This is a genomic window from Ruegeria sp. CF5 (assembly GCF_056537325.1).
This window is the reverse complement of record NZ_JBQFRI010000001.1, coordinates 1-56,330: the sequence shown is the minus strand read 5'-3', so window position 1 is coordinate 56,330 and position 56,330 is coordinate 1. Positions and strand designations below refer to the sequence as shown.

Annotated in this window: 57 protein-coding genes and 1 tRNA gene (1 of these 58 running past the window's edge); 19 read left to right on the top strand and 39 right to left on the bottom strand. The window is 55.0% G+C overall.

Features of this window, described 5'->3' with window-relative positions:
* Positions 1-863, bottom strand: the 5' portion of a protein-coding gene (locus ACR0NW_RS00290; RefSeq protein WP_480449528.1) for an NAD(P)H-dependent flavin oxidoreductase. 148 nt of this gene lie to the left of the window's left edge; only the first 863 of its 1,011 coding nucleotides appear in the window; it begins with the start codon at positions 861-863; its stop codon lies beyond the left edge, outside the window.
* Positions 864-925: 62 nt separating this feature from the next.
* Positions 926-1,747 carry an SDR family oxidoreductase gene (locus ACR0NW_RS00285; protein ID WP_480449529.1) on the bottom strand — a complete coding sequence of 274 codons (822 nt, stop codon included), beginning with the start codon at positions 1,745-1,747 and terminating at the stop codon, positions 926-928.
* Between the two features lie 327 nt (positions 1,748-2,074).
* Here ACR0NW_RS00285 and ACR0NW_RS00280 point away from each other — a divergent pair, with 327 nt between their 5' ends.
* From ACR0NW_RS00280 to ACR0NW_RS00270, 3 genes are all read left to right on the top strand, one after another.
* On the top strand, positions 2,075-3,076 hold the full coding sequence (locus ACR0NW_RS00280; RefSeq protein WP_480449530.1) for an NADPH:quinone oxidoreductase family protein: 1,002 nt from the start codon (positions 2,075-2,077) through the stop codon (positions 3,074-3,076).
* Positions 3,077-3,349: 273 nt separating this feature from the next.
* Entirely contained in the window at positions 3,350-3,799 is a 450-nt protein-coding gene (gene aroQ, locus ACR0NW_RS00275; RefSeq protein ID WP_480449531.1) for a type II 3-dehydroquinate dehydratase, read from the top strand.
* Positions 3,796-4,551, top strand: a complete 756-nt coding sequence (locus ACR0NW_RS00270; RefSeq protein WP_170655529.1) for a LuxR family transcriptional regulator — start codon at positions 3,796-3,798, stop codon at positions 4,549-4,551. Before aroQ ends, ACR0NW_RS00270 begins: the two co-directional genes overlap by 4 nt.
* Before the next feature lie 397 nt (positions 4,552-4,948).
* Here the strand turns inward: ACR0NW_RS00270 and tsf are convergent, their stop codons facing one another.
* The 5 genes from tsf to ACR0NW_RS00245 all read right to left on the bottom strand — a co-directional run bounded on the left by tsf (position 4,949) and on the right by ACR0NW_RS00245 (position 8,773).
* Positions 4,949-5,824, bottom strand: coding sequence for a translation elongation factor Ts (tsf, locus tag ACR0NW_RS00265; protein WP_480449532.1), 876 nt, complete (start codon positions 5,822-5,824; stop codon positions 4,949-4,951).
* Positions 5,825-5,900: 76 nt separating this feature from the next.
* Positions 5,901-6,692: a 30S ribosomal protein S2 gene (rpsB, locus tag ACR0NW_RS00260; protein ID WP_170655525.1), complete on the bottom strand. Its 792-nt coding sequence runs from the start codon at positions 6,690-6,692 to the stop codon at positions 5,901-5,903.
* A 194-nt stretch (positions 6,693-6,886) separates the two neighbouring features.
* Positions 6,887-7,720: a lyso-ornithine lipid O-acyltransferase gene (olsA, locus tag ACR0NW_RS00255; RefSeq protein WP_480449533.1), complete on the bottom strand. Its 834-nt coding sequence runs from the start codon at positions 7,718-7,720 to the stop codon at positions 6,887-6,889.
* Between the two features lie 4 nt (positions 7,721-7,724).
* Positions 7,725-8,480, bottom strand: a complete 756-nt coding sequence (gene olsB / locus ACR0NW_RS00250; protein ID WP_480449534.1) for an L-ornithine N(alpha)-acyltransferase — start codon at positions 8,478-8,480, stop codon at positions 7,725-7,727.
* A 110-nt stretch (positions 8,481-8,590) separates the two neighbouring features.
* Complete coding sequence (locus ACR0NW_RS00245) at positions 8,591-8,773, bottom strand: DUF3553 domain-containing protein (protein WP_170655519.1); 183 nt, start codon at positions 8,771-8,773, stop codon at positions 8,591-8,593.
* Positions 8,774-8,819: 46 nt separating this feature from the next.
* Between ACR0NW_RS00245 and ACR0NW_RS00240 the strand changes: the two genes are divergently transcribed.
* Positions 8,820-9,416, top strand: coding sequence for a histidine phosphotransferase family protein (locus tag ACR0NW_RS00240; RefSeq protein ID WP_480449535.1), 597 nt, complete (start codon positions 8,820-8,822; stop codon positions 9,414-9,416).
* A 15-nt stretch (positions 9,417-9,431) separates the two neighbouring features.
* Here the strand turns inward: ACR0NW_RS00240 and ACR0NW_RS00235 are convergent, their stop codons facing one another.
* The 9 genes from ACR0NW_RS00235 to ACR0NW_RS00195 form a co-directional block, all read right to left on the bottom strand.
* Complete coding sequence (locus tag ACR0NW_RS00235) at positions 9,432-10,694, bottom strand: glutamate-5-semialdehyde dehydrogenase (protein WP_480449536.1); 1,263 nt, start codon at positions 10,692-10,694, stop codon at positions 9,432-9,434.
* A gap of 48 nt (positions 10,695-10,742) precedes the next feature.
* The gene (gene proB, locus ACR0NW_RS00230) at positions 10,743-11,849 is read right to left on the bottom strand and encodes a glutamate 5-kinase (RefSeq protein ID WP_480449537.1); all 1,107 of its coding nucleotides are present in this window, start codon (positions 11,847-11,849) and stop codon (positions 10,743-10,745) included.
* Positions 11,837-12,871: a GTPase ObgE gene (obgE, locus tag ACR0NW_RS00225; protein WP_480449538.1), complete on the bottom strand. Its 1,035-nt coding sequence runs from the start codon at positions 12,869-12,871 to the stop codon at positions 11,837-11,839. The genes proB and obgE overlap by 13 nt, the downstream gene beginning before the upstream one ends.
* A gap of 38 nt (positions 12,872-12,909) precedes the next feature.
* Positions 12,910-13,446 (bottom strand): GNAT family N-acetyltransferase, encoded by a 537-nt coding sequence (locus ACR0NW_RS00220; RefSeq protein ID WP_170655512.1) that lies wholly within the window; start codon positions 13,444-13,446, stop codon positions 12,910-12,912.
* Positions 13,446-14,051: a LysE family translocator gene (locus tag ACR0NW_RS00215; protein ID WP_480449539.1), complete on the bottom strand. Its 606-nt coding sequence runs from the start codon at positions 14,049-14,051 to the stop codon at positions 13,446-13,448. The genes ACR0NW_RS00220 and ACR0NW_RS00215 overlap by 1 nt, the downstream gene beginning before the upstream one ends.
* Before the next feature lie 97 nt (positions 14,052-14,148).
* Positions 14,149-14,418, bottom strand: a complete 270-nt coding sequence (gene rpmA / locus ACR0NW_RS00210) for a 50S ribosomal protein L27 (protein WP_050602452.1) — start codon at positions 14,416-14,418, stop codon at positions 14,149-14,151.
* An 11-nt stretch (positions 14,419-14,429) separates the two neighbouring features.
* Positions 14,430-15,038 (bottom strand): 50S ribosomal protein L21, encoded by a 609-nt coding sequence (locus ACR0NW_RS00205; RefSeq protein ID WP_170655508.1) that lies wholly within the window; start codon positions 15,036-15,038, stop codon positions 14,430-14,432.
* Positions 15,039-15,248: 210 nt separating this feature from the next.
* Entirely contained in the window at positions 15,249-16,058 is an 810-nt protein-coding gene (locus ACR0NW_RS00200) for a DUF2059 domain-containing protein (protein WP_480449540.1), read from the bottom strand.
* The gene (locus tag ACR0NW_RS00195) at positions 16,058-16,900 is read right to left on the bottom strand and encodes a DUF2059 domain-containing protein (RefSeq protein ID WP_480449541.1); all 843 of its coding nucleotides are present in this window, start codon (positions 16,898-16,900) and stop codon (positions 16,058-16,060) included. Before ACR0NW_RS00195 ends, ACR0NW_RS00200 begins: the two co-directional genes overlap by 1 nt.
* Before the next feature lie 123 nt (positions 16,901-17,023).
* Here ACR0NW_RS00195 and ACR0NW_RS00190 point away from each other — a divergent pair.
* The 3 genes from ACR0NW_RS00190 (at position 17,024) to ACR0NW_RS00180 (ending at position 19,431) form a co-directional block, all read left to right on the top strand.
* Positions 17,024-17,113, top strand: a tRNA-Ser gene (locus tag ACR0NW_RS00190).
* 576 nt (positions 17,114-17,689) lie between these two features.
* On the top strand, positions 17,690-18,487 hold the full coding sequence (locus tag ACR0NW_RS00185) for an MBL fold metallo-hydrolase (protein WP_480449542.1): 798 nt from the start codon (positions 17,690-17,692) through the stop codon (positions 18,485-18,487).
* Positions 18,487-19,431 carry an MBL fold metallo-hydrolase gene (locus ACR0NW_RS00180; protein ID WP_480449543.1) on the top strand — a complete coding sequence of 315 codons (945 nt, stop codon included), beginning with the start codon at positions 18,487-18,489 and terminating at the stop codon, positions 19,429-19,431. The genes ACR0NW_RS00185 and ACR0NW_RS00180 overlap by 1 nt, the downstream gene beginning before the upstream one ends.
* Position 19,432: 1 nt before the next feature.
* On the opposite strand, the gene ACR0NW_RS00175 is transcribed toward ACR0NW_RS00180, so the two are convergent.
* The 14 genes from ACR0NW_RS00175 to ACR0NW_RS00110 all read right to left on the bottom strand — a co-directional run bounded on the left by ACR0NW_RS00175 (position 19,433) and on the right by ACR0NW_RS00110 (position 32,352).
* Positions 19,433-20,491 carry a YeeE/YedE family protein gene (locus ACR0NW_RS00175; RefSeq protein WP_480449544.1) on the bottom strand — a complete coding sequence of 353 codons (1,059 nt, stop codon included), beginning with the start codon at positions 20,489-20,491 and terminating at the stop codon, positions 19,433-19,435.
* Between the two features lie 58 nt (positions 20,492-20,549).
* Positions 20,550-21,773, bottom strand: a complete 1,224-nt coding sequence (gene hemA, locus ACR0NW_RS00170; protein WP_480449545.1) for a 5-aminolevulinate synthase — start codon at positions 21,771-21,773, stop codon at positions 20,550-20,552.
* Position 21,774: 1 nt separating this feature from the next.
* Complete coding sequence (locus ACR0NW_RS00165; protein WP_480449547.1) at positions 21,775-22,209, bottom strand: DUF302 domain-containing protein; 435 nt, start codon at positions 22,207-22,209, stop codon at positions 21,775-21,777.
* An 80-nt stretch (positions 22,210-22,289) separates the two neighbouring features.
* Entirely contained in the window at positions 22,290-23,552 is a 1,263-nt protein-coding gene (locus ACR0NW_RS00160) for an FCSD flavin-binding domain-containing protein (RefSeq protein WP_480449548.1), read from the bottom strand.
* 24 nt (positions 23,553-23,576) lie between these two features.
* A complete protein-coding gene (locus ACR0NW_RS00155) occupies positions 23,577-24,284 on the bottom strand; it encodes a c-type cytochrome (RefSeq protein ID WP_480449549.1) in 708 nt (235 codons plus the stop codon).
* 2 nt (positions 24,285-24,286) lie between these two features.
* The gene (locus tag ACR0NW_RS00150; RefSeq protein WP_480449550.1) at positions 24,287-25,612 is read right to left on the bottom strand and encodes a c-type cytochrome; all 1,326 of its coding nucleotides are present in this window, start codon (positions 25,610-25,612) and stop codon (positions 24,287-24,289) included.
* Positions 25,596-26,858, bottom strand: coding sequence for a sulfite dehydrogenase (gene soxC / locus ACR0NW_RS00145; RefSeq protein WP_480449551.1), 1,263 nt, complete (start codon positions 26,856-26,858; stop codon positions 25,596-25,598). The genes ACR0NW_RS00150 and soxC overlap by 17 nt, the downstream gene beginning before the upstream one ends.
* Positions 26,859-26,882: 24 nt before the next feature.
* On the bottom strand, positions 26,883-28,580 hold the full coding sequence (gene soxB / locus ACR0NW_RS00140) for a thiosulfohydrolase SoxB (RefSeq protein ID WP_480449552.1): 1,698 nt from the start codon (positions 28,578-28,580) through the stop codon (positions 26,883-26,885).
* An 87-nt stretch (positions 28,581-28,667) separates the two neighbouring features.
* Positions 28,668-29,513 (bottom strand): sulfur oxidation c-type cytochrome SoxA, encoded by an 846-nt coding sequence (gene soxA / locus ACR0NW_RS00135; protein ID WP_480449554.1) that lies wholly within the window; start codon positions 29,511-29,513, stop codon positions 28,668-28,670.
* A 70-nt stretch (positions 29,514-29,583) separates the two neighbouring features.
* Positions 29,584-29,913 (bottom strand): thiosulfate oxidation carrier complex protein SoxZ, encoded by a 330-nt coding sequence (soxZ, locus tag ACR0NW_RS00130; RefSeq protein ID WP_170655482.1) that lies wholly within the window; start codon positions 29,911-29,913, stop codon positions 29,584-29,586.
* 34 nt (positions 29,914-29,947) lie between these two features.
* Positions 29,948-30,364: a thiosulfate oxidation carrier protein SoxY gene (gene soxY, locus ACR0NW_RS00125; protein ID WP_480449555.1), complete on the bottom strand. Its 417-nt coding sequence runs from the start codon at positions 30,362-30,364 to the stop codon at positions 29,948-29,950.
* A 46-nt stretch (positions 30,365-30,410) separates the two neighbouring features.
* Positions 30,411-30,887 carry a sulfur oxidation c-type cytochrome SoxX gene (soxX, locus tag ACR0NW_RS00120; RefSeq protein WP_480449556.1) on the bottom strand — a complete coding sequence of 159 codons (477 nt, stop codon included), beginning with the start codon at positions 30,885-30,887 and terminating at the stop codon, positions 30,411-30,413.
* Between the two features lie 131 nt (positions 30,888-31,018).
* Positions 31,019-31,597: a thioredoxin family protein gene (locus ACR0NW_RS00115; RefSeq protein WP_480449557.1), complete on the bottom strand. Its 579-nt coding sequence runs from the start codon at positions 31,595-31,597 to the stop codon at positions 31,019-31,021.
* A 14-nt stretch (positions 31,598-31,611) separates the two neighbouring features.
* Positions 31,612-32,352 (bottom strand): cytochrome c biogenesis CcdA family protein, encoded by a 741-nt coding sequence (locus tag ACR0NW_RS00110; RefSeq protein WP_480449558.1) that lies wholly within the window; start codon positions 32,350-32,352, stop codon positions 31,612-31,614.
* Positions 32,353-32,432: 80 nt separating this feature from the next.
* Here ACR0NW_RS00110 and ACR0NW_RS00105 point away from each other — a divergent pair, with 80 nt between their 5' ends.
* The 3 genes from ACR0NW_RS00105 to ACR0NW_RS00095 all read left to right on the top strand — a co-directional run bounded on the left by ACR0NW_RS00105 (position 32,433) and on the right by ACR0NW_RS00095 (position 34,320).
* Positions 32,433-32,807: a hypothetical protein gene (locus ACR0NW_RS00105; protein WP_480449559.1), complete on the top strand. Its 375-nt coding sequence runs from the start codon at positions 32,433-32,435 to the stop codon at positions 32,805-32,807.
* Positions 32,808-32,907: 100 nt separating this feature from the next.
* A complete protein-coding gene (locus ACR0NW_RS00100; protein WP_170543314.1) occupies positions 32,908-33,216 on the top strand; it encodes an ArsR/SmtB family transcription factor in 309 nt (102 codons plus the stop codon).
* Positions 33,217-33,258: 42 nt separating this feature from the next.
* Complete coding sequence (locus ACR0NW_RS00095; protein ID WP_480449560.1) at positions 33,259-34,320, top strand: YeeE/YedE family protein; 1,062 nt, start codon at positions 33,259-33,261, stop codon at positions 34,318-34,320.
* 868 nt (positions 34,321-35,188) lie between these two features.
* On the opposite strand, the gene ACR0NW_RS00090 is transcribed toward ACR0NW_RS00095, so the two are convergent.
* The 5 genes from ACR0NW_RS00090 to ACR0NW_RS00070 form a co-directional block, all read right to left on the bottom strand.
* Positions 35,189-35,665, bottom strand: coding sequence for a DUF411 domain-containing protein (locus ACR0NW_RS00090; RefSeq protein ID WP_480449561.1), 477 nt, complete (start codon positions 35,663-35,665; stop codon positions 35,189-35,191).
* A 93-nt stretch (positions 35,666-35,758) separates the two neighbouring features.
* Entirely contained in the window at positions 35,759-36,250 is a 492-nt protein-coding gene (locus ACR0NW_RS00085) for a c-type cytochrome (RefSeq protein ID WP_480449562.1), read from the bottom strand.
* 4 nt (positions 36,251-36,254) lie between these two features.
* Entirely contained in the window at positions 36,255-37,154 is a 900-nt protein-coding gene (locus ACR0NW_RS00080) for a c-type cytochrome (protein WP_480449563.1), read from the bottom strand.
* A 9-nt stretch (positions 37,155-37,163) separates the two neighbouring features.
* Positions 37,164-37,742, bottom strand: a complete 579-nt coding sequence (locus tag ACR0NW_RS00075) for a c-type cytochrome (RefSeq protein WP_480449564.1) — start codon at positions 37,740-37,742, stop codon at positions 37,164-37,166.
* A 55-nt stretch (positions 37,743-37,797) separates the two neighbouring features.
* Entirely contained in the window at positions 37,798-38,103 is a 306-nt protein-coding gene (locus tag ACR0NW_RS00070) for a hypothetical protein (RefSeq protein ID WP_480449565.1), read from the bottom strand.
* 431 nt (positions 38,104-38,534) lie between these two features.
* On the opposite strand from ACR0NW_RS00070, the gene ACR0NW_RS00065 reads away from it, so the two are divergent.
* Positions 38,535-38,732 carry a hypothetical protein gene (locus ACR0NW_RS00065; RefSeq protein ID WP_480449566.1) on the top strand — a complete coding sequence of 66 codons (198 nt, stop codon included), beginning with the start codon at positions 38,535-38,537 and terminating at the stop codon, positions 38,730-38,732.
* 133 nt (positions 38,733-38,865) lie between these two features.
* On the opposite strand, the gene ACR0NW_RS00060 is transcribed toward ACR0NW_RS00065, so the two are convergent.
* From ACR0NW_RS00060 to ACR0NW_RS00045, 4 genes are all read right to left on the bottom strand, one after another.
* On the bottom strand, positions 38,866-39,078 hold the full coding sequence (locus tag ACR0NW_RS00060) for a hypothetical protein (protein WP_480449567.1): 213 nt from the start codon (positions 39,076-39,078) through the stop codon (positions 38,866-38,868).
* A 338-nt stretch (positions 39,079-39,416) separates the two neighbouring features.
* Entirely contained in the window at positions 39,417-44,126 is a 4,710-nt protein-coding gene (locus ACR0NW_RS00055) for a beta strand repeat-containing protein (protein ID WP_480449568.1), read from the bottom strand.
* 595 nt (positions 44,127-44,721) lie between these two features.
* Entirely contained in the window at positions 44,722-45,225 is a 504-nt protein-coding gene (locus ACR0NW_RS00050; protein ID WP_480449569.1) for a helix-turn-helix transcriptional regulator, read from the bottom strand.
* A 168-nt stretch (positions 45,226-45,393) separates the two neighbouring features.
* The gene (locus ACR0NW_RS00045; protein ID WP_480449570.1) at positions 45,394-46,248 is read right to left on the bottom strand and encodes a LytTR family DNA-binding domain-containing protein; all 855 of its coding nucleotides are present in this window, start codon (positions 46,246-46,248) and stop codon (positions 45,394-45,396) included.
* 1,269 nt (positions 46,249-47,517) lie between these two features.
* Between ACR0NW_RS00045 and ACR0NW_RS00040 the strand changes: the two genes are divergently transcribed.
* The 8 genes from ACR0NW_RS00040 to ACR0NW_RS00005 all read left to right on the top strand — a co-directional run bounded on the left by ACR0NW_RS00040 (position 47,518) and on the right by ACR0NW_RS00005 (position 56,196).
* Positions 47,518-48,354 carry a transporter substrate-binding domain-containing protein gene (locus tag ACR0NW_RS00040; RefSeq protein ID WP_480449571.1) on the top strand — a complete coding sequence of 279 codons (837 nt, stop codon included), beginning with the start codon at positions 47,518-47,520 and terminating at the stop codon, positions 48,352-48,354.
* Positions 48,355-48,408: 54 nt separating this feature from the next.
* Positions 48,409-49,380, top strand: a complete 972-nt coding sequence (locus ACR0NW_RS00035) for an amino acid ABC transporter permease (RefSeq protein WP_480449572.1) — start codon at positions 48,409-48,411, stop codon at positions 49,378-49,380.
* Between the two features lie 12 nt (positions 49,381-49,392).
* Complete coding sequence (locus ACR0NW_RS00030; protein WP_170655446.1) at positions 49,393-50,133, top strand: amino acid ABC transporter ATP-binding protein; 741 nt, start codon at positions 49,393-49,395, stop codon at positions 50,131-50,133.
* 4 nt (positions 50,134-50,137) lie between these two features.
* Positions 50,138-50,983, top strand: a complete 846-nt coding sequence (gene dapF / locus ACR0NW_RS00025) for a diaminopimelate epimerase (protein ID WP_480449573.1) — start codon at positions 50,138-50,140, stop codon at positions 50,981-50,983.
* A 64-nt stretch (positions 50,984-51,047) separates the two neighbouring features.
* Positions 51,048-52,688: a thiamine pyrophosphate-dependent enzyme gene (locus ACR0NW_RS00020; protein ID WP_480449575.1), complete on the top strand. Its 1,641-nt coding sequence runs from the start codon at positions 51,048-51,050 to the stop codon at positions 52,686-52,688.
* Positions 52,688-53,878, top strand: a complete 1,191-nt coding sequence (locus ACR0NW_RS00015) for a pyridoxal phosphate-dependent aminotransferase (protein WP_480449576.1) — start codon at positions 52,688-52,690, stop codon at positions 53,876-53,878. Before ACR0NW_RS00020 ends, ACR0NW_RS00015 begins: the two co-directional genes overlap by 1 nt.
* Positions 53,878-55,221 (top strand): MmgE/PrpD family protein, encoded by a 1,344-nt coding sequence (locus tag ACR0NW_RS00010; RefSeq protein ID WP_480449577.1) that lies wholly within the window; start codon positions 53,878-53,880, stop codon positions 55,219-55,221. Before ACR0NW_RS00015 ends, ACR0NW_RS00010 begins: the two co-directional genes overlap by 1 nt.
* 69 nt (positions 55,222-55,290) lie before the next feature.
* Positions 55,291-56,196, top strand: coding sequence for a LysR substrate-binding domain-containing protein (locus ACR0NW_RS00005; protein WP_170655435.1), 906 nt, complete (start codon positions 55,291-55,293; stop codon positions 56,194-56,196).
* The last annotated feature ends 134 nt before the right edge of the window (positions 56,197-56,330 follow it).

Below are 56,330 nucleotides of genomic sequence, written 5' to 3'. Positions count from 1 at the left end.
GCAGATCCCTGACTGAAGCTCATTGAACTCGCATCGGCTGATGGCAGGTTTTCCGGATCCATACCCGCACGTTCTACGGATTTCTTAAGATAATTCCCGTGAACCCCAGTGAACAAAGACGAATACACGATGTCCTCTGCGCCACTTTCGACAATCAGGCGCTTGTAATCGTCGTGCGCGCTTGCTTCATGCGTTGCGATGAACGGCGAACCGACATACCCGAAATCAGCCCCCATGGCCCGTGCCGCCAACAGCGCTTCTCCGCTTGCAATTGCTCCGGACAAGGCCAGAGGGCCGTCGAACCATTGCCGGATTTCCCGGATCAGAGCCAACGGGGATTGCTGTCCTGCATGCCCCCCAGCCCCGGCTGCGACGGCGATCAATCCGTCGGCGCCTTTATCAATAGCTTTTCTGGCGAACGTATTATTGATCACATCATGCAGAACAACGCCACCACAGCTGTGAGCGGCCTCGTTGACCTCAACCCGTGCACCCAGTGACGTGATCCAGACCGGGACTTTCCATCGCGTACAAATCTCAAGATCTCTTTCCAACCTTTCATTCGAACGATGCACGATCTGGTTCACCGCAAAGGGCGCGGCGGGTTGGTCGGGGTTGTCCTGATTATGACGATCAAGTTCTTCGGTGATTTGCCTTAGCCAACTCTCCAGCAAAGGCGGTTCCCCGGCTGCTTCGCGGGCGTTCAGGGCTGGGAACGACCCAATGATACCAGCCTTGCACTGTGCGATAACCAGGTCGGGAACCGAGATGATAAACAGAGGCGATCCAATCATTGGCAATCGCAATCCCCGAAGTTGTTCCGGCAGGCGGGCTTCGTTACGGTTCCAGATCAAATCTTTCATTCTTTGTTCCCCAATTAGCATCCAACGGGATCTCCCGCGTTGGCCATCCAGTTAAGACTTTGCTACTGCAGCGCTTTTTCAAATATGTTGTGGCCGGACATTACATTGATGCCCCCCGAGACCGGTATCACCGCCCCGGTAACATATGACCCGCCGCGTCCGCACAGAAACAGCATGCATCCGGCAATGTCCTCATCCCGGCCAACCCGTTTCAGTGGTACATCTTCACCGACCTTTTCCCGCTTTTCTTCGTCATGCGTCGCAAAGGCCGTCATTCTGGAAACGAAAGGTCCCGGAGCCAAAGCGTTTACGGTCACGAAATAGGGTGACAGTTCTTTTGCCATGACCCGGCTCAGGTGGATTACAGCAGCCTTTGAGGCAGAATAGCTGTACGCGCCGTCCCCCATTGGGATTTCACCCATTACCGAACCTACATTCACGACCCGCGCCGGATCATCCACTGTCGCGGATTTCATGAGCAACGGCAAAAGTTTCTGGGTCAGATCGAATACACCTGCGACATTGACGGACATTACTTTTTCCCACGCCTCATAGGGAAACTGGCCCATAGGTGCACCCCAGGTTACCCCGGCATTATTCATCAATATATCAATGCTATCCGTTCTATTCTTAACGTTCTCAACCAAGGCGTCTACGCCCTCTTTGCTGCCAACGTCGCCCGCAAATCCCTCTGCAGTTCCCGAGGCACCAAGTGCATTGAGTTCGGCAGCCACAGCTTCACATGCTTCACCTTTACGGGAAGCGATCAGAACGCGAGCACCTGCCCGAACCAGCGCTTCGGCCGCCATTCGGCCAATTCCGGTTGCTCCGCCTGTCACCAGTGCAGTTTTCCCTTTCAGAGAGAAAAGTTCGTCGATGGTCATGCTATTATCCTTCTGACTCTATGCATTCGATTGAGGAATGCAGCGACTGGCAACCAGTCACACACCTGTTCGGCTTCAACTCGCTTCCTTTTCGGACAAAACCTGTTTGGCCCAGGTAAATCCGGCCGGAGATTTGTGCCGATGGTGCAATTTTCCAATATTTCCACTCCGGTGAATGCTAGCCTGCGTTTAGCGTCCTATCACTGGTATTGCCCTGCGTTTCGCACAGCAGAATTGCATTTCGAATTCTCATTGACAACCAGTAGAACGGGCAGAAGACTTTACGTCATATCCGGCCACTTGACCGCTGAATTGGGAAGGAAAGAAATGAAAGCAATGCTCAGCACCGCTCCGGGCGGACCAGAAACACTTCAGCTAACTCAGTTGCCTGACCCAACCCCCAAACCGGGGGAATTGTTGGTGCGCGTTCATGCCGCCGGAGTGAACTTTCCGGATACCCTGATCATTCGCGACCTGTATCAGATGAAACCCCCTCGCCCATTCGCGCCGGGTGGGGAAATCGCGGGGAAGGTCGTGGCCGTCGGTGAAGGTGTGTCAGGTTTTGCAACCGGGGATCGTGTGCTGGCTTTGACAGGATATGGTGGGTTTGCGACGCACCTGACACTCAAGGCGGCAAGTGCAGTCAAAATACCTGATGAAATGCCATACGACGCTGCCGCTTGTTTCATTTTCACATACGGAACGTCGCATCACGCCCTAAAGGACCGAGCCCGCTTAAAGCCCGGTGAATCCCTTCTGATACTCGGAGCAGCCGGCGGCGTCGGTGTCGCGGCTATCGAATTGGCAAAGGCCGCGGGTGCGAAGGTCATTGCAGCTGTTTCATCTAAAGAAAAGGCGGATTTCTGCAGGCAGGTGGGCGCAGATGAAACACTGATCTATCCTAAGAAGTTGGATAAGGATTCCCAGAAGGCACTATCCAAGGAAATCAAGACCTTGGCGGGCGGAGATGGTGTCGACGTAGTTTACGATGCGGTTGGCGGGGATTATGCGGAACCCGCCTTGCGAGCGACCGCATGGCAAGGCCGCTATCTTGTTGTCGGTTTTCCTGCGGGGATTCCCAAAATTCCATTGAACCTGACATTGCTCAAAGGATGTCAGGTTGTTGGAGTATTCTGGGGTGCATCGGTGTTTCGGGATCCGAAAGGGCATTCCGAAAATATGGCAGACCTGTTTCAGCTTTATCTGGATGGTAAAATCAAACCACGTATCAGTCAGCGGTTTTCCCTGGAACATGCGTCCGAAGCATTGGGACTTATGCAGAATCGCCAGGCAATGGGAAAGATCGTGGTTACGATGGATCAGGATTAGCACGAATTATTCCTAATGGGATAAGGGATTCAGGCATATTTGCGACCTCTTGAGGATGCGCCGGCCAATCGGTGCGGCAGCGGACGAGTCGATGTTTCAATGTCGGACTTTCTGATCACGAAAATGTCAGATCACCCTAACATGTGATGGAATAGGCCCCTCTCAGGATGCACTCGCGGCATTTGGGTCGCTTTTGCAGTGGCATGAAGCGCTGCCCTATGGACAGTCGCCCTACTTCATGACAATGAATCTTTAGATGGGACAAATTCTGACATGACAAAAGTGTTGGTTCTTAACGGCCCGAACCTCAATTTGCTCGGCATGAGGCAACCTGAGGTTTATGGCCATACGACATTGAAAATGATCGAAGAACTGTGCGTTTCGCACGGCTCTGCGCTTGGTCAGGACGTTACCTGCCTGCAATCAAATCACGAAGGTGTCCTGATTGATGCGATTCACTCATCTCGTGGTGTTCAGGACGGAATTGTGCTGAATGCAGGTGCCTTCACGCATACGTCGGTAGCTCTGATGGACGCGATTACGTCCGCTGAGGTGCCTGTTGTCGAGGTTCATCTGTCAAATATCCATGCGCGCGAAGCGTTCAGACACAAGTCCTTTATTGCTCCGGTGGCGATCGGACAGATTTGCGGCTTCGGCGCCCAAGGCTATGTGATGGCGCTGGATGCGTTGAAACAGCACGTGAAGAACGGGGGCGCTGCGTGAAACTCTGCGACTATCTTCATTTTCTGAGTTACACAAAAACTCTGGAAGAGTTGTGGGATGCGCATTGCCGTCAGATGGCAGAGTATGGCTTTGAAAGATTGCTGTACGGATACACACAGTTCAGAACGGCCACTTCGCTTGGCGACCCAGAAGACTTTGTCATTCTGACCAACCACTGTGAGAAATACATAAACGGTTTCCTGCATTCCGGGCTGTACTTTCATGCCCCCATGCTCAAGTGGGCCTTGGAGAATGAAGGTGCAGCAAGCTGGCGTATGGTGCAGGAAATGATGTCTACCGGCACCATGACCTCACAGGAACGTCAGGTTTATGAGTTCAACCGCTCGATGGGTGTAACCGCAGGCTACACGATCAGTTTCAATTCGGTCTCCATGCGTTCCAAGGGTGCCATCTCGTTGGGGTACAACAAGGATCGGACTCAGGAAGAAGCCGACGAGACATGGGCTGAACACGGTGACGATATCCTGCTGATGAACAATGTCGCTCATCTAAAAATCCTGACGCTGCCCTACACTGCGCCCAATCGGGCACTGACCAAGCGCCAACGCGAGGCGTTGCAGTGGGTTGGTGACGGCAAGACGACTCAGGACATTGCTTTGTTGATGGGCCTGACGTCGGCCACGGTCGAAAAACACCTGCGTCTGGCGCGCGAAGCCCTATCGGTTGAGACTACAGCGCAGGCTGTTCTCAAGGCCGCTCTTCACAACCAGATGTTTGTCATGGAATTTTAGCCCAGAGGCTGGATTCTAAGGCCGATAACTGCACTGAATTGCGGCCAGCTTACCTAGGGTAAGGAAAACATGACTTTTCGAATCTGCCCATAAAAGTGCAAAGTTGACTCGTTCCGTGAGTGGTGGCTTTAGCCAAGGAACATTCGGATCGGACCTTTGCAATTTCAGGGCTCTCCGGTCACTCTGGCAAGGGGCGTCTTATTTGTCCGCGTTCCCAAGTTGGAAATCTTGAGGGGCCCCTCCATCCCCATCATGCGGGGCCCCTCATTTCATTTTACAGATGACTGCAGACAATCCCTTGAAAGGGATTTTTTCTGTCCCAAAAGAAAACCGGCTACGAACACGCAACCGGTTTCTAAGAATGTCCCGGCCCTGAACGGGCCGGAATTTTTTCTGATCAGCCCTGAGCGGCTTTGGCAACTTCGGCTGCGAAATCTTCTTTTTCGACAACAATGCCTTCGCCTACTTCCAGACGGATGAAGCCGGTGATGGTTGCACCCGCCTCTTTGGCCGCCGCTTCGACGGTCAGGTCAGGGTTCACAACAAACGACTGGTTCAACAGCGTCGATTCAGCCACGAATTTCTTCATGCGGCCTTCGATCATCTTTTCGATCACCTGCTCCGGCTTGCCGGATTCACGGGCGATGTCCATCTGAACCTGCTTTTCTTTCTCGACAACAGCCGGGTCCATGTCCGCTTCGGACAGAGCAGCCGGGTTCACAGCCGCGATGTGCATCGCAACCTGCTTGCCGATCGCTTCGTCGCCGCCGGACAGGGCGACCAGTACACCGATTTTACCCATGCCGTTGGTGGCTGCGTTGTGGACGTAGGACACAACAGTGTCGCCCGACAGCTTGGCCATGCGGCGCACCGACATGTTTTCACCGATGGTGGCGATCTTGTCGGTCAGTGTGTCAGCAACGCTCTTGCCGCCCAGATCGGCCGCCAGCAGAGCTTCGACATTGTCGACGCCTTCAGCTGCGTACGCGATCTTACCGACCATTTCCTGGAACTCGGCGTTTTTAGCAACGAAGTCGGTTTCCGAGTTCACTTCGACAGCAACACCGTTGCCACCGTCAACGTGGACTGCAACCAGACCTTCTGCTGCGGTACGGCCCGATTTCTTGGCCGCCTTGGCCAGACCTTTGGTGCGCAGCCAGTCAACGGCTTCATCCATGTTGCCGCCGGTCTCGGTCAGCGCTTTTTTCGCGTCCATCATGCCTGCGCCGGTCGAGTCGCGCAGTTCTTTTACCATTGCTGCTGTGATTGCCATCTTTTGGCTCTCCTCAATTCAAACGGAATTGGGGCAGGTCTACCCTGCCCCATATGTCATTTACGTGACGGGCAGCTTACGCTTCGGCAGGTGTTTCTGCTTCTGCGGGGGCTTCTTCTGCAACGGCTTCTTCAACCGGAGCTTCTTCGAATGCGCCCAGGTCAACGCCTGCGGCGCCCATCTGAGCGGTCATGCCGTCCAGAGCGGCACGCGCGGCCAGGTCACAGTACAGAGCAATGGCGCGGGCTGCGTCATCGTTGCCGGGGATGATGTAGTCAACGCCATCGGGCGAGCAGTTGGTGTCGACAACAGCCACAACCGGGATACCCAGCTTGTTGGCTTCTGCGATGGCCAGCGCTTCTTTTTTGACGTCGATGACGAACAGCAGATCAGGAACGCCGCCCATCTCGCGGATACCGCCCAGCGAAGCCTGCAGCTTGGACTGGTCACGTTCCATGCCCAGACGCTCTTTCTTGGTCAGGCCTTCTGCGCCCGATTCCATGGCTTCGTCGATCTGGTTCAGACGGTTGATCGACTGGGAAACGGTTTTCCAGTTGGTCAGCGTGCCGCCCAGCCAGCGGTGGTTCATGTAGTATTGAGCCGACTTTTCAGCCGCTTCAGCGATTGGCTGAGCAGCCTGACGCTTGGTACCAACAAACAGAACGCGGCCACCTTTAGCGACGGTGTCACGAACGGCCTGCAGAGCCTGATCCAGCATCGGAACGGTCTGAGTCAGATCCATGATGTGGATGCCATTGCGCGAGCCGTAGATGAACGGGCCCATGCGGGGATTCCAACGCTGTGTCTGGTGACCAAAGTGAACGCCAGCTTCCAGCAGCTGACGCATGGTGAACTCGGGAAGAGCCATGCTATGTTTTCCTTTTCCGGTTTACGCCTGAGCGGGGGTGAGAGAAGCGATTGCTCCAACCGGCGGTCTTGATGGGGATGTCTCCCCCAAAAAGGCCAAAACCCCGCCTGCGGGTTTGAATGGCGCGCGAATACTACACCCGGGATCACCCTACAAGTGAAAAATCATCAAATATTATGATCGGGCGCATTATTTTATGATGCCCGCGCCAGTGCATGCGCGTGACGAACGGCTTCTTCGCAATGGGCTGCGAGTGCCTTGCGGTTCTCAAAATCGCTGACCTTTGCCGGAGAGTGATAGATCAACTCGACCGTCCCTTGCCGGCGCGCGCCAAGTGTCTTCAACAAATGCGGCCCAAACTCCATATCGCCCCACCAGCCATAGAATCTGTCGGGCTGCCCTTTCGGCGCGTAGAAGATCACCGAGACCGGCTGGACATACATGAACTCGCGAAGTTCATCAGTGAAGAACGCGGCAAAGAGAGTTGTTTTAAAAGGTAAAACGCGCAGGTTGTCCGTCGATGTTCCCTCGGGAAAGAACAGCAGTTTATGACCTACTGACAGGCGCTCTTCAAACAGCTTCGTTTGTTCACGTGCTTTCTTTCGGTCCCGCTCAATGAAAACCGAGCCGGTCGCACGGGCCAGCCAGCCAATACCGGGCCATTTCGCTACTTCGGCTTTCGAGACGAAATAGACCCTCTTGCGGGCGTTCAGCGCAAAAATATCCAGCCAGGACGAGTGGTTTGCCACCACGGCCCCATGCTGAACCATCAATTCCCCGGAAGAGCGAAACCCAATTCCCAGAACGCGAAAGGCATTGCGGCACACAAATTGGCTGATGAACGGAGTGATCGGACGCCGAACGCCAAAAATTGGCCGTTCGATCAATCGCACGACCAACAGGATGATTAGCCCGCCAAAGACCAGAATGGCCAATGGAAGACCACGCAACAGGACTAGGACCCAACCGAGAATGCCCAGTTCAATCGGGTCGGGTTCGTCATCGCTGTGCCAAGAGGGATCGCTCACCTGTTCAGGCTCCACCGTAAATGCGCCGCTGGCGGTCGTTCATGCGGGCTGTGTCCAGAACCAGACACACGTCGGTTGTGTTAAAGGCATGGTCTATGAACGCGCCCTCCCCAACGAAACCTCCCAGCCGCAGATAGGCTTTGATCAATGCCGGCACTTCCAGCATGGCCTTGCGGCGGTCCAATTGGTCGGGCCTGACCAGATCCATGGATTGGAACACCTTGGGTTGCGCGCGCACCCGCAGATCAGGCGGCGCAAGGTGGTTGTGATGCAGCATTGAAAGAGGTTGGGCAAGCGCTTGAATATCTGTTCCGTGAAAACTGGCGACACCAAAAAGCACTTCGATCTCGCGCTCGGCCACATATCCCGCAAGACCGTTCCACAGATGGTACATGGCGGTCCCGCCACGGTAATCGGGATGTACGCAGGATCTCCCCAGCTCCAGTAAATTGCGGCCGCTCTGTTTCAGTACCGAAAGGTCGTATTCATCTTCTGAATAGAATTGACCGACGGATTTGGCCCTGTCCCCCGGCAATAACCGATAGACGCCGATCACCTCATTGCTGCCTTCGTCAAAGGCCAGCAAGTGATCAAAATATGGATCAAAGCGGTCTTTCTCCAACCCGGCTTCGTGGTCAACCATTTCACCGCCGCCACCAAGCTCACGCACAAAGACATCATAGCGCAGACGCTGCGCTGCCTTCAGCTCATCCTCGTTTTCGGCGAGTTTGACAGTAATTGATGGTCCCTGATCAGGCATTTGTAGTCCAGTGTTCAAAGCGGGAACTTTGAGGGCTGATTACAGCAGTTGCGTTGACGATGGCAACAAGCTCGCCAAACGCTGACGCGTTAATATTTCCTCAACCAGTTTCATGGATCAAAGACCGGCGTCAGTGCAATCCGCGTCCCATCGATCACCACTTTTCCCTGATCCCGGAAATTAACTGTGATCTTACCGGCAATGTTGGACTGGACCTGACCAATGCCCCAGTCGGGGAAATCGGGGTGGCGGACGAACATGCCCGGTGCAAGAATAGCATTGAGGTCTGTCATGCGGTGCTCTCGGTCGGGCAAATGGCGGATGCAACAGGAGGTATGCATGAGCGAAAGCGACGTCAACCTGGCAAGCCTGATCAGCTCCAGGATTTGCCATGACCTGATCAGCCCGATCGGCGCGATCACCAATGGGCTTGAACTGCTGGACATGGTGGGTGGTGTGCAGGGGCCCGAAATGGAACTGATTTCGGGCAGCGTCGGCAATGCAGGCGCACGGATTCGGTTCTTTCGCATTGCCTTCGGCGCGTCTGGCGAGCAGCCATTGGGCCGGACTGAAATCGCCGGACTGTTGAAAGATATTGAACTTGCCAGCCGGGTTCGCGTTCAGTGGGGTCCAGCCGAATCCAAACCGCGCAATCAGGTCAAACTGGCGTTTCTGGCCATTCAATGCTGTGAAAGCGCAATGCCAATGGGCGGAGAAATCGAGGTAATCTGTAACGAAGATCAGTGGGAGGTCACTGGTGTCGCAGACAAGCTCAATATCGAAAGTGATGTTTGGCAGAGCCTGAATGCCGTACCCATTTCGAAACGGATAACCCCGGCCCTTGTTCAATTCGCCCTTCTGCCCGAGACAGCCAAAACCATGGGGCGACGGGTGCGGGCCGACACCACTTCGACCCGCGTTACAATCCGTTTTTGAATTTTTCCTGTTAAATCAGCTCCGTACGGAACCGTTTCCACGCACCAGATATTTAAAGCTGGTCAACTGTGCCGCACCAACAGGCCCTCGGGCATGCATCTTTCCGGTGGCGATTCCGATTTCGGCACCCATCCCAAATTCTCCGCCGTCCGCAAATTGAGTCGAGGCGTTGTGCATCAGGATTGCACTGTCCAATCTCTCAAAGAAGTGTGCGGCGGCGGTTTCATCTTCGGAAATAATGCAATCCGTGTGGTTCGATCCGTAGTGGCGGATATGACCAATGGCATCGTCGATGCTGGACACTGATTTGGCCGCGATGATGCTGTCCAGAAATTCTTTGCCCCAATCTTCGTCGGTCGCCGGAACCGTCCCCTCTGCAGTCAGTTCAGGGTCCGCATGCACTTCGACGCCGGCGGCAACCAAGGCAGCGATTACCTCCCTCCCCAGAGTCTCAGCAACGTCCTGATGCACCAGCAAACATTCAGCCGCGCCACAAATGCCCGTCCGGCGAGTTTTGGCGTTCAGAACAACATCCAGTGTCTTTTGGAGATCGGCGGATTTATCCACGTAAATGTGCACGATGCCTTCAAGATGTGCAAAAACGGGAACCCGGGCTTCGCGCTGCACCAGCCCAACCAACCCTTTGCCACCACGCGGAACAATGACATCTACGAAATCGGTCATTGTCAGCAATTCCTGGACTGCGGCGCGGTTACGAGTCGGTACCAGTTGAATGGCGTCTTCAGGCAAATTTGCTGCCTTCAACCCTTCGACCAGACAGGCGTGAATCGCCCCCGACGAATGAAAACTTTCCGAGCCTCCGCGCAGGATCACGGCATTGCCGGACTTCAGGCACAGAGCACCAGCGTCAGCCGTTACATTCGGGCGGCTTTCGTAGATCACGCCGATTACGCCAAGCGGCGTGCGAACCCGTTGGATGTTTAACCCCGAAGGCATGTCCCATTCGGTCAGAACTTCGCCTACAGGATCAGCCTGTTCGGCCACTGTACGCAACCCGTCTACCATGCCCTGAATTCTGGATTCATCCAGCATCAGGCGATCCATCATCGCAGGGCTCAACCCCTTGTCGCGACCAAACTCGAGATCCTTGTGATTGGCCTCGATTATCTTGCCCCTATTCTTCCAGACGGCGTCGGCTGCGGCGATCAAAGCGGCGTGTTTGCGCTCGGCACTGGCATAGGCCAAATCGCGCGAGGCCTCCTTGGCCCTTTTCCCCAGATCGGCCATCAAAGCGGGAATATTGTTGAGGTCCTTCATCGCATGCGCCTTTCGGGTCGTAGGTGTCGTCGGTCAGTTCTAAATTTCTTACAAGGCCAGGTCGTCTCGGTGCACCAGTGCGGCCCGTCCCGGATATCCAAGCGTGTTTTCGATCTCGGATGACTTGCGTCCCTTGATGGCATCCGCTTCGTGCGCAGTGTAGCGGCTTAGCCCCTGCCCCAGCTTGCGTGCCTCGTGATCGAGAATCGAAACTGGGTCACCGCGGCCAAAGTCGCCGGTCACTTCGACGATACCGGCAGGCAGCAGACTTTTTCCATTGGACAACGCGTTGGCAGCGCCTGCATCCACAATGATCTCTCCACGCGGTTTCATAGCCGAAATCCAGCGTTTACGGGCCGCGTGCGGGTCCAGTTTCGCGGTGAACCACGTACAATTGGCGCCATTTTCAAGCGTTTTCAAAGGATTCAATGGTGATCCTTCAGTGATCGCCATATCGCATCCGGCTGCCGTTGCCATTTTTGCCGCCAGTAGTTTAGTTTTCATCCCCCCCTTTGAAAGACCCGACCCGGCATCGCCTGCCATCGCCTCAATCTCTGGGGTAATTCGCTCAATGACTTCAAAGCGTTCCGCAGACGCATCATCGTGCGGGTTGCCCGAGTAAAATCCGTCTACATCCGACAACAGGATCAACTGATCAGCACCAACGGTCACTGCGACCTGCGCTGCCAGCCGATCATTGTCACCATAACGGATTTCATCTGTCGCAACTGTATCGTTTTCGTTGACGATCGGCACGACACCCAGACCAAGAAGTGTCTCAAGCGTCGCGCGCGAGTTTAGGTACCGACGCCGATCTTCGCTGTCTTCCAGAGTGACCAGAACCTGGGCAGTGGTGATATCATGGGGCGCCAACGCTTCTTCGTAAGCACGGGCCAAACGTATCTGGCCAACCGCTGCTGCGGCCTGAGATTTTTCCAACGGCAGCGCGGCCGCAGGCAGCCCGAGTACCCCCCGACCCAATGCGATGGACCCTGAAGACACAAGGATCACATCCTTTCCCTGTCCTTTCAGCCAGGCAACATCCTGAGCTAGCGAAATCAACCAATCCGACCGTAGTTGGCCAGTATTCCGGTCAACCAGCAAGGCCGAACCGATTTTGACCACCAAGCGTTGGGATGCGGTCAGGGTTGCCAAGGCTGTGTCTCCTCAACGGGTTTCTGGCGCAATCTGTCTTCGTCGATCCGAGCACGAAGTGCGCGAAGAACGTCGGTCACGCCCAGATGCGCAACGCCTGACATCGTCATGACCGGGCCGCCGACAGCATCTTCCAGTTCAGCTTTGGTCAGCTCTATCTCATCTTCATCCAGGGCATCGACTTTATTAAGAACAGTAATCCTGGGCTTTTCCGCCAGTTCCCCACCGTAGGCTTCAAGCTCATGGATGATCGTTCGGTAGTCTTCGGCCACCGTCTCCGACGTTCCGTCGACCAGATGCAAAAGAACTGCACACCGTTCCACGTGGCCAAGAAAACGGTCACCGATTCCGCGCCCTTCGTGTGCGCCTTCTATTAGGCCCGGAATATCCGCCACGACGAATTCAACGTTATCCACGCCGACAACACCGAGGTTCGGGTGAAGAGTGGTAAACGGGTAATCGGCGATCTTAGGCCGGGCATTGGAGGTCGCCGCCAGAAAAGTGGATTTTCCCGCATTGGGCATTCCCAACAGGCCCACATCGGCGATCAGTTTGAGCCGCAGCCAGATTGTCCGGTCGACACCCGCCTGACCCGGATTGGCACGGCGCGGCGCCTGATTGGTTGCGGATTTGAAATGCAGGTTTCCGAAACCGCCATTGCCGCCCCGTGCAAGCAGGACCCGCTGACCGACCTCGGTCAGATCGGCAATTACGGTTTCTTCATCCTCGTCCAGTATTTCAGTACCAACAGGTAAACGCAGAACGATGTCGTCACCGTCTTTTCCAGTGCGTTGCTGCCCCCTGCCCGGCTGACCGTTTTTGGCAAAGAAATGTTGCTGATAGCGGAAATCGATCAGGGTGTTCAGACTGTCAACAACTTCGGCCCAGACGGAACCGCCTTTGCCGCCGTCACCACCATCGGGACCGCCATACTCGATGTACTTTTCGCGCCGAAAGCTGACGCACCCTCCACCTCCGGCACCGGACCGGATGTAGACCTTTGCAAGATCAAGAAATTTCATGAGGCATCCCCTACTGCAAAGGCCACATCAGCCACAAGTCAGAGTTTTCGACTATACGTCCAGGTGGGTACGTTCGAGTCGCGTGCGACCGAATAACTTTCGGCGTCACCAAGATATTGGAACCCGCAATGGGTCAACACACGGGCCGAAGCCGGATTGTCCTGAAAGACACTCGCGAACATTGTCGAGTTTTTCAGCGGGTTCGCATTGACCATAGCCTCAACCGCCATCGAAGCGATCCCGGTGTTCCAGTAAAGCGGCGCAACCCAGTATCCGACTTCGGATTGATTCCGATCCAGTTTCTTCAACGAAATCAGCCCGATCAGCTCGGGGCCGCCATCCTTGGTAGCGTCCATTGCCCAGACATCCTCGTCGCGCTCATCGGCCATGGCGCGACCAACGAAGGCTTCGATGGAACCGGGCGGCAACGGGTGAGGGATCGCCGTCGTCATACGGGCAACTCTCTCATCCCCGGCGTAATGCTCGATCAGTCCCATATCCGACCGACGCAAGGGGCGCAGATCGAACCGCACGGCTTCAATTACCGGCTGATTTATTATTGTTTCAAGTTTCATTAGTGCGTTCCTCCTCCGAACAACACGAAAAGTACGGACGCAACAGTCAAACTGGCTAACGTCCACATCAGATATTTTTCGGCACCCCGCCCTTCAACCACATGGGCAATTCTGTCTCCGGCAAAAGTCCAGATTGGATGCAGAATCAACTGGCAAATCAACAAACAGAGAGCAATCGTGAGTGTCGCGTCAAAGCTGGACGTTCCTGATGCGACAAAGCCTGTGAACCCCGCAATGATCATGGCCCATGCCTTTGGATTCAAAGGATGTACGATCAAGCCTGCCCAAAACCCCGGTGCGTCGCCTTCAAGTTTGCCAGTTGTCAGACGAAGGTTGGCAATCTTCCACGCAAGCCAGACAATATATGCGGCTGACGCGTATTTAAGGATGGCAAAGATCGCCGGCGCCTGTTCAGCCAACTGCAACAGGCCAAAACCCACAGGCCAGATGATCAACTGTTTGCCCAAGATCACGCCCGCCACAAACGGTAACGCTGCACGAAAGCCAAAGCGCGCACCTGTTCCCAACAGGACCATGTTGGCCGGTCCCGGCGTGCCGACCTGACTGGCGGCAAAGATCAGGAAACTGGTGGTTGCGACTGTCATCTGAGCGTTGGATCAAGGTTGCGTTAAAAACGAGAAAGGGGACCGGCACTTTCTGCCGGTCCCCCATGAATTTTTCTTAAACCTTCTGGGTTTCGGCTTACTCTGCGGCCTCCGCCACTGGCAGGACCGAAATAAAGGTGCGGTTTTTGAGTCCCTTGTGGAACTTCACGGCGCCATCAACAGTTGCAAAGATAGTGTGATCTTTGCCAATGCCTACGCCTTCGCCCGGCCAGAACTTGGTGCCGCGCTGACGCACGATGATGTTGCCTGCGATGGCCGCCTGGCCACCGTACAGTTTCACGCCAAGGCGACGACCAGCTGAGTCGCGACCGTTACGGGAGGAACCGCCAGCTTTTTTATGTGCCATTCTCTCTCTCCTTAGCCTTTGGCCAGCTCTTTGGCCTGCTCAACCCACTCGGGTTTCACTTTGACCGTTTCGATAGCAGCAATCTGCTCATCCGACAAGGCGGCCAGAGCGGCAAAGCTCTCGATACCGGCCTCGACCAGCTTTTTGGCAGCGGCAGGGCCGACACCGTTCAGCTTGGTCAGATCATCAGCAGCAGCGGCAGGTGCTTCTGCCTTGGCTTCTGCTTTCTTGGCAGGCTTTGCTGCAGGAGCAGCCGCGCCAGCCGGTGCCGAACCGGTTGCAGCTTTGATGCCCGACTTGTCAGCGCCCGACGACAGAATGTCGGTGATTTTGACCAGAGTCAGTTTCTGACGGTGGCCAACGGTACGCTTCGAGCTGTGCTTACGACGGCGTTTGACGAACTTGATGACCTTGTCACCTTTGATCTGTTCGATCACTTCGGCCTGTACGCCTGCGCCTTCGACGAAAGGTGCACCAACAACCGGAGCGTCACCGCCCAGCATCAGAACGTCGTTGAATTGAACAGTTTCACCTGCGTCGGCAGCCAGCTTTTCAACGCGGAGCACATCGCCCGCCTGAACCTTGTACTGCTTGCCGCCAGTCTTGAGGACCGCAAACATGCGTCTTTCCTTTTCATTACCGCGTTCTGTGGTCCCCTATCGGGTGTTGACGGCTTTCGCCACCTCGAACAGCGCGCCCGTGGTTTGGGCGGGTTGGCGACCCCCAAGCGTTTACTTGCGGGTCAAATAAAAACTTTACCCGGCACAGATAATCCGGCCGGGATGCGGGCTTATCCAAGTATTGGCTGGAAAAGTCAACAGGGTTTCAGACTAGAGGTCCGATGCTGACAGCGCCTGCGCGATCGCAAGTCCTAAATCGTAGGAGATACCGTCATACAATTGATCGAACCCCTCGAAAAGAGCTGCATTTAATGCCCTCCCCGTCTCGGTTCGGGAAAAGGCGATATTTTCGCGCATCTCCGCATCATTCAACGGTTGGTATGCCAGCAACAGAAAGGAATACAGCCAGATAGTGGTTTCTTCTTCTGTCAGTTCCTTCTGTGATAGAAGTTCCGATAGCAGTGCCCGATCATCCGTAGACACATTTTGCCCGTCTGCCAGACCCCGGAAAAAGCTGAAATCAGCGCTCAGCGAACCGCTGACATTCTGATCGACCAGATCGTTGGCACGTATGTATTCGTCAACCAGTAGAAAAAACGACGAAGAACGGTCGATTGCCTCATAGTTGGATCTTGCAAGTTCTTCGACGGCTTCATCCGAATAGGCCCGTCGCGCCGAGTTTTCTAATGATATGATTCTCTGACCTACATCGCTTTCGAAAAACAATGCGGCCTGTTCCAACTGGCTTTCAGATAAGGTTTGCTCAAGTGAAGCGCTCAGTGCCTCGTACATTCTGTCAGCGGCATATATCTGGTCAACTTGCAATCTGAAATACGAGGTTCCGCCTCCATCCAGCATCTCAGCGGCAAGGTCAGCGCTATTTGCCAGACCCTCATCCCGTAGAATGGTGACCACCTCGTCCATTTGCATTGCGTTGGCCAAACGCTTTACCGCCTCAGCGGCAGTGGCAGGTACTGCCAAGATCAGTAGAGTGGAAAGGAATAGTGCAGTCAGTCGCATCAAATATCCTGAGCCGGATGCAGATCGGCCATACGGGTGGCCAGTATCTCGAACCGCCCTGCCATTATTTCGTACTGGATCGCATTCAACAACTCATAGACTTCCTGCATCAGCGGCTCTTCCAATGCGTCCGCATAGGCATCCACATCATCGTCGGAAAAATCCCGATATGTGTATGCCGCTCCGGCCAGCGCCGACAACTGCAACGCGCGGCGCATATCTGCCTCATTCGCGCGGATCATCTGGCGCAATTGGTCACCATCCAGCTGAAGGTCAATCACGCCAGACGCGCTGGCAGCCATGAGGAACCGGATCTGTATCTCCTGCAGGGCCCTGACCGCTGTACCGGATGAGTCGATCGCCCGGTTCATCCTTTTTAGGCTTTCAACCCGGGTGGAGCCGTCCTTTACTAGGTCGGCAACTATGGACCTTCCCTCCAATTGCTTGGCGTCATCATCCTCGATCATATGAGATGCATTTTCTGCCTCGACCAGGCGCTGGCCAAGATCCGAGGCATAAAACTCGACAGCGTGATTTAGCGCCTCGTCACTTAGTGTCTGCTCAAGAATCGAGACGGCGATTTCGTGCATAACTTCGGTGTCGAAAACATCTTCGGTTAAACGTTTCCAATCCGACCCGAATCCATCCGGGTCAATACCCAGCATGTCAGGTGCCGAGGCCGAGGCAAAAGCGATACTGTCCAGCGCGACATCAAACCCTGTAGTGGTCAAAAACGCCTCAATTCTGTCCCGGTCTGCAGCCACGGCCGTTGCCGCGCCCAAAACAAGGGCAAAAATAGGTATCAAAGCCAGCGAAGCGGCACGTATTGCTATCTGTTTCATAGCTAACAGCCTAGGAGATTTCCGCCCGCAGGCAATTGAAATCTCCCGCAAGCAGCGTTTCTGAAAATTTCCACTTGCACCGCCGGACGATCCTAACTAAATCCCCCCCTCACAGACCCCCGCGGAGAGGTGCCGGAGTGGTCGAACGGGGCGGTCTCGAAAACCGTTGTGGGTGCAAGCCCACCCAGGGTTCGAATCCCTGTCTCTCCGCCACTTTACTGAGACAACCACATGCCTTGTTCATCGGCGCGAAGCATCACTCTCTATCGGTGCGCTTTTCGTTAGACAACAGATGTGTCCGTATCCAGATATTCCAAAATAGTTTTTTTGATTCAGCAAACATGTCTGCATAGGTCCGCGCACCTCTTCCAACAGCACCTTTTCGGCCCATTCCTGCCTTTCAACTGATCGGTTCGCTATCGCATCGAAGCCCTTCAATCCTGCCATTCGTTGCAACCACACTTTCCCCGGCTCATCAAAAGTGGAAGCTGAGCGACAAATTCGTCATTTGTTTTTAGAGATCAAATGACCGTTGACACTGAATTGTTCAAAAGCTGATGGCAACGTTTAACTGAGACACGCTGTGATCCTGACGAAAGCGGCATTGCCCCACATCCATCTTTCGTCATTTACAAATTAAAACATTCATTTTATTGATTGCGTATGAATGAAAATACATTTTCGCGACGCAGTTTCTTGTACGGTGCCGCTTGTATCACAGCGCTTGGAGCGCAATCCAAAATCGCTTGGGCCGAGTTACAACTCGGTTCTTCGGCTCGGATTGCAACCATGTCAGACGGGTACCTGTCATTGCCTCCGGAAATGGTCTTCGGCGCTATGCCGAAGGCAGAACTCAGGCAGCTTCTAGACAGTTACAAGGTGGACGCGACAAAGTACGAGCCAGAGTGCAACGTGGCGCTTTATCGAGATGATCAAAACACGGTGCTGTTCGATGTAGGAGCTGGATCCGATTTCATGCCAACATCCGGCAAGCTTCTGGAAACTCTTGAAACTATCCACCTGTCGCCCGAAGACATCTCGCACGTGATCTTCACCCATGCGCATCCGGATCACATCTGGGGCGTTTTGGATGATTTCGGCGACCTTCTGTTCCCAAACGCGACGCATCACTTTGGCCGAAATGAGTGGGATTATTGGTGGAACCCTTCAACTGTGGATTCGATAGGGGAAGACCGCGCTGCGTTCGCTGTAGGCGCTAAGCGGCGTATGGCAGCAATTGAGGATCAGGTCGCGTTCTTTGACGATGGGCAAGAGATCCTTCCCGGTATTGCCGCACGCGCAAGCTTTGGGCACACACCCGGCCACATGGCATTCGAAATTCGCGGCGGCAATGAACCCGTAATGGTTGTCGGCGACGCGTTGGGAAATCCACACGTAGCTTTTGAACGCCCAGACTGGCATAGCGGCATGGATCAGGATCCACAGGCGGCTGCAGCAGCTCGGAATTCGCTGCTGGATCAGATTTCCCACGAGCAAATGAAAATAATTGGCTTCCACCTGCCGAATGGTGGAATCGGCCGGGTCGAGAAGACTGGGTCTGCTTATAAGTTCATTGGAGAACCATAATGATGCGATCGCTGGCGATTTTCTTGGCCCTGGCCACACCAGCTTGGGCAAGCGAGGATATTGCTGACCAATACCCGCAAAACGTGCTGTATTCTAAACCGGTCGAGTACATCCCTGGCGTCTATTCCGCGATTGGCGCAACCGCTCCACCGACCTACGAGAACTCTGGTCACAACAATAATCTCAGCTTCATTGTAACCGGAGAGGGCGTGATCGTCATAAACGGCGGCGCGGCTTATGTGCTTGCCGAAGCGCTTCACCAGGAAATTCAGGCAATCACGGATCAACCGGTTAAGCTTGTCTTCAACGAGAATGGTCAGGGGCACGCGATGCTTGGCAACGCTTACTGGTCTGACCTCGGCGTTCCAATCATTGCACATTCGGACGCAGCTGCTGAATTCGAGGAATATGGCCCTCAAATTCTGGAGGGAATGCAGCGATACAACCAGGACAAGGCAGAAAAAACCTTCCTGGCTGGCCCAACCGAGACATTCGATGATGAATACGTTGTTGAGATGGGTGAATTCCGGATTGAGGCAAAATACCTCGGGCCCGCCCATAGTCCTGGAGATATCTCGATCTGGTTGCCGAACCAAAGCCTTGTCATCGCGGGTGACATGGCGTTTCACGAGCGCATGCTGCCAATCTTTCAGGAGACTTATACTGCGGATTGGCTTGATACCTGGGACAACGAGTTCGAAGCTTTGGGAGCCACGTATGTCATCCCCGGACACGGACATCCGACGAATATGGATCAGGTGCGCCGTTATACACGCGACTACCTGGTCTATCTGCGCCGCAAGATTCAAGAGCATATGGATGCCGGCGGCGATCTCGCAGAGGCTTATTATGTCGATCAGTCAGCGTATGCCCATTTGGACACATTTGAGGAACTGGCGACAAAAAACGCCGGGCGCGTTTTTGAGCAGATGGAATTCGAGTAACTCAGAACGTTTGAGGAACAGGTATTCGACTCAATAACCTGTGCGTGCTGATCGCTCCAACCCACATGAAGAAAACGGCAAGCCATGCCGTCAATGACAGGGCGGACCCTCCCGAAAGCCCTGCGCCGACGGCGCACCCTCCGGCCAGCATGGCTCCAAACCCCATGAGAACAGCTCCAACGAGGTAGCGTTCCATCGGAGTTTCCGGGCCAAACCGTTCTATCTTCCACTGCCCTGCAGTTAAGGCTGAGACTGCGGCGCCAATTGCTACGCCTGGAACAAGGCCGATACCGAAAGACAACACGACGTTTCGCTTCGCAACCAACGCCATTAGTGTATCCGTAGCCGGTCCGGTAAATGTGACTGACGACACAGGCACGACTTCAAAAGATGCTTGTGCGATGGCAAATGTCATCAACCAGCCGAGCGCCACCGCCAGGCCAACTCCTGCGGCTGTTATGATCCTGATAGGAGTGACTCTCCGGTGGAATGCAAACACAATTGCCGACAACAAACCCAACGCTGCAACGGCTGTATAAGCCGTTGGCGAAAATCCAAGTATTTCCGAAAGATCTCTCGAGGCGCCTCCTGGAACAGTCCAGATCCCGGAAAGCAACTCGCGGGCGGGACTAAGAACGCCCGTGTAAGCCGCCTGAGCCACTAAGGTTAAAACCAATCCTGCAATCAAGGCGCGCAGATTACCGCAGGAGGCCAATACCAACAGGCGAGATGCACACCCACGCGCCAGAACCATGCCGACGCCGAACATCGCTCCGCCAAATATTGCACCGCTAAGGCTACCCGTCGACGCGATCGCGCGTGTCTCGGAAAGGTCTAACCACTCAAACGAGACAAACGCCTGTACTAAGGTGAGCGCTGTGGTGAAGGCTATCAGCCAAACCGCCAGACGGGGACCAAACTCGCCTTCGGCGACTTCGATGGTCGACGCTCGCAAACAAAAGTGAGACTTCTGGGCCGTCACGCCGAACAGGATACCGACAAGCGCACCCGCAAATGCTAAAGCGCCAGGGTCTCCCAACAAATCGATGAGCCTTTCCATCAACAGAAACTCTCACTTCGTTGCTTGCGCGTCCTTGTCTTCGGTCAAGTTGTCATTTTCATTGCGCGGCCATTGGCCTGCGCGCCAATTGGCATTGCGTCCATAACTCACCCAAGGCAGATACCAGTCGATCCACGTCTTCTGTGGAATGCACTGGGGAAGGTGTAATCCGCAGTCGTTCCGTTCCCTTGGGGACGGTCGGATAGTTGATTGGCTGGATGTAAATTCCATAGTCACGCATCAGCACATCAGAGATGAAGCGACACTTGACCGGATCGCCGACCATGACCGGAATGATGTGACTTGGGTTCGGTTTATGTGGAATGCCCAGATCATCCAGCCTGTTTCTCACCTCGCGCACACGCTGCTGGTGTAGTTGACGTTCCGCATTGCTTTGCTTCAGGTGTCGAACCGAAGCAGCAGCTCCTGCGGCCACGGTAGGAGGCAATGCAGTGGTAAAGATAAAGCCGCTGGCGAAGGATCGGACAAAGTCAACAAGCTCTTTCGACGCCGCGATGTATCCACCGACTACGCCGAATGCTTTACCCAATGTTCCCTCAATGACGGTTAGCCGATCCATCAGGCCTTCGCGCTCAGATATGCCACCGCCGCGCGGTCCATATAGCCCTACCGCGTGAACCTCATCCAAATAGGTCATCGCTCCATAGCGATCGGCCAGATCACAGATCTCAGCAATTGGTGCGATATCGCCATCCATGGAATAGACGCTTTCGAACGCAATGAGTTTTGGGGCATTGGCAGGCAGTTCAGCAAGGTGCCTTTCAAGGTCAGCTAAATCGTTGTGTTTCCAGATACGCTTCTGGCACCGACTGTGACGAATTCCCTCGATCATCGAGGCGTGGTTCAACTCGTCAGACAAGACTGTGATGCCAGGAATGCGAGACGCCAGAGTTCCCAGTGCGGCCCAGTTCGACACGTAACCGGACGTAAACAGCAACGCAGCGTCCTTGCCATGCAAGTCAGCAAGCTCTTGCTCCAGCAAAACATGCTGGTGGGTGGTTCCAGAAATGTTCCGCGTTCCTCCCGCCCCGGCACCACACTCATCAATCACCTTGTGCATTGCTGCAATAACACTGGGGTGCTGACCCATCCCCAGATAATCATTTGAGCACCACACAGTGACTTTCTCCGGGCCATTTTCCGCGTAGCTAAGCGCTGTCGGGAACGCGCCACACTGCCTTTCGAGATCCGCAAAGACCCGATAGTTCCCTTCCTCTTGAAGCCGGTCGAGTTGACCACGAAAAAACTGCTGATAGTTCATTTCAGTTCCCAACGGCTTCTTCTACGATCCCGGACAACAGGTTCTGAACCTTTTGCATTGGTCCATCAGGATAGCTTCGGTATCCAACCATCACGCCATTGTCGTCTTCGGCTACAAAAATCCCATAGGGGCAGAAGCCAATATTCATCGGGTCGGCTTCCATCACTTCACGCGAGATTTTTGCCGAGCAGAAGATGAAGATGTCTGCAGCTGCAAATATCTGCTTGTCGCTGCCGACATCAGCGCCTGTTCGACTCAACATGTCGCCGACGTGGCTTACATAGTCGATGACCAGTCCCTGCCCCACAATCGCGGACTCGACGGCGAACGTTGCATCATCAAAACTGCCATCGAAGGGGGTCGTGATGATCTCTTCTGCAAGCCCTTGGCTCGCCAGAACAGTCGAAAACGCGGCTACGGCGATAACGTGTTTCATGTGTTTAGTCCTCCTCCTGAACCGCATTTTCTCAGATTGATCATCGGGGTCTTTGACAACGGTCAAAGCCCCCAAATGCCTCAACCAAACATGTCCGACGTGATACCAACGTACCAACCCAGAGACTCTTCGTAAGTCGCTTTTCTCAAATCGGCATCTTCACCGGTTTGGCTGATAAAGCCATCAACTTTCGCGATCTTTTCTGGCGTCGCCTCATAAGTTGCTCCAACCTTAACGCCATCATCGGTATCGATCAGCGACCAGCATGTGTTCGAGAACTTGGCCGGGAATACTTTAGACCCGGTCAACGCACCTCTTACTGCGTTCGCACAAACTTTTGCCTGACTGTTTGCCGAAAAACCGGATTTCGGCATGTCACCCTGCTGGCTGGCATCACCAAGAACATATATGTCCGGATCGGCTTTGGAGGACATGTCCGCAGCGTTCACTGGTGCCCAGTTGCCGTCGGTTACTCCCGCCATTTCCGCAATGCGGCCGGCTTTCATCGCTGGGATCACGTTGCAGACATCGACCTTTGTCTCTTCACCGTCAATCGTGACGGTCATTGCATCCGGGTTCACTGATACGTTGCCGCCACCAAAATCTTCGCCGATCCAGTCAACCATTCCTTCATAGTTGTTTCCCCAGCCTTCTTGGAACAAAGCCATTTTCGAGAATTTCGGCTTCGGATCGGCCACAATGATCTTTGCTGTTGGGTTGTTTGCCTTCAGCACATGAGCGACCATCGAAACCCGTTCATACGGCCCGGGCGGGCAACGGTACGGGTTAGGAGGCGCGACCATCACGAAGGTACCACCTTCGGGCATCGCCATGATCTGGGCTTTTAGCAGCTCGGTCTGGGAACCAGCCTTGTACGCATGCGGCATCTTGTTTTGCGCCAAGACGTCCCAGCCCTCAACCGCACCATCAACAAAGTCGATACCCGGGCTAAGGATCAGCTTGTCATACGGAACTGACCCGCCGCCGGCCAAAGAAACCGTCTTGGCATCGCGATCAACCCCTGTGGCCCAATCATGCACGACGTTGATGCCGTAGTTCGCAGCAAGCGTGCCATAGCTGTGGGCGATGTCCGAAAGCTCCTGAAAACCTCCCAGATACAGGTTAGAGAAGAAACAGGTGTAGTAGGTCCGCGACGGCTCAATCAGCGTCACGTCGATCTCCCCTTTGCTGTCTTTGGCGATGTACCGCGCGGCAGTTGCACCGCCTGCCCCGCCGCCGACGACAACGACTCGTGGCTTGCCTTGAGCCAGCACCATCGGAGCAGATAGCCCGGCTGCCGCCACCCCGGCGGCTCCAAGAAATACTCGTCTATTAAGTGTCATCGCGTTTCCTCCCGTTAAGCTTTGTCACTCCGGATTCTTGAAGTAAGCGGCCAATGCCGCGATCTCGTCATCGCTCAGCCGTCCGGCGATCATTTGCATGACCGGATGTGGCCGCTGTTTGTCTTTGTAAGCGTGCATGGCGACCACGAAGTCTTCGTCAGGCCAATACACAATCGAAGGAATGCCCTCATCGCCTCCTTCAATCTGGTGGCATGTTGTACATTCGCTGCTAAGGTATGCGCCGTACTCAGGATCTCCTTGAATCGCCAGGATCGCGGGATCAATCGAGTGATCCGTGCCTTTCGCCGTTGGATCCGCTTCCGGGATATCCCGGGGATTGTCGGAAAACTCCCGCAAATAGGCGATCACGTTGGCGCGGTCTTGCGGGTCTTTCAAACCGCGAAAACTCATCCTGGTGCCTGACGCAAATGCACGGGGGTTTTCGATGTAGGCGGACAGAGTGTCAGCGTGCCATTCCAGACCCGAGTTACCCGCGCGCACAAGGCTCTTGGAGTATTTGAACCCGTCGAGGCCTGCTGCTTTCCGACCAAAAACACCGTTCAGATGCGGCCCGACTTTATTTTCGGCTCCTTCTCCAACCTGATGACAGCCTTTGCATTTGGCAAACACCACTTTCCCTGCGTCAGCGTCGCCGAGGTCTTCTGTTGCGTGGGTTGACGGTGCAATCGAAACCAAAACCGTTGCGCAGGTTAGAATGATCGACCGCCGCATGATCAGCTTCCGAACGACTTTAGGTAGACGATCACAGATTCAATATCGTCTGGTTTCTTAAGCCCCGCGAAAGACATGCGTGTGCCTTTCATGTAGTCTTTGGGTTTTGCCAGGAAGGCCGCCATTTCTTCATCAGTCCAGACAAGACCTGCCTCGGCTGCGCCTTTCATAGCCTTGGAGTATTTGAACCCTTCGACCGACCCTGCGTTGGACCCAATAATACCGTTCAAAGCTGGTCCTGTGCTATGCTTTGCACCTTCACCGACCTGATGGCAGGACTTACACTTCTTGAAGACCTTTGCTCCGGCGGCGGCAAGGTCCGCTGATTGATCAGTCTCTTCGGTTTCTTGAACAGCCGGTGTTGCAGCGGCCTCTTCCTCGGGCTTTGGCGCTACGGTTGGAATAAACGAGGGCCCTTCCGACGAAAACGTCGGCAACTCGTCCGGGCTGGCTTCATTCATGACCGAATTCGAACCGCCCTCTGGTGGCGTCTCAACCAGAAAGACAGAACGCATAGTAACCGCGACCTCTGTTTTGCAATTCTCCATGCAAGGCTCTTCTCGCCATTCCGCGTACTCAGTCTCGGGTCGAACATCAACGACAAAGCCGTCCATATTGTACATCTTGAAATCGGCGAAGTTTTCGTTGTTAAGAACGAAATCGTCGTCCACCAGATCATTTGAATAAAGGATATAGGCGACAATTGCGTAGGTCTCATCCGCAGTAAGCGTACCCGCTTCACCAAATGGCATTGAGCGGGAAATGTAATCCCAAGCGGTCGACAAATGAGGCCAATATGACCCAACAGTTTTCACAGGATCTTCGTCGGCAAGCGTGTCGAAACCGCCGGCCAGAACAGGCCAATTGTCGGCGCCTTCGGCAAACTCGCCGTGACAGGACGCACACCGTTCGACAAACACTTCTTCTCCAGTCCACACATCGCCTGATCCAACCGGCAAGCCACGCCCGTCGGGCAAGACGTCAACGTCCCAGGCCGCGATCTCTTCCTCCATTGCAGGACGTCCAAGCCCAAAAGTACCGTCGCGACTGGGCGCCAGTGCAGTTAGGTTCGTACCATTTGCAACCCGTTCCGCAGCGGCCGCTTGAATTTCTTCGACTTTGATCTCGAGTTCAGCTGCTCGGCTGGCCTCCGCTTGCGCATTTTCCAGGGCTGATGCTGCATGTGCTTCAACCTGACCTATCCGGGTTTCCAAAGTGTCAATCTTCGACTGGCCATAATTCCGATTGGCAAATGCCAACGCTGCCGCAAGCACCAAGGCTGTGCCACCAAATACGGGCAGTAAAACATGACTAAGAGACTTCGACATTCTCAGCGATCCCTTCTGCGCTCACGTACCAAGTCTGGATACAGTTGTTGTGGTAGACCGCATTTTCTCCGCGCTTTTCGCGTAGCTGGTCTTTGGTTGGCTGCACATAGCCGATCTCGTCTATCGCCCGGGCCTGTAACAACATTGGTGCTCCGTCCCAGTTCGTATCGAGATAGAAACGCGTCAAAGCCTTGCTGTCGCCCTGCTTGCCCAGACGCGCTGTCTCCCAGGTGATCCCACCGTCCTTGGACACATCGACCCGCGTAATTTGTCCGTGGCCTGACCAGGCAAGCCCGGAAATGACTAAGGGCCCCGGTCCGTGTTTGATCGGCATTTGCGGGCTGGGTGAGGTAATGACGGATTTTGCATCCATCACCCACGTCCATTTCTGGGCTGTGCCATCGGCGTAGACATCGGTGTATTTGGATGTTTCTTCGCGGCTTTCGACCGCCATATCGACGACCTCGATGCGGCGTAGCCACTTGACCCACATGTTTCCTTCCCAGCCCGGAACAACCAGTCGCACGGGATATCCATGCTCCATGCGCAGCGCTTCACCATTTGCCTTGAAAGCCACCAACACGTCATCCAGTGCTTTTTCCATAGGGATGGAGCGGCCATTGGACGACGCGTCTGCGCCTTCAACATAGACCCATTTGTCAGGTGAGATATCGGCGCCTGCTTCCTGCAACAGCATCCGCAGCGGAACGCCGGTGTATTCCATGTTGTGAATCATGCCGTGCGTAAATTGGACACCGTTGAGTTGCGCACCAGCCCACTCCATACCGGTGTTCGCCGCACATTCGCAGAAATACACATGATTTTCGCGCGGGAACCGCTCGATATCCTCGTAGTTAAAGACCAGCGGGCGATCGACCAGCCCATTGATCATCAGGCGATAGTCTTCCTTACGCAGTTCAATCGCGCCCGAGTGATGGCGTTCGAAGGCGCATCCTTGCGGAGTGATCGTGCCATCAAGCGCGTGGATCGGTGTGAAGTTGATCGACGAAATCGGAGAGGCGGTCAGCCATTCCACGTTGCGGCGAACGACATGGGATTCGAAGCTGATTGGCATGCCATAAGGTGTCTCATCGACACCGGCACCAGTGTAAGATGCCCAATCCTGAAGCTCCGTTATAAGTGGGTCGGGCGTGCTTGCCGCTGCTGCACCGGCAACTGACCCCGCAGCGACCGCAGCACTGCCTTTCAGGAAGGCCCGGCGGGACGGTTTGAACGCGTCATCCATATCTCTTAGGTCTCCTTTAGTTTCTTAAGCGCCGACAACATCGACACTGGTGTTCTCTTGCACCGTGACGGTGCCAAGGTTGCGAATGTGGTTTTCGACGACATCCCAGATCGGCGGCCCCTCGGTGCCTTCGTTGACACTGGCCCAACCAGCCACGACGTAGGTTTTCGATGGATCAATCGCTTCACCCGTTTTGAGCAAAGTCATTTCGCTGATCCGTTGCCCTTGTGGCTTGTTCACATCGATGCGGTAGCCAAGCCCACCGACGCGGACCATATCGCCGCCCTGCTGGTAATAAGGGTCGGGGTTGAACAGGTTGTCACCGACATCCTCGAGGATCACATGGATGAATTCGCCGGTCATTTCTGTGCGATAAGCATTGGGATACGACATCGATGTGACGTTCCAAATGTCCTCACGCGTGATTTCTTGTCCCGGCAGGATTGAGGGTCCCCAACGGACGCCAGGCGACATCGCGATATCTGCCTCACGCTCATTGATCAGGGCATCGCAGATCAGGTCATCCCAAGTGCCGTTAAAGTTGCCGCGACGGTAGAGCAACGAGTCCGTTTTTCCGATCACTTCACTTAGCGCCGCCTTATAAGGTGCGCGCTGATCGTTTATCAGGCCAGTGATCGCTGGATCTGGAGCGATAACGTCAGAGAAGATTGGAATCAGCTTGTGCTTCAGCCCCATCATCTGACCATCCCGCACGTCCAGATCCACGCGGCTGACGAATTTGCCGTTCGATCCAGACGCGATGATATGCGTTTTACCCACCAGAACGGGCTCGGGCAGAGCGTCATGAGTGTGCCCGCTAAGGATCACGTCAATCCCCTGAACCCGACCTGCCATCTTCTTATCCACATCAAAGCCGTTATGGCTTAGGACGACAACGACATCGGCGCCGGCATCGCGAACCTCATCAACCATGGCCTGCATGTTTTCATCCCGAATACCGAATGAGTATTCTGGGAACATCCAGCCAGGGTTCGCGATAGGCATGTAAGGAAACGCTTGCCCGATAACAGCGATCTTTGCACCGCCCCGTTCAAAGAACTTATAGGGTTGGAACAATTCTGCAGGTTCGTCCCACTCGGCATCAAAGATGTTTTGACCCAAGGCCGCAAAGGGCAAACCTTCGACGATTTCGTTAACTCTGTCGCTGCCCAATGTGAACTCCCAATGAAAGGTCATAGCATCGGGTTTCAGGGCATTCATGACATTGACCATGTCCTGACCGGCCGTCTGATAGCAGGTGTAGGAACCGTGCCAAGTATCGCCACCGTCCAATAGAAGGGCATCGGGGCGGTCAGCACGTATGGCGTTGATGACGGTTGAGACTCGGTCCAATCCACCGACCCGACCGTACGTCTTGGCCAGCGAAGAGAAATCATTGTAGGTCAGAGCATAGGCCGACGGGCTTCCATCTTCGATCCCGTAGGCCTTGCGGAACGCCGCCCCTGTGACATGCGGCATCTGTCCTCGCGCATCGCCAATGCCCAGATTTATTTCTGGTTCACGGAAATAGATCGGTTTGAGTTGCGCGTGAATATCGGTGACATGGATCAAGCTGATATTGCCGAAGGTCTCAAACTCCAGCAATTGATCCTGCGTTAGGCTTTGCTGCGCAGCAAGCCTGGCCCAGTTGCCGAACCCGGACGCCCCGTAAATAGCCGAGGCAGCCATTGAAACCTGCAAGAAGTCACGTCGAGAAATCATCTATCAGCTTTCCTGTTACACATATAAATGTGTGAATGTTAAATGCATGAAAAACCCGCGCAGGACATTGTCCACGCGGGTCGTTCGTTATTGACGTACTGCAGGAGTTTCGACTGAAAGCCCGTTGCCGCGAGACGCAACGTAGAGCTCAAGCGCGCGAAACTCATCCGATCCTTCGGCAAAAGTTTCCGCCCGCGTATCGCGAATACAACCGCGGAAACGATTGTGGCGCGAGATCAGCTTGGCCTGTTTCAGACGATATGTCGGGAACCCGTTTATCATACCTTGGCTAAGGTGGTCCGCTCGGATCATATTGCCCCAGTTTTCTTCATGACAATTAGCACAGCTCAGCTCCAGCTGGCCATAACGGGTGTAGTACATTTCTTTACCCTGTTCCCAGAACGGGGCGGCATCGCCATCAATAGCGACGTTCATTGGCAAACCGCGTGACTGCAGACCGATTAAGGCGACCATGCCCTGCATATCGCCCCCGGACCATTTCCAGGCATCGGCTTCCATGTGGTCCGTACGGCACTTGTTGATCAGATCTTCCATGACGACCAGCTTACCAGTTTCGGCATCCACCTTCGGCATGGACGCATGCAATCCCTTGAAGTTTTCCACCCCATCGTGGCATGAGGCACAGCTCTCGCCAGCGGCACCATCAACGGTCTCGAAGAGATCGGCAGCCTGATCGACGAAGATCATTGCAGGATTGTCGAAGTCATCAATTTGAAGCGCTTGCGTTTCATCCGTGCGAAAATGCCAACCCGAATAGATCGTGTCCAAATTTTCCAGATGTGCCGGAGCTTCAGTGACCGAGGTCATGTCCAGCTCTTCATTGATCACAAGATTCTCTTCGTCAGGACCGGCCATTGCCGCCACTGGGAAAACCAGAACTGCCGCGATCGCCGTTAGTGCCTTGGTATTCATTGCGTTCCTCCCTTAGTGGACCAGCGCCAGAATTTGCAACCAGCGCTGACCTTCCTTAGTGGTCGAGCCGTTAGGCAATCTCGATCGTTTTCTTCTCGTCGTAGACAGAGCCATCGTCATCGTACCAGGTGAAAACAAACTCACCGGCTTCTGGCACGATTGCTTCAAACTGGAAGTACGGATTGGTCGAAATGGCAGGCTCCATAGTTACATCAACCACCGTTTCTCCATTGAACTCGCAGGTGAACCGATTGATGATCGAACGCGGGATGACGTTGCCTTCTTTATCCTTACGCTGGCCGCTTTCCATCTTGTGGCTGATCAGTGTCTTGATCGTTATGGTTTCACCAGCAGCGGCTGTTTTTGGAACCTTGACGCGGGGTTTTACACCGGATGCCATTGGTTAATCTCCTGTTCTTCAGGGCGCGCGGCGATCAGCCGCCGCAGCCGCCGATTGTCACTTTCACGGTCGCGGACGCTTTGGCAAAGCTGCCATCTGCCATCTTCGCCACAGCAATGACATCCTGCGTTCCGGCAAGACGGATGCGGGTTGAAGCGGCTTGTTCAGCTGCCAAAGGGCCGAAATTGAATGTCGCGACACCCGGTTCGGGATTGCCTGCAGCCACGATCAGAATTGCAGCGGCACCCGGGGCACTCACTTCGATAGGTACAGTATTTCCGTTTTCTGCGATTTCCGGAGCAGTCAACGTAACACCGCTATCAGCCATATCTGCCCCGCCTGTAAATGCCGCGATGGCATCTTCAGCAGCTGCATTTGCCTGAAGCGGCATAATTGTCAGGAACGCGGCGCCCAGCCCAAGGGCCAGTGTCTCGCGGCGAGAGAGTTCCATTTTCAATCTCCTTTGATTCTTCGAATATCCGCGCCAGAAAGCGCAGTTATTCTTCTTTCAGGGTCGCAAGAAACGCGACCACGTCCTCGATTTCTTGTGCTGTCAGGATCGACGTCAAAGGCGCGGTTGGGGCTTTTCCGGTATAGGCGTCGCCCGGGCGGATATAGCCATCATCCTTGTAGAACGCAGGCATCACCGTGCCTTCGAATGTCATCTTTGCATTTGCGACCAATCCGCGAAGTTCTGCTTCGGTCCAACGATCACCGGCGCCATCCAGCATCGGGCCAACTTCGCCATGGAACGGAATGTCGGCCAAAGCCGAAACCGCGTGGCATGCCACGCAATTGCCTTTTGACTTGTCGCCAACGATCAGCGCGCCATTTTCCGCATCACCATTAGCGCCAGTCAAAGAGACTTCGATAGCACCATAGTCGTCATAGGTTACGTCTTTCGGGTCTGTATCTGCCGCATATGCAGCAACACCCGTCATTGCGCAGACCAATGTTAAGAGTCTCAGCTTCATGATCCCTCCCATTTGCTAACACGCCGGCGGCGCTTTGCGACCCAAAGCATTTGTGTACCGTAGTCGACGAGCACCGCCTGTCGCAACATTAAATTCATCATAATGAATTTTTTTATTTGTAACGGTGGCGCTCAATCTTGAGAAACATTGTTTCGCTCCTGAATTCGCCGGGCATGATACCGCTGGAAATCTTCACCATTATCAAGTTCGTATCGTTTCTCGTCGATCCAGGTGAATAGATCTAAGGTTGTTCCCTTGGAGAAAGCTCCCGGCATCACAGCGACCGCAGCGTCAATGGCTGTGGCATTCTCTGGCACCTCTTCCGGCAGAAAAACAAGTGTCGGGGTAAACAGAATCCCCCATTTGCTCATCAGCGCGCGTTGCTCATTCTCTTCCCCGTCAAAGTCGGTGGCCGCAGTGCTGCCATGCAAATCCAATTGGACGACAAAGAAATTTTCTTCGATAAATGCCGCTAGGTCAGGCTGGGGGAACACCTCTTCATGCATCTTTTTGCAATAGATGCAGCCCTGTTGTTCAATAAATAACACCAGCCGTTTACCCTCGCTTGAGGCCTCTTCAAGATCCTCTCGGAGGTCTTTGAATGTGTCGCGCATCCACGGCGTTTTATGCAAACCGTCGTCGCCAAGTTCAGCGGCGAAAAGTGTCCCGCCTATAAGGCATGCGATCAATACCGACAGAACTCGTTTCATGTCTTCCTCCCGAATTAGCCAATGGCTGCGAGCCAAGGCATATGGTCGAGCATCCATTGTGCGATGCGGTTGATGGAGTTTGTTGCGATGAGGGCACCAAAGAGCACCAGAAAACCACCCATGGCTTTTTCGATGATGGGCAAATGCTTTCTGAATTGCGCCATCCATTGCATGAAGGGGCGAACCAGAAAGGCCGCCAGAACAAATGGTGCGGTCATTCCAACCCCATAGACGAACAGCAGCACCGCTCCACGCCAAGCCGTTTCGGTTCCGGCCGCTGTAAACAGAATCGCAGCGAGGACCGGCCCGACGCAGGGCGTCCAACCAAAAGCAAACGCCAAGCCCAGAACATAAGCCCCAATCAGGCTAACGCTTGATGTCTCGCCGACGTCCGCACGAAATTGCCGATACAGGAACCCGATGCGAATAAACCCCAAGAAATGCAGGCCCATCGCAATGATGATTGCCGCGGCGATCCAACGCAGGATGTCGAAATACTCTCGGACCAGTTGCCCGAAAATCGACGCAGTCGCTCCAAGTGCCATGAAGATCGTAATGATCCCAGCCGCAAATGCCATTGCAGAAAGCGTTGCCTTGCGACGAACGCCGGCGGAAAGTGTTGACCCCGAAGAGATTTGATCAATCCCGACGCCCGCGAGATAACTAAGGTAAAACGGAACAATAGGTAGGATGCAGGGCGACAGGAACGACAACAGCCCTGCGACTAAAGCTCCTGCAAATGTAATGTCGAGCATGGTCAAACCCGTCCTGGCGCGCTATCATTCACACATTCAAAATAATAAAGATATATCACTGCGGTCAATCGGAGCTTGAGATGCGCCACCTACTTCTGCTTTTGCTTGCGATCACGTTGCTTGTTTCTCCCGTGGTTTCACGAGCAGAAATGACGCTTCTGATGGCCGAAGAAGATGGGTGTATATGGTGCGCACGTTGGGATGCCGAAATCTCAGAGACCTACCCCAAGACACCAGAAGGACATGCCGCTCCACTTCAGCGCATCGATATCCACGCAGCTATGCCTGATGGCATCGCCTTAGAGCGGCCTCTCTATTACACGCCCACCTTTGTTCTGCTGGACAATGGCCAAGAGGTCGGCCGGATCGAAGGTTATCCCGGAGAAGATTTTTTCTGGGGGTTGCTGGGCGTTTTGCTGCGTGACGCGGGGGTACCGATTGAGACCTCTGGATAAACTGTGGCGCATTACATAAACTGTTATGAATGCGTGAAGCTATGAAAGCGAGGCGATCTTATTGGACAAATCTTCGAAACTGCCTGTGTTCTCTAAGGACATGTGCGCCGAAGACATGGACAGAATGATGGAAAATGCTCAGACGGCGTCAAGTTTCCTCAAGGCAATTAGCCATGAAGGGCGCTTGATGATCTTGTGCTATCTGTCCTCGGGTGAAAAATCTGTCACGCAGATGGAAGAAATGCTCTCGGCACGTCAGGCTGCCGTGTCTCAGCAACTATCCCGCTTGCGCTTTGAGGGCTTGGTCAAGACGCGACGCGAGGGGAAAACGATCTACTACAGATTGGCGGATGATCGATCGACACAGATCCTGGAAGTCGTCTACGATCTATTCTGCAGGGAGAAGTAGAAGCCGCCAAAAATAACCGCCAGCTTTGGGAGGAGACTGGCAATGTTCGAAGCATTGGGAGACGCCAACACCGTTGCACTGATCGGTTTGATCGGTGGCATTGTGTTGGGCTTGGCCGCACGCATTGGCCGTTTTTGCACGTTGGGTGCAATCGAAGATTACCTTTACGCAGATGATGACCGGCGTCTGCGGATGTGGGCAATTGCGATCGGCGTTGCAATTGTCGGTAGCCACTCAGCCATGGCTTTAGGGTGGTTGGACCCTGTTGGAACAAGGTATCTTGCACAGACCTGGAACCCACTTGGGTCGATCGTGGGTGGCCTCATGTTCGGTTACGGAATGGCCATCAGCGGAAACTGCGGCTATGGCGCGCTGGCAAGGCTTGGGGGCGGCGACCTTCGATCATTCGTCATCGTTTTGATTATGGGTCTATCTGCTTACGTTGTCATGTCCGGGCCCCTGGCGTATTTCCGCGTTTGGGTCTTTCCCGAGGAATTTGATCTTAGAGACCCCCAGAGCATTAGCTTTCTTGCCGAACAACTGACCTCTATCCCAGCTTGGCTCATTGGCTCCGTTATTGGCGTTGCGTTGGTGATTTTCGCCTTGGCAAACCAGCGCTTCCGCCGCACTCCCGCACAGGTGTTTTGGGGATCTGTAGTTGGATTGGCGATCGTATCAGGATGGCTCGGCACGAATTGGGTTGCGACGCACGGTTTCGATGGTGAGCCAGTTCAAACCCATACCTTCGCTGCACCCCTTGGCGACACAATATTCTACCTTATGACGGCCTCTGGAAACACTTTGTCCTTTGCCGTCGGATCAGTCTCCGGCGTTCTCATTGGCGCCTTTTTGGGATCTTGGTCTAAAGGCCATTTCCGATGGGAAGCATGCGAAGATCCACGTGAACTTAAGCGGCAAATGCTGGGCGCGGCAATTATGGGTCCGGGAGCAATCATCGCGGTTGGTTGCAGCGTCGGACAAGGCATATCTGCCTTCTCACTTTTGGCCTACAGCGCGCCCGTAACATTTGTTGCCATCTTCGCCGGTGCGGCGCTTGGGTTGAGACAACTCGTTTCTGGACTGTCCTTTATTACTGAGCGTTGAGTTCACAGTTCAAATCAGTATGGATCCGGATTCGCACCGGCGCTGCTTACGCGCTGCGCCAAAACTGAAAAAAACCCGGTTAGTTTGCTATGGTGCTGGCGGCCCTGCCATCACAATAGCAGGCCAAAGTGTTCTCTTTCTGACTTCGCCCTCGATCTCGCCACAAAGGACATACCAAACCTTACCGTGCCCTTGCGTCAGCACCGCCAGCTTCTGTAGCCGGAAAAAAGAGCTTTTGTTTTAGGAAGGACGAAGCTTGAGAATGGAATGTCTGCTGTTCGCCGATTTGTTGGCTTCTTTCGCATTGGCCGCGAATGGCCGTTTCCCGTCCTCCGGAACTTCAATGCGCTTTAAGTAACCACCGAGGAAGATCACTCGTCACAAATCACTATGATGCCTTCCTATGACACCCCTACCCGCTTTCTGTGCGGAAACTGCTTATCTTGCTGCCATAAAGCCGTTGTTTTATTGATGTGACGACTTCCGATTTGATGTCAAAAACGGTCTCGAAAACCGTTGTGGGTGCAAGCCCATCCAGGGTTCGAATCCCTGTCTCTCCGCCACTATTTCGCGACCAGCGCTGTCCCTGACTACAGTCTCGTTGCCCTACTCACGCCCGATTGTACTTGTCGTTGAACAACAGACGGGTCTGCCTTCAGATAGATCAAAAATGTTTTTTCCTTTTCTTTTCCCAAAAAACCTACTGAGCCCAGCACACTCTTTTCTCATAGCGATTTTCGGCCCACAGCCGACCTTGAGCCCGCTCTTCAATTGCTGCAGTCACGCCCACATTGCCGCCATTCGCTGCGACCGCTAAGCTACCCAAAAAGCACGGCAATTCCGTTTGCGTTTGACGCAAAGTTGACAATTACATTGCCTCGTAATGATTGAACACTTCTGTGGCGCCATCCTTGCGGATCAGGAAGGCCGAATAGGCCTCTCGCTCACTCTCCGGTCCCATGCCGGGTGAGCCAAAGGGCATACCGGGAACGGACAGCCCCACCGCATCGGGGCGCTCGGCCAGAAGACGCCGGATATCGGTTGGCGGCACATGGCCTTCGATGACGTAGCCCTCGACCAGGCCGGTGTGACAGGAGGCCATCTCCTCCGGGACACCCTTAGTGGCTTTATATTGAGACAAGGTCTCCCAGGAGGCGTTCTGCACCTCCATCTCGAACCCGTCGCGCTGCATGATGTCGATCCAAGCACCGCAACACCCGCAGTTCGGGTCCTTGAGGACCTCTACCCGCGGTTTGGCGGTTGCCAGAGCCGGCGAGGCAAGAGTGATGGCGGAGGCACCAAGGCCAGCCAGGAAGAGGCGGCGGTCGAGTGTCGGGGTGGTCATGTCATTTCCTTTCCGTTTTCACGCCTGCGGTGTGACGACGGTTCTTGTGACCGAAATCGCGGGCAAGTGTCATGATATGTGTCAAGCAGGCGATCACGAACCGCCCTGCATCTGTTCGCTTTCGGTACGCACCGCCTGCATGTCGCGGATGCGCTCGGGCCAGGTAGATTTGATATAGGCCAGGATGTCCCAAATCTGCTGGTCGCTCAGGCTGTCACCGAATCCCGGCATACCGCTGGCGAAACCGGACACGCCGCGGGCATCCAGCGCCGCTTCACCACCCTGTTTGGTGTAGTCAAACAGCAGCGCATCCCCGTGGTGCCAGGTATGGCCGGTCTCGTCATGAGGCGGAGCAGGAAGGGTGCCATCCTCGTTTGGGGCGCGCCAATTGGGTTGTCCCTCCAGTTCAACTCCATGGCAGGAGGCGCAAAACTCGGCATACAGCACCGCGCCCTCCTCAACATCGGACGTTTTCGGTTGCAGCGGAGGTCCCGCCTGTGTGCCTGACGGCGCGAGCCATACGACCGCAGCACCGGTGACGACAATCCCGGCTAGGACAAATGCGAAGATAGTTCCGGTATTCATTGCCTCATCCCCCTTCATGTTCGTCCATCAGATAGGTCGCAATGGCTGTCCGGTCGGCTTTGGTCAGGAAACTTGTGCCGTAAAGCACGACCTCGCCCATGGAACCGCCAAAGACGTCCCCTTCGGGTGTGATGCCGGTGCTCAGGGCATAGGCTAGGCTGGCCACATCCCATCCCTTTTCAGCCAAAGTCAGATGATCGATGGCCGGTGTTTTCTCACCGTCTGGCAGCGCATCGCTGCCCCGGAAGTGCTCCGTGTTGGACTTACGCGCGCCGGCGAAGTTGCGCCCTGTATGGCAGGCCGCGCAATGGCTGGCTCCTTCGACCAGTTCGCGTCCCCGGTTCCAAACGGCGCCCTTACCTGCCACAGGCTGTGTCCTTGGAGGTTCCAGAAAGGCTGCGCGCCAGAGTTTCAACCCCCAGCGCTGGTTGAACGGAAAGACCATCGCGGGAGGGCGCGATGATTCTGCGACCGGTGGCACGGTTTGGAAGGCGGCCCAGAGATCGGCAATCTCCTGATCCGAGAAGTTGGCATAGAAAGGATAGGGGAAGGCCGGGTAGTAGGCGTGCCCTTCGGGCGAAACCCCCTCGCGGACGGCGCGGGCGAACTGTGCCCGACTCCAGCCTCCGATCCCGTGGTCAGGGTCGGTGGTGAGGTTTGGCGAATACAGCGTGCCGAACGGGGTTTCCAACGCCATACCACCCGCCAGTGGCGCTCCACCTTTCGCGAAATCGGTATGACACGCGATGCAGCCGGAGGCGCGGGCCAGATAAGCACCGCGGTCGACATCCCCCTTCAGGGTGATAGGCGCGAGAGGCTGGCCGATCGGCCAGGCCATCAGGCCGAGAAGGCTAACTGCAGCGATAACAGCGCCAGCCAGCCCCAGGCGATAGAACATACGCATCGTCCTGGCCTATTTCTCGACCCGAAAGCGTGTATGGCAAGCCGAGCAGACCTGCCCCATCATGGTGAAAACCCCGTCGGCCGGCATCTGCGACAGATCCATCATATTGGCGCCTACACCGGTTCCCATCGTGCTGCCACCCATCATTGAGCCCCCCTGACCGCCCATCATATCGCCGACTGCCGGTGCTTCGCCCGCCATCATCAACCCATTTTCGGAAGCTTCCGCCAATCCGTCCGCCATCACACGCAGCTGATCGGCCAAGGCTGAAAACGCCTCCCAGTCCTGCCAGATCTCTGGCTTCGCCTCGGATGGTGCATCAAGGCTGCCTTTGGGGAACAATTTGGTCAGCGCCTCGCCGGCATGGCGGCTGATATCCTCCGACCGTTCGCGCACCACAGCGGCATCATAGTCGACCTGCCCCCGCATAATCGGGGTCAGCACTTTCATCGCCTCTTTCATCACGCCCATGCCATCCATGCGTTCTTTGACAACGCCGGTGGCACCGCCATGCGCAAACACCGATTGGCTTGCCACAGCCAGAACGGACGCAACCACCGCGCCCAGCATCAGTTTTTCAGTTTTCATCGGATTTCCCTGTCTGAATTATCTCATCACGCCAAAGGGCGTGTGCGGATACGGATCAGATCAGGGCTTTGGGTGGGGGCGGATCAAAATTCGAAACAACCGGGATGCCATTCGTCGCGCGCGGCAGACCATACCGTTCACTACATCCCGATAGATCCACGTTCAGATTTGACAGTTGGATGATCGCAGGGCCACTGCAGAACGCCCCGCCGTGACAATGGCCCTGGAGGTCCTTTGCAGCATGTTCAACGGGCGTTTGAACCTCGACGGAACCCACGGAGGGCTCATGTTTTCCATGGGCCTCAGCGACACCGCCGGACAAAAGCAGAGCAGCGACGAACACGCCGGCCGCGACGAGCATCAGCCCGATCCATCTGCGATTGTCCAAAAGCACTGCTCAGCTCATCCCATTGTGTTGCTTCAACTCTCTTACCGAGGCGATGATGTTCTCAACCTCCGCGCGGGTCAAGTCTTCGACCAGCGGCAACTCGCCGAACCGACGCTGATGCGCGACCATGTCTAATTTCCGCTCAATTGTTTTGGTGCTCTGTTGCCAATACCAGTGAAGATGCCCATTCGCAGGTCGTCGGCTATGCTTCATCCATGTCAATCCTTTCCGAACGAAGGCCGGCCGCTATTTCGGCTGCGGATGCGGCAACTATTCCAATCTCATGGGGGAGGATGAAGCCGCCGCATTGACCGCGTTGCGTCGTTTTCGAAGCGACCTTCTTACTCCAACAATTGGTGCGCACGGCGGTCGGGTGATTAAAAAACATAGGGGACGGCTGGTTGATGGCGTTTACCAGCGTGGTCAGTGGTATCGAATGCGCGATGGCTATCCAAAACGGACTGACCGACATTCCTCAGCTTAAGTTGAGGATGGGTTTGAACAGCGGCGACGGGATCGACACGAAGAAGCCATTGAGTTGGCCGAAGCGTCAATCCGCATCCAGCCGCATCGCAGCAGCTCTTATCTGGATCTTGCTGTGAACAATGCCATTTGCGGTAAGTTAGATGAGGCCGGGCATGCTATTTTCGACCGAAAGCGTTTGGTTCCTGACGCCTCGCTCCATTTGGCAGAACGCACGCATCCATTCACGCGACCCGAAGACCACGGACAATATCAACAGGGTTTGCGAGCAGCAGGTTTGAACAGATGCTCGATGTCGGTCAGGCGGGTGGACAGAATCTGACCCCATGCCATAAGGATCAGCGCGGCAAGACCCAGATACTGTGAAAGCAACGCGGCTTGGTCAGTGATGACTGGCTGGGAAAAGAGCCGATATGCGGGAACAAGCGTTTTTGCACAGATCAGAATGAGGCCAATCAGATTCATCTCGGGTCCTTTTTGAAAATGGGGTCGCCTTTACCTGAGAAGCTGTTGCGTCCGACAAAATTGGCCTTTCGGCAGAATTCAAGCGGCATAGGCCGAAAGTTCATGCCCATCATGGCGCTTGGTTTGGCCTAACCGGCAAAGCTCATATCAATCGCACTACGGTGTCTGGGTGTGGAGACCCAAATGAGAGTTTGTGGACCACCTTTGTGAGTAAGTGGAAGTGGTCCACAGAGATAGCAGTTTTGGTGAACTGCTATCTCATGGCCACGCGCGAGAAGTTCGAGGTGGCCAATCAGAGTTCTTTGTTTTGGCTTGCCAAAACACGAGTGACCTACGGTTCAGAACTTCCATTCGTAGGAGGCCCAGAGCGCCTGTGTTGATACGTCAGCCCCGAGGGTCGATCTTGCTTCAAGGCGAACGACTCCCCCGTGATCGAACGGTTTCTCGTAGTTTAGCCGCACCTCTCCAAAGGTGTCTGTTCCTCCCCCGCCTGACGCCAAAGAAAGTGTGTTGCCAAATATGGTTACATCCACAACTGACAAGGCATCCGCGTCCCGATGGACTGCCTCCAGAGATGCTGACAGGCGCCCACCAAGCATCGGGGTTGCATAGGCACCGCCGATCCGAATTTCGTTGAATGTGACAGTCCTGTCGCCAACTGATGCGTTTACGGTTTGGCCTGTTTCGGTGTAGCCATCCAGTTTTTGCTCGCCGTAAAGAAAGCTTGCCCTCGGGGTCAGGATTGAGCCATTTCTCAAGGCGATTTCTCGCTCTGCCGCAACCAAGGCAGTCATAATGTTGCTGGAATATTCGGCCTCCGACGTCATGCTCCCGCTGAAACGGGACTCGCTATTGTCCAGGTCGCCGTATCCCAAACCAAAGCTCAGATCGGCAAATCCGAAATTTTGAGCGACGATACCGCTGATAAACACACCTGAGGTATCAAATGTCGAAGATCCAAAGGTTCCGTCATTCTCCAAATAGCTGGCCCCAAACCCGTATCGCAATCCAGTTCCAAGATCGCGGGTCGCGCCTACGCTGACGCTCCACATATTTGACGTAAGGGATGCGGAACTGCCGCTTGCCGTACCATCACTTCTGCTGCCGCTAACCAGGAAGTATGGTCGGAACCCTTCGATTGGACCACTTCCGCGGGTACTGAGCACCACCCGGTCACGGTCGACATTACCGGTATCGGCGCTGTCCAACTGGCGTGCAAGAGCGTATGAAAGCCCAGCAATCTCAAACGATTGGTTTGTGTTCGGTTGCAGTTCCTTGGCATCGAACGAGGCGTAGACGGGTGCCGCCCCTCCTTCACCAGAGGTAAACCATCCCTGAGACGCAGAGGACACCGAGGTGGTGAATACACCGTTGGCGATGTCTTCATCCTGGAAACGATAGACAACGCGACCGCCGACGTGACTCAGGTTTACGTCGTGATCGCTGACCCGAATGGTTCCGGTGATATTTGCCGTGGATCTGGCATTTAGCGTACCTCCTCCGTCGCCCAGGTAAATCGCATAGCTTTTGCCGGTAGACACAGCTGAGACGTCACCTGTCACATTGACAGTGCCTTGGACGCTACCAACAAAGATTCCGAAAACTTCTGTATCTTTACCACCATTGGCCGAGGCCGATATTGGGCCGGTGCTGTTCAGAGTACTATTCGCGCTCAAAGCGCCAAGGGTCAGGCCTCGCGCACGCACAGTCTGGTCGCCTTTCGCGGACACCGAGATCGCGCCTGAATTGTCGACCCGCCCATCAACATCGCCGACCTCCAATCCAATCGCTTCTACTGTCGCAACATTATGACCGTCGGCGAAAACCTGAATCGAGCCAGAATTCGAGATGCGGTTGTTGTTCGAAATATTACCCGTGACAATCCCTGCACCGAGTGCAGACGAGCCTCCGGAAGTGTTGACAGCGACGGAGGTATTTCCGCTGTTGGTTGCATTGAAGTCATCTCCGCCCTGGCCAAGGAAGATAGCGTTGCCTTTGCCAGAGGATTGGACATTGATATCCCCTGTCACGTTGACTGTGCCATTGGCGTTGCCCACAAAAATGCCATAGGCTTCCGTATCTGTACCCCCGTTGGCAGACACCGAGATCGAACCGCTATGGCTCAGAACGCCACCTTTGGGCAATGCGTCCGTTGTAATGCCGTGCGCACGGACAAGCGTGTCACCTTGTGCGGAAACCGATATCGCTCCGGCATTCGATACATTTGTGTCGATCCGGTCAAAAGACATTCCGACGGCTGCAACGGCAGAAACGTTTTGGCCCGTTGCTGAAACCTGAAGGGTGCCGGAGTTCATAACGTCCCCACTATCACGAACGTTTGCTCCAAGAATACCAGCCGCAAAAGCTGTAGAACCCTGATCCCCCCCCGCGTCGACAGTGATGTTACCGCTATTGGTTAGTTTGCCACCGACGTGAGAAAATCGCAGACCCAGGGCTGAGGCATTCAAACCTGAGGCCGAGGCCGCAATTGCGCCCGAGTTCTCAAATGTCCCGAAACCGCCCATCGGATCTTCGTTGATGTTGTCTACGTTAATCCCGGTGGCAACAGCGCGTTGGAAGGGAACAGGAGTGCTCGAGTTGGTTATCGTAGCGCTCGTGACGATACTGCCGGAATTTGAGAAACTGCCGTCGACGAAACCAAGGGCAATCCCGCTCGCGCGCGCAGTGGTATCTCCCGACGCTCTTGCCGTGATGTCCCCCGAATTGACAGCCAAACCCAGAACATCGTCCAGGGCAATCCCGTCTGCGCCAGCAAAATCAGCCTGCGCAAATGCCGAGATGACGCCCGAGTTTCTGAATGTGCCGCCAATGTCAGTCGTGTTGATCCCGTCTACATACGCCGAGCTTGTACCGACGGCCTGCACCGTAATAGCAGCGCTGTTATCCAAGGAACCATCGACATTCCCCCTAACATTGATTCCCTCTATGAACGCAAAGGATCCTCCGCCAGCGGTTGCCGTTATTGTTCCGCTGTTGGCTAGCGATCCATCCACGGCACCTGTCAGGATACCAATTGAATTGGCCGAGTCGCTGTCGGTAGCCTGAATCGTGATTTGGCCGCTGTTTTCCAGCGTGCCCGCTACACGGCCCAAAACTCTGATCCCTTCGACGCTTGCGCCGGATCCCTGCCCTTTGGCGACGGCAGTGATCGTACCGGTGTTTTTCATAGTCCCGTTTGCCGCAATGGAGCTTGCGCGGAGTCCTTCGGCTGAGCCACTGGACCCCTGACTGGCAACCGTAATATTTCCGCTATTGGAAAACGTCCCCTGTACTGTCGAAGACCGGATGCCAATGGCTTCGATGCTTGATCCGTTGTCCACCTGGATGGTGATAGAGCCCGAGTTGCTTAGAGTGCCGCCTATTTCACCCACATCAATGCCGTATGCGGAGGCATGACTGACAGCGTCAACCAGAACGATGATGTTCCCCGAATTCTGAAGTGTCCCGTTCAGCCTTCCGGTATCAATGCCTGTCACCAGTGCTGACGAAGACGTGGCGACGGCCTCCAAAGTTATTGTGTTGGCGTTGATCAGGGAACCGTCGACGTTGCCAGTCTCAATCCCGGTGGCGTTGGCGCTGCTGCCTTGACCAATTGCCGTGATAGCTCCGTTATTGGCCAATGTGCCCTGAATGAAATCCGTCGAAATGCCGATTGCGGCCCCGTTGCGGCTCCCATTTGCTAAAGCTACCAATTCTCCATCATTGGTCAGTTGGTTACGCACCTCACCAGCCTGAAGCCCAACAGCCGTGGCTGACCCGTTGCTGGCCACAGCGTCTGCAAGAATGTTCGCGCTGTTCAACAGAGTACCGGTGAGGTTACCCGACCGAATTCCGCGGGCTGTAGCAGAGGTGACACCCTCGGCAATGGCATTGACAGGCCCGGAGTTCGACACATTGCCGAGAACATCACCAAACTCCAACCCATCAGCACTTGCAGTTGAGGTTGTCGCTCGCGCCTGAACAATCACGATACCCGAGTTATCAAAGCTGGCACCGGCAGCGACACCTCCAATGTCAAACCCATCCGCGATCACGTTTCCACCGCGGGCCCGTCCGACAAGAAAGCCAGTGTTTGTCAGTGACCCGGTCAGGTTGGAAACTTCGACGACGTCCAAAAAGGCACCGCCGGTAATGCCCGCTGTCATCGCGACCGTAAGTGGGCCAGCGTTTGTCAGGCGACCGGAGAGGTTTGTGATTTCAATCGCGTCCCCATTAGCATTGTTTCCAGCAGTTGCCAACACATTGATGGCACCGACGTTATTCAGAATCCCAACCAGATCGCCAATACCAAACCCATCCGCGCCGGCAATTGTTGCGCCGGTAGCGGAAACGCTGATGGGGCCGGAGTTATCGACCATCCCGTTGATCGTCGTAAGCGAGATGCCATCCGCGATTGCCTGCGCACCAGAGCTGGAGACATCAATACCAATGCTGCCGCTGTTACTCGCGGTACCATTCACGATGTCGACCGCTATTCCGATTGCTTCAGCTCTGCTGACATTGTCACCACGCAGGGTGATTGTCCCGCTGTTTGACAGTGTTCCATCAACTTGATTGGCCAGAATTCCCACCGAGGTTCCGATGGTCAGGGCTGAATTTGCGATATCGATGACGCCGGTGTTCTGTACCGATCCTGTCGTGATGCCCGAAACATCGATACCGAAGATGACTGCCGTATCGCCAAGCGCAGCACCCATCGAGATCGTGCCAGAGTTCAGGACAGTGCCGGACAAGTCACCATTGATTTCAACTGCTGCACGGGTCCTCACATTCGCCTCGGGGGCCGTCAGTTGTCCGGCGTTTGTCAGCGTGCTGGAATAGTCCGGTACATTGACCTGCACCAATGCAGGTCCAGGCAAGCGGTTGATGTCGATTGATCCGGTAGCCGTGATCGTGTGGTCTTCGTCTATTGAACTGACCAGAGGTGTGGTACGCGTCCCGTTGACGACTTCACCAAACGATGCCCCAGCCGAAACAGCCAGAACCGAGGCTGAACACAAGAATAGCGAGGGCGCAATGCTCGCCACTCTTCCCTTCCATTTGGTTAGACGCCCCCCGCGCGCAAAAGCGCATACCCGCTGCTCGACCTGCATGTTTTCTGCCCCATCTGATTAAAGTTTTTGATGCGCGCATGCAGGGTTGATTACCCTGCGTCATCCGCTCAATGCGCGTTTGCTTGCACACTCAACACTGGGCTTGAAGGGTCAAAAAGGGCGAGAATGAGGCTGTTTCATAGGTATTGAACCTTAGTTTATGCCGCTTACACCTTAGTTTATCGCAGCCTGAAACTTCGCGGCTTCGAAGATGTGAAAAGCAGTTCGAGCAAACCGACCATTCTCAAAGCTGTGTAGACAGCACGGACCGCATTTGTAGCGAGGTTGACCATCAAAACATGAAAATGAACAGTTTGTCGGCTCTTTCAAAATTGCAGCATCACCGGGACACCGGCGTTTCGCCACCACCGTTGGGCTTGAGGGTAAAGTGCATATCACCAATGAGCCAATCTGTTCGGAGTGGCCTTCACTGAGGATCAAAAATGGTTCAAGGATAGATATCCGCATCCCGACACCTTGAAGACCGGGCCGCGGGCCGAGCGCGCCTCAGAAACAAGCCTATCAAACTTTAGGCGCGGCGAATTGGCTTCGATCCATCGCCGGTAAGGTCTTCCAAAAGGGCGCTGAAAAGTTGTGCTTTGTTTGAATAACCTGATTTCTTGTAGATTGAGTTTGTTTGGGCCTTCACAGTGCCCTCTTTCGCATCTCGGGCTTCAGCAATCTCTGCGGTGGAGCATCCTTTCAGGAGCAGTCGCGCAACATCCCTCTCGGCTTTGGTAAATGCCCACTTTTCAAAGTAGCTCATCAAGAGCTCCTCAAACGCCTCAGAGGCGCGGCTCGCTTTGCCTTCAAGCTTGGTCACGTGGTTTCCCATACGAAGCAACTCAACACCAAGAACAGCGATCGCCCCCAACAAACACAGCATCACGATGATTGCCCAAATGTGGTACTCATCCCAGTTGTGCAACCACTCCAGACCCATCGCCTCGCTGAATTCTTCCAAAAGCATCACGAAAGCAGCAGCAAGCGATGCGAAAAACGATAGGGCCAGACGTTCTTTGGAGGGCGCCATAGTATGTCTTTCAAGTTGCCGGTGATCTTTGCGCCGGTCGTTGTGTATTTTGTGAGGTGTCAGGCTGGTCAGTTGCCCATCCTCGCCATATCGAACGACACGATAGGGATGATTTGAGCAGACGTGATATTGTCTGGGGATCGAGTTTTAGTGCTGCATACAAGAAACTTAGCATTGAGCATGTTTGTTTTTGGTTGCTCTGTCCGTTTGCTTGGGCTCAGGTGCCCGCGCTCCTCGTTGTTCAATTGTTTCTTTAACCTTGGACACCATTTTTCGGCTTATCGAAAATTCGTCACCACTCGGGTTCACGACGTAAGGGTTTCCATTTCTGTAAACGAGCTCGCTTATCTCGCTGTTAGACAGCCACCTCGAACGGTGAACCAATAAACCAGCTTCAGAATCCAAGTTCTCCACAGCGCTTTTAAGTGTCATTCTTATCAACTGCGTCCCGTTTTCAGTTGTAACCGATACGTATTGGTTCTGAGCTTCCAGCATCAGCAATGGCCCGCGATTTTTTTCGTCGAGCTTTAATTGGAACGGACAATCAGTTTGCTTAGGGGGGCGCCGAAACAGATACTTCAGGGGATCGTATCCGAACCCGGTTAAAGCCTGGGCTCTGAAGTGCAAAAATATAGCGTAGGTAATTACAGTCGAGACGAATGCAGACGTAAAATAATAGAGGATTGCGTGCTTAAGTGATGATCCGCCTGCTAGCAAGTAAGTTACAATAAAGGTCTTCAGGAATAAAATTATTAGATAGCTGCCCAAAGTCGTCCAAAAAACGCAAATTGAGTTTCGAATGGACCAGTAGAATAGACTGGGCCCGGCAAAGTAATAGAAGGCATAAAACGCGATTACCCAGGCCAGCACGTACAGCGCATGCTGGAACTGACTGATGTTCGGAACTGCATGTCCCCGCTCCACAACCACGAGAGCGAGAAAAACCACAGCGTAGGCTGAAATGAAAACTTTGTCTTTCATCAAGCCACGCAGCCAGACCGTAAGTTCAGCCTTTGTCAGCAACGAACTATACTCCCCCACAAATCAACAATTCGGACATATCTGCTTTCCGCCGCTAATGGAAAACTGAAGGGTGGGGCGACGCCTGTTCAAGGGCAGCAGAATGCAGGTTCTCGTTGGAGGTAATACTGCCACTATCTCGAGTGGCCAAGTAGGCGTTGATTGGATTTTGAACAGAGAATCGTCGTTCAAACATATGCCTAGTGAGATTAGCATGACGCTTGAACGTGTATGACATGTGGACCTCTTCCATCCCCAAAATGTACTCCCGCAAGCCTTACGGGTGCGGGGTTTTGATCAGCCAACCGGTGAATTTGCCTGACAAAACTTTTTCCGTTGTGAGCAATATCTGCACTTGGGGCGTCGCTCGAAGAAGCAAATTTCTCAAGGCCCGCCCGTCGCGGAACTTATAGCTTAGTTGATTTCATCTAAACTGGCTGGAGAGTGGAAAGTCTCGCTTTGGTGCGAATAACTGGCGTTTTGGTGCGAGCAACGTTCGACAGCGACTTCCTTGTTGCCACTCTTTCTCACTCGGGCTGAGCATTTTTTTTCGGCCGTTAAGTCGATCGGCGCGGGCAGGTGTTCGAACCAACATTAATAGTATGTGCGCTCTTCAACATCGCCGAGACGGGCCGCCGTGTAGCGGCGTCTCGAGTGGTCCGCGAACAATGAGAAATGATTGCAAATATAGCTTGTACAAGGCCTGTTTCTTGGCTGTCGCTGCCATTCATAGCTTAAGCAACATTTGACCCAATGGGACCTATGGGCTGCACTGAAAGTCCGCTATTTTCTCGGTGACCAAAGTAGGGAGCAACCGCATCGAATGGCCGTTTCCCGCCCTTCGGAGCCTCAGTGCACCTTCGGTGATAACTGAAGAAGTTCACTCCTCTCAAACCACTATGACGCTTTCCTATGACACCCCTACCCGCTTTCTGGGCCGTGCATGCCCATTTTACCGCTATAAAGCCCTTGTTTTATTGATCTGAGGACTTCCGTTTTGATGTAAGAAACGGTCTCGAAAACCGTTGTGGGTGCAAGCCCACCCAGTATTCGAATCCCTGTCTCTCCGCCACTGATATCCTGACGAAGTTTAAGAACCGTTACATTGCGTGCGAAGCACAAGTGGCTCGCAATCGGTGTACTGTTGGTCAAAGCCTAGTTCGGCTGACGAATTGGGGCTGAAAAAATTTCAATACAGCTCAAAATAATTCCCTAAAGCCTCCGACCTCTTTCGTGCAGTTTCTTCAATGCGTTTCCAGCTTGGAGGAATGAATGGGACAATCTAGACGAGTATTCACAATCGCCGCCGCCATTGCCGCCTTGTGCGCCAGCACTGGTGTCAGTTTTGCTGGTGATGCATTGGACCGTGTCACGTCGGATAAGCTGCTTAAAGTTGCGACCGATGCAAACTGGGCACCGCAAAGCTTTCTGAACGACAACAACGAAATGGATGGCTTTGACGTCGACGTTGCCCGCGAAATCGCGCAGCGCATGGGCGTCGAAGTGGAGTTCGTGACGCCTGCGTGGGACATCATCACAGCCGGAAATTGGAACGGGCGCTGGGATGTCTCGGTCGGGTCGATGACCCCGACAAAAGCGCGGGCCAAAGTACTGAGCTTTCCCGCCGTCTACTACTATACCCCTGCCGCTGCCGCTGTTCATAACGACAGCTCTGCCTCGTCTGTTGCTGATCTGAATGACAAAACGATGGGGGCAACAACCTCCAGTGTCTTTGAGCTGTATTTGCAGCATGATCTGACAATTGATGCCGAAGGTGTGCCGGGCTTTGAATATCAGATCTCGCCCGGGGAATTGCGTTCCTACAAGGATTCGACGGCCGTTATGGACGACCTGCGATTGGGTGACGGGACGCGACTGGATGGAATGATCGGATCACTTCCGGCGATTCTGGAAGGCATCAAAAACAATTACCCGCTTAGAGTTGTCGGTGATCCAGTCTTCTATGAACCTCTGGCCATCGCCATCGACCGCGGCGATCAGGAATTCAATGACAAGCTTGCCGGAATCGTCGCCGACATGCGTGCCGATGGAACGCTGACGAAGCTCAGCGAAAAGTGGTACGGCGTCGACTACACCACCACGAAATAACAACAGAACAGGCCGGCTCGCCTCTGGCGAGCCGCTCCATTCAGGAGGCAGGTCATGCTTTATGCCGACACGGTGGTAAACGATCCACTGGTCCACAAACCCAAGATCGTTGGATTGATGTTGGTCGTCGCGACGGCATTCTTCATTCTGATCGACACAACCGGCTCAATTTTCGGAGAACTCATGAGGCCGGTGATCGGAGAACCTGCAGAATCCGGGTTTTACGGGCGATTTGCCACCGGTCTGGTGTTGGGCATTCTGTTCGTGTTCAATATTGTCCTGATTGGATTTCTTAAATTCAGGCTTCAGGTTGTCATCGTCTGGTTGCAGTTGCTGGCGCTGTTTCTGGCCTTCTTCTATGGCTTCGATCTGGACTTTGCGTTCATTCGCTCGAAAATCTGGTTCATGGTCAGCCAAGGCGTGTTTACGACGCTTTACGTCTCGGCCATATCGATAACGCTTGCCTCAATACTGGCGATCATCGGGGCTGTGGCCAAGCTGTCTTCCAATGGATTCGCTTTTGCGATTGCCAGCTTTTATACCTCGTTCTTCCGGGGCCTGCCGCTGCTGATGCAGGTCTACCTGATCTATCTCGGCCTGCCTCAGCTTGGTTACGTGATCGACGCGGTTCCGGCCGGCATTCTGGCGCTGACCCTGTGCTACGGCGCCTACATGACCGAGATTTTCCGTGCTGGTATCCAGTCGATCGCGAAAGGCCAGTGGGAAGCATCACGCTCGTTAGGCTTCAAGTTCGGCCTGACCATGCGCCGGATCATCCTGCCGCAATCGCTGCCACTGATCATACCGCCGACGGGCAACCAGTTCATCGCCATGCTCAAGGATAGCTCTCTGGTATCCGTGATCGGCGTGTGGGAATTGATGTTTCTGGCCCGTACGCTCGGGACTAAGTCGTTCCAGCATATGGAGATGCTGATCACCGCCGCCATCATCTACTGGATGCTGTCCATGTGCCTTGAACTGATCCAGGGTCGGATCGAGCGTCACTTCCGCACCAAGAGCCACTGAGGAGGTCGCGTCATGGCAGAACCAATCATCGAAATGCGCGGCGTCAACAAGTGGTATGGCCAATATCATGCGCTGCGTAATATCAACTTTGTCGTCAACAAAGGCGACAAGATCGTTGTGTGCGGGCCGTCCGGTTCCGGTAAATCCACGATGATCCGCACACTCAACTGGCTTGAGGCCCATCAGGAAGGCGAGATCATCGTCGATGGGATGCATCTTCACCAGAAAATGAAAGATATCGACAAGGTGCGGATGGAAGTGGGTATGGTGTTCCAGCACTTTAACCTGTTCCCTCACCTGACTGTTCTCCAAAACCTGATGGCTGCTCCCATGTGGGTACGCGGTGTGCCCGAGGCCGAGGCGCGCAAGACTGCGATGAAGTACCTCGAACGGGTCCGCATTCCGGAACAGGCTGAAAAGTATCCCGGGCAACTCTCGGGGGGGCAGCAACAGCGCGTGGCAATTGCGCGTTCACTTTGCATGAACCCAAAGGTGATGCTGTTTGACGAACCAACCTCGGCGCTGGACCCTGAAATGGTGTCCGAGGTTCTGGATACAATGGTCAGTCTGGCGCGCGACGGAATGACCATGGTGTGTGTGACTCACGAGATGGGGTTTGCCAAGGCCGTGGCGGACCGGGTGATCTTCATGGATGAAGGCCAAATTATCGAGGAAAATGATCCAGTCAGCTTCTTCGAAAACCCCCAAAGCGAACGGACCAAACTGTTCCTTAGCCAGATCCTGCAACACTAAGCCGATGCCTGAATTCATCAAGATGCAGGGGCTTCGCAATCACTTCGTGATCGTGGATGCCCGCACTGCCCCATACTGTCCGGCACCGGATGAGGTGATCTGGGTTTGCGATCCCAAGGTGGGAGTTGGCGCGGATGAACTGGTTGTTCTGGAGCCCTCGGGCCACCCGCAGGCAGCAGCGTTCATGCGGATTTACAACATTGATGGAACCGAGGTGCAGGCCTGTGGCAACGCGACCCGCTGTGTAGCCTGGCTTTTGCTTGAAGAGGCTGATGCGGACGCGATTGTTCTGGAAACGCGCGTCGGGCCTTTGCGTGCTCAGCGATGCGGGGATCGACTGGTGCAGGTGGAAATGGGAGAGTTGACGCAGAACTGGCGGGCGATGTCCCTGTCGGGCCCGCAGGATATGATGGCCCTGCCTGTTGGGAACGGGTCGCTGCAATCTCCCGTGGGTCTGGCCGTTGGCAATCCGCACGCGGTGTTCTTCACACACGATCTGGATTCCGTCGATCTGCCCAAGCTGGCCCCAGCAATCATGGCGAACCCTCTTTTTGCCCAGGGCGTGAATGTTGGCGTTGCCGAGATGTTGTCGCCTTCGGACATGCGATTATCGGTCTATGAGCGACCCGGCGTTTTGACCACCGCCTGCGGATCGGGGGCCTGCGCCGCAGTGCAGGCGGCACGTCTGTCGGGACGTACCCACCGGAATGAGATGCAGGTTCACATGCCAGCCGGGACCGTGGCGATCCGGATCCGTTCAGACAACGTGGCCGAGATGACCGGACCTGTGGCGCACTGTTTCAATGGACGGTATCGATTTCAGGGTGAATTCCCCTCAACCCCGGTGTGAAAAATTCAGTTTTAGTCTTTCGATCCGACTGGAAAATAAGAACTCTGACAGAGGAGTAATCGCGATGCGGACAGGCGGACAGGTTCTGATCGACATGTTGCGGGTGAACGGCGTCGATGCGATTTTTGGCGTCCCCGGTGAAAGCTATCTGGCGGCGCTTGATGCGCTGCATGATTGCTCGAACACAATGAAATACTACACCACCCGGCAGGAGGGTGGCGCCGCATTCATGGCGGCAGCCTATTCGGATGCCACCGGCAAACCGGGCGTGTGTTTCGTGACACGCGGACCCGGTGTGACAAACGCCTCAATCGGGGTGCATACGGCTCAGCAGGGCTCGACCCCGCTGATTCTGCTTATCGGACAGATCCCGCGCGCCCATCGCGACAAGGAAGCCTTTCAGGAGGTCGATTACCGCCGTTTCCTCGGTCACATGGTGAAATGGGTGGCCGAGATCGACGATCCTGCCCGCATACCGGAATATGTAAATCGCGCTTTCCGCACCGCGCTTTCGGGACGACCCGGCCCAGTGGCGCTGGCCCTGCCCGAGGATATGCTGGCCGAATTGACCGACGCCGCCGATCTGCCACAGGTCAAGCTGACCCCTCCCGCGCCTACACCTGCCGATCTGGAACAGGTGGCCGGGCTTTTGGCAAATGCCGAGCGCCCGCTGTTGCTGCTGGGTGGCACCTGTTGGACCGAAGACGGGCAAGCCGCCGCCATACGTTTTGCCGAGGATCATGGCCTGCCGGTTGCCGTAGGGTTCCGTCGTCAGGGGTTGTTCCCGCATGACCATCCCAATTTCATCGGGAATCTGGGTTTTGGCGGCAATCCGATGCCCAATGAATACGCCAAATCCGCCGATCTGGTGATCGCGTTGGGCGCGCGCCTGAATGATGGAACCACCTTGAAATTCAGCCTTATCCGATCTCCGCAGCCGGATTGCAGGCTTGTCCACATCCTGCCGGGGGCCGAGGATTTAGGGCGGCTCTATCAGGCCGATCTTCCCATTCTGGCCGATCCGAACGAGGCGGCAAAATCGCTAGCATTGCTGCCGGTCACCAGGCGCCATTCACCCGCCAGCGCGCGTGCGGATTACGAGGCAATGCAAGCACTGCCCGTCCAACGCGGACCGGTCGATATGGCTGAGGTGATGCGTGTGTTGAACACCACCCTGCCGCGTGAGACCACGATAACCACCGGTGCAGGCAACGCCGCCGACTGGCCCAATATCCACTTCGACTATCGCCAGTTTCTGGGCGCACTGGCCCCGATCTCGGGCGCGATGGGCATGGGGGTTCCGGCGGCGGTGGCTGCCAAAGTGGCGCGGCCCTATGCGCCTGCCGTTTATGTTGCCGGGGATGGCGATTTTCTGATGAACGGGCAGGAACTAGCGACAGCGGTTCAATACGGGCTCGACCCGATTTTCATTGTTATCGACAACGGTATGTACGGCACCATCCGCACCAATCAGGAACGCAAGCATCCCGGGCGCATCTCCGGGACGTCGCTGACAAATCCGGATTTTGCTGTGGTGGCGCAAGGCTATGGTGCGCACGGCGAACGGGTTGAAACCACCGCCGAATTCGCCCCAGCACTGGAACGCGCAATGGCGTCTGGCAAAGCCGCGGTCATCCATGTGATGGTCGGGCCGGACAGTCTTGGGCCCAATCTGACACTGAGTGATCTTGCGGAGGCGTCCTGATGCTTTCCCGTCTGGTTGATGCCCTGCCCGCGTCGCCGATCATTGGTGTCTTCAATAAGGCCTTCGAGATGCGGCAAGCCGGTGCCGACCTGATCGACTTTTCCGTGGGCGAGCCGGATTTCGACACGCCTGCCCATATCTGCGAAGCCGGGATCGCGGCCATCCGCGCGGGCGATACACGCTATACCCCGACTGACGGGAACGGAGCCGTCAAGGCGGCCGTGATCGAAAAGTTCAGCCGTGATAACGGGCTGTCCTTCTCGTCGTCGGAAATCGTCGTCTGTTCTGGTGCCAAACCATTGCTGGCGACTGCTATTCAGGCGGTGCTGAATCCCGGGGAAGAGATGATCCTGCCGGTACCGCTCTGGGCGTCGCATCTGGGTATGGTGCAGGCGGTTGGCGGGGCACCTGTGCTGGTCGATACATCAAATGATGGCTTCAAACTGACACCGGACAAGCTGGAGGCTGCTATCACGCCGCGGACGCGGCTACTGATGATCTGCTCACCATCCAATCCAACCGGGGCGGTTTATACAGCGGCTGAACTGCGGGCTCTGGCCGATGTGCTTCGGCAGCATCCCGGGGTCAACGTCATTTCGGACGATCTGTACGAGCATATCATTTTCGATGGTGCCGAATTTGCGACGCTGGCCACCGTCGCCCCCGATTTGCAACCACGGATACTTACCGTGAATGGGGTGTCGAAATCCTATGCGATGACCGGCTGGCGCATAGGTTTTGCAGGCGGGCCAGATTGGTGGACCAGCGGTATCCGCAGCCTGTTCAGCCAGACCAATGGCGGGCCATGCTCGATCAGTCAGGCGGCCACTGTGGCGGCACTTACCGGCCCGCAGGACTTCCTGAAGGACTGGTGCGCCACCTATCAGCGCCGCCGCGATCTTGCGCTGGAGGGGCTGGTCAAGATCGATGGTTTACGAACGCAATCCCCGGGTGGCGCGTTCTATCTGATGCCGGATTGCGGTGCCTTGCTTGGCCGCAAGACGCCTGAGGGCAAGGTATTGACAAGCTCGACCGACTTGGCGGCCTATTTTCTGGAACACGGGGCCGTTGTGGTGCCCGGACCCGGCTTTTCATGCGATCCGTTCTTTCGCATGTCCGTCGCGACGTCCGAGCAGAACATAACAGAAGGCCTGAACCGCATGAAATCCGCCGTGGAGATGTTGAACTGATGGTACAGAGATTTGATCACTTCGCAGCAGACCTGACCTATGACGATCTGCCCGAGGCCGCCCTGTGGACCCTTCGCCGGTCCTTCGTTGACACGATGGGCGTTGCCGCCGTCGGCGCCACCACGGAATTGTCCGGTATCGCCCGCCGGGTCGCGCCGATGGTGTTCGGAGCCGGAACAACCGGATCGGCGAAGATGCTGATGGATGGTCATGCAGTCAGCCCCGTCGGGGCGGCCATGGCCGGAGCATTCACCGTGGACAGCATCGACGCTCATGACGGCACAACGCCCTGCAAGGGTCATGCTGGTTCTGCCATTTTCCCCGCCATGATCGCAATGGCGCAGGCCAGCGCAGATGGGCTGGACGGCAGGCGCTTTGCAGAAATCCTCGCCGCCGCCTACGAAATCTCGTATCGCGCCGGGCTGGTCCAACACGCAACCTGCGCCGACTATCACACATCCGGAGCCTGGACTGCCGTGGGTGTTGCCGCCGCAGGTGCAAAATTGCTGGGCGGTAATGCGGAACAAATCCGTCAGGCCGCCGGGATCGGTGAGTATCATGGCCCCCGCAGCCAGATGATGCGCTGCATCGACCACCCCACCATGGTACGTGACGGTGTCGGCTGGGGCGCTCCGTCTGGGGTGACTGCCGCCTATCTGGCAATCGAGGGGTTCACCGGTGCTCCGGCCCTGACATGCGAAGGGGAAGATGGCACAGAATTCTGGTCCGATCTGGGCACCGGGTGGCGGCTGGTCGATCACACGCATTACAAGGCCTATCCCTGTTGCCGCTGGGCGCACCCGTCGCTCGATTCCGTGCATGACATGATGCAGAAACATGGGTTCACCCACGAGCAGGTGGACAGCATTGAAATCCGCACCTTTCACTATGCAACCCGGCTTGCCGGGCACGAGCCGCAAAATCAGGACGAGTTCGCCTATGCCATCGCATTCCCCGTGGCGGCGATGATCGTGCGCGGCCAGGTTGGGGTCAACGAACTGAGCGCCGAGGCGTTGCGTGATCCCGACATCCTGCGGGTAAGCCGTTCCATCAACCTGATTGATGATCCGGAAATGACCCGCATCAGCACCGACAAACGCTGGGCGCAGGTGACGATCATCCTGAAGGACGGTCAGCGGATCAAAGACAAGCCCCGCACCCCCCGTGGAGACGCGGATATGGCACTGACCGACAGCCAGATCACCGAAAAGTTCCATATGCTGGCCGACCCCGTTTTGGGTTCCGCGCGGGCCAAGGAAATCGGTGACCTGTCGTCTGACTTCGACCAGTTGAGCGCGTCCGAGTTAAAGCACCTTTTCGATCAATGCACGGCAAGCCTTTGAAAGGAAAGGTCTGGGACAGGGGGCGGGATTGCATTAATCTCTGCGCAATAACCGGCTCCGGAGAGACAAATGTCACGCAAAATCCCGCCATTTGCAGCTGTCCGCGCCTTCGAGGCCGTCGTTCGCTTGGGCCGCAACGTTGAGGCCGCGCAGGAGCTGAACATTACGGCATCGGCCGTGAGTCACCAGATACGATCGCTTGAAGCATTTGTTGGTGCAACGCTTTTGCATCGGGGTGCCAATCATACAGCGGAATTGACCGAAGAAGGCAAAGCGCTCTACGAGCCCGTTCGTCAGGCGCTTGATACTCTGGACGCCGCTTTTGCCCGTCATACCGATGACAAGACCAAGCAAGTGGTATCGGTGCATATGTACCAGTCGCTGGCTAACATGTGGCTTATCCCAAAACTGCCGCAACTGCGAGAAGTTGCCCCCAACCTCACAGTCAAAATCGTCACCATGCCCGAAGAAATCTCGCTCAGCGGCAGTGATATCGACATGGCCATTGTTTTTTCAGATAAACCGCCACAAGAACCGCGTTGTATCAAACTGTTCGATGAAGTGATCCAGCCGGTCTGTGCATCAGAATATCTGGAAGCGCGCGGTTCGGTTCCGCAACCCGAGGAAATGCCATCGGAACCCCTGATCCGAAGCCGCCATCACGTCAATGAGTGGGATCTCTGGTTTTCAGCCATCGGTCTGAGTGAATCCTCGTGGAAACCTGTCGCCGAGATGGATAATCGTTCCAACGCCTTACAAGCGGCCCAGATCGGGCTGGGCTGGGCGATGGATCGGCGCCCATTTGGCGAGGAAGGTCGGCGCAAAGGTCATCTTGTTGCGCCGCTTGAGTTTAGCTTGCCGACGGGCAACGCATATTACCTTTTGACATCCCACCGTGCCGACGGAACTCGCGCGGTTACACAGTTCCGAAATTGGCTTCTGCGTATCTGCACAAATGAGTTTCAGCTTAGCTGAAACTCTCCATCTTCGCCTGACTTTCCCGCAATCTTTGGCCTTTTGGGTCGAATGGCGGTTCGGCGAGGATTTTGGCCTTGTGAGGTTTGCCGAGAATAAAGATCTCGACCTCATCGCCCGGCTGCGCCACCTGC

Bases quoted from the DNA above. Each gene is read 5' to 3' on its own strand.
- ACR0NW_RS00220 (WP_170655512.1), bottom strand. From the start codon at position 13,446: ATGAAACTTGAAACAATAATAAATCAGCCGGTAATTGAAGCCGTGCGG.
- ACR0NW_RS00030 (WP_170655446.1), top strand. From the start codon at position 49,393: ATGGCAGAACCAATCATCGAAATGCGCGGCGTCAACAAGTGGTATGGC.
- ACR0NW_RS00115 (WP_480449557.1), bottom strand. From the start codon at position 31,597: ATGAAACGAGTTCTGTCGGTATTGATCGCATGCCTTATAGGCGGGACA.
- ACR0NW_RS00240 (WP_480449535.1), top strand. From the start codon at position 8,820: ATGAGCGAAAGCGACGTCAACCTGGCAAGCCTGATCAGCTCCAGGATT.
- ACR0NW_RS00180 (WP_480449543.1), top strand. From the start codon at position 18,487: ATGATGCGATCGCTGGCGATTTTCTTGGCCCTGGCCACACCAGCTTGG.
- ACR0NW_RS00215 (WP_480449539.1), bottom strand. From the start codon at position 14,051: ATGACAGTCGCAACCACCAGTTTCCTGATCTTTGCCGCCAGTCAGGTC.
- ACR0NW_RS00015 (WP_480449576.1), top strand. From the start codon at position 52,688: ATGCTTTCCCGTCTGGTTGATGCCCTGCCCGCGTCGCCGATCATTGGT.
- ACR0NW_RS00085 (WP_480449562.1), bottom strand. From the start codon at position 36,250: ATGAATACCGGAACTATCTTCGCATTTGTCCTAGCCGGGATTGTCGTC.
- ACR0NW_RS00155 (WP_480449549.1), bottom strand. From the start codon at position 24,284: ATGCGGCGGTCGATCATTCTAACCTGCGCAACGGTTTTGGTTTCGATT.
- ACR0NW_RS00175 (WP_480449544.1), bottom strand. From the start codon at position 20,491: ATGGAAAGGCTCATCGATTTGTTGGGAGACCCTGGCGCTTTAGCATTT.
- ACR0NW_RS00150 (WP_480449550.1), bottom strand. From the start codon at position 25,612: ATGTCGAAGTCTCTTAGTCATGTTTTACTGCCCGTATTTGGTGGCACA.
- ACR0NW_RS00205 (WP_170655508.1), bottom strand. From the start codon at position 15,038: ATGTTTGCGGTCCTCAAGACTGGCGGCAAGCAGTACAAGGTTCAGGCG.
- ACR0NW_RS00065 (WP_480449566.1), top strand. From the start codon at position 38,535: ATGGCGTTTACCAGCGTGGTCAGTGGTATCGAATGCGCGATGGCTATC.
- ACR0NW_RS00280 (WP_480449530.1), top strand. From the start codon at position 2,075: ATGAAAGCAATGCTCAGCACCGCTCCGGGCGGACCAGAAACACTTCAG.
- ACR0NW_RS00105 (WP_480449559.1), top strand. From the start codon at position 32,433: ATGCGCCACCTACTTCTGCTTTTGCTTGCGATCACGTTGCTTGTTTCT.
- ACR0NW_RS00110 (WP_480449558.1), bottom strand. From the start codon at position 32,352: ATGCTCGACATTACATTTGCAGGAGCTTTAGTCGCAGGGCTGTTGTCG.
- ACR0NW_RS00075 (WP_480449564.1), bottom strand. From the start codon at position 37,742: ATGAAAACTGAAAAACTGATGCTGGGCGCGGTGGTTGCGTCCGTTCTG.
- soxC (WP_480449551.1), bottom strand. From the start codon at position 26,858: ATGGATGACGCGTTCAAACCGTCCCGCCGGGCCTTCCTGAAAGGCAGT.
- ACR0NW_RS00020 (WP_480449575.1), top strand. From the start codon at position 51,048: ATGCGGACAGGCGGACAGGTTCTGATCGACATGTTGCGGGTGAACGGC.
- ACR0NW_RS00040 (WP_480449571.1), top strand. From the start codon at position 47,518: ATGGGACAATCTAGACGAGTATTCACAATCGCCGCCGCCATTGCCGCC.
- aroQ (WP_480449531.1), top strand. From the start codon at position 3,350: ATGACAAAAGTGTTGGTTCTTAACGGCCCGAACCTCAATTTGCTCGGC.
- ACR0NW_RS00080 (WP_480449563.1), bottom strand. From the start codon at position 37,154: ATGCGTATGTTCTATCGCCTGGGGCTGGCTGGCGCTGTTATCGCTGCA.
- ACR0NW_RS00235 (WP_480449536.1), bottom strand. From the start codon at position 10,694: ATGAAGGACCTCAACAATATTCCCGCTTTGATGGCCGATCTGGGGAAA.
- dapF (WP_480449573.1), top strand. From the start codon at position 50,138: ATGCCTGAATTCATCAAGATGCAGGGGCTTCGCAATCACTTCGTGATC.
- ACR0NW_RS00160 (WP_480449548.1), bottom strand. From the start codon at position 23,552: ATGACACTTAATAGACGAGTATTTCTTGGAGCCGCCGGGGTGGCGGCA.
- olsB (WP_480449534.1), bottom strand. From the start codon at position 8,480: ATGCCTGATCAGGGACCATCAATTACTGTCAAACTCGCCGAAAACGAG.
- soxA (WP_480449554.1), bottom strand. From the start codon at position 29,513: ATGAATACCAAGGCACTAACGGCGATCGCGGCAGTTCTGGTTTTCCCA.
- ACR0NW_RS00185 (WP_480449542.1), top strand. From the start codon at position 17,690: ATGTCAGACGGGTACCTGTCATTGCCTCCGGAAATGGTCTTCGGCGCT.
- soxZ (WP_170655482.1), bottom strand. From the start codon at position 29,913: ATGGCATCCGGTGTAAAACCCCGCGTCAAGGTTCCAAAAACAGCCGCT.
- soxX (WP_480449556.1), bottom strand. From the start codon at position 30,887: ATGAAGCTGAGACTCTTAACATTGGTCTGCGCAATGACGGGTGTTGCT.
- ACR0NW_RS00245 (WP_170655519.1), bottom strand. From the start codon at position 8,773: ATGACAGACCTCAATGCTATTCTTGCACCGGGCATGTTCGTCCGCCAC.
- soxY (WP_480449555.1), bottom strand. From the start codon at position 30,364: ATGGAACTCTCTCGCCGCGAGACACTGGCCCTTGGGCTGGGCGCCGCG.
- soxB (WP_480449552.1), bottom strand. From the start codon at position 28,580: ATGATTTCTCGACGTGACTTCTTGCAGGTTTCAATGGCTGCCTCGGCT.
- ACR0NW_RS00005 (WP_170655435.1), top strand. From the start codon at position 55,291: ATGTCACGCAAAATCCCGCCATTTGCAGCTGTCCGCGCCTTCGAGGCC.
- obgE (WP_480449538.1), bottom strand. From the start codon at position 12,871: ATGAAATTTCTTGATCTTGCAAAGGTCTACATCCGGTCCGGTGCCGGA.
- ACR0NW_RS00060 (WP_480449567.1), bottom strand. From the start codon at position 39,078: ATGAATCTGATTGGCCTCATTCTGATCTGTGCAAAAACGCTTGTTCCC.
- rpsB (WP_170655525.1), bottom strand. From the start codon at position 6,692: ATGGCTCTTCCCGAGTTCACCATGCGTCAGCTGCTGGAAGCTGGCGTT.
- ACR0NW_RS00100 (WP_170543314.1), top strand. From the start codon at position 32,908: ATGTGCGCCGAAGACATGGACAGAATGATGGAAAATGCTCAGACGGCG.
- rpmA (WP_050602452.1), bottom strand. From the start codon at position 14,418: ATGGCACATAAAAAAGCTGGCGGTTCCTCCCGTAACGGTCGCGACTCA.
- ACR0NW_RS00285 (WP_480449529.1), bottom strand. From the start codon at position 1,747: ATGACCATCGACGAACTTTTCTCTCTGAAAGGGAAAACTGCACTGGTG.
- ACR0NW_RS00195 (WP_480449541.1), bottom strand. From the start codon at position 16,900: ATGAAACAGATAGCAATACGTGCCGCTTCGCTGGCTTTGATACCTATT.
- hemA (WP_480449545.1), bottom strand. From the start codon at position 21,773: ATGAACTATCAGCAGTTTTTTCGTGGTCAACTCGACCGGCTTCAAGAG.
- ACR0NW_RS00050 (WP_480449569.1), bottom strand. From the start codon at position 45,225: ATGGCGCCCTCCAAAGAACGTCTGGCCCTATCGTTTTTCGCATCGCTT.
- ACR0NW_RS00165 (WP_480449547.1), bottom strand. From the start codon at position 22,209: ATGAAACACGTTATCGCCGTAGCCGCGTTTTCGACTGTTCTGGCGAGC.
- ACR0NW_RS00070 (WP_480449565.1), bottom strand. From the start codon at position 38,103: ATGCTCGTCGCGGCCGGCGTGTTCGTCGCTGCTCTGCTTTTGTCCGGC.
- ACR0NW_RS00035 (WP_480449572.1), top strand. From the start codon at position 48,409: ATGCTTTATGCCGACACGGTGGTAAACGATCCACTGGTCCACAAACCC.
- tsf (WP_480449532.1), bottom strand. From the start codon at position 5,824: ATGGCAATCACAGCAGCAATGGTAAAAGAACTGCGCGACTCGACCGGC.
- ACR0NW_RS00200 (WP_480449540.1), bottom strand. From the start codon at position 16,058: ATGCGACTGACTGCACTATTCCTTTCCACTCTACTGATCTTGGCAGTA.
- ACR0NW_RS00010 (WP_480449577.1), top strand. From the start codon at position 53,878: ATGGTACAGAGATTTGATCACTTCGCAGCAGACCTGACCTATGACGAT.
- ACR0NW_RS00090 (WP_480449561.1), bottom strand. From the start codon at position 35,665: ATGACCACCCCGACACTCGACCGCCGCCTCTTCCTGGCTGGCCTTGGT.
- ACR0NW_RS00095 (WP_480449560.1), top strand. From the start codon at position 33,259: ATGTTCGAAGCATTGGGAGACGCCAACACCGTTGCACTGATCGGTTTG.